At 67.8% G+C, this 55,696-nt stretch carries 53 protein-coding genes (2 of these 53 cut by a window edge); 21 read left to right on the top strand and 32 right to left on the bottom strand.

Translation table 11 applies throughout. The features are described 5' to 3' along the window. On the top strand, positions 1–1,387 hold the 3' portion of the coding sequence (locus ACZ5KV_RS01525) for a RelA/SpoT family protein (RefSeq protein WP_464240581.1). Its footprint begins 815 nt before the window's first position; the window shows 1,387 of its 2,202 coding nt (coding positions 816–2,202); the start codon falls outside the window, past its left edge; it ends in the stop codon at positions 1,385–1,387. A gap of 187 nt (positions 1,388–1,574) precedes the next feature. Here the strand turns inward: ACZ5KV_RS01525 and ACZ5KV_RS01520 are convergent, their stop codons facing one another. From ACZ5KV_RS01520 to ACZ5KV_RS01460, 13 genes are all read right to left on the bottom strand, one after another. Further along, positions 1,575–2,273 carry a GntR family transcriptional regulator gene (locus tag ACZ5KV_RS01520; protein WP_464240580.1) on the bottom strand — a complete coding sequence of 233 codons (699 nt, stop codon included), beginning with the start codon at positions 2,271–2,273 and terminating at the stop codon, positions 1,575–1,577. Between the two features lie 155 nt (positions 2,274–2,428). Beyond that, positions 2,429–3,829, bottom strand: a complete 1,401-nt coding sequence (locus tag ACZ5KV_RS01515; RefSeq protein WP_464240579.1) for a Na+/H+ antiporter NhaC family protein — start codon at positions 3,827–3,829, stop codon at positions 2,429–2,431. A gap of 69 nt (positions 3,830–3,898) precedes the next feature. After that, positions 3,899–4,897, bottom strand: coding sequence for a D-cysteate sulfo-lyase (gene cuyA / locus ACZ5KV_RS01510; RefSeq protein ID WP_464240578.1), 999 nt, complete (start codon positions 4,895–4,897; stop codon positions 3,899–3,901). A gap of 112 nt (positions 4,898–5,009) precedes the next feature. Further along, the gene (locus ACZ5KV_RS01505; protein WP_464240577.1) at positions 5,010–5,399 is read right to left on the bottom strand and encodes a RidA family protein; all 390 of its coding nucleotides are present in this window, start codon (positions 5,397–5,399) and stop codon (positions 5,010–5,012) included. A 263-nt stretch (positions 5,400–5,662) separates the two neighbouring features. Further along, the gene (gene proC, locus ACZ5KV_RS01500; protein ID WP_464240576.1) at positions 5,663–6,454 is read right to left on the bottom strand and encodes a pyrroline-5-carboxylate reductase; all 792 of its coding nucleotides are present in this window, start codon (positions 6,452–6,454) and stop codon (positions 5,663–5,665) included. 7 nt (positions 6,455–6,461) lie between these two features. Beyond that, a complete protein-coding gene (gene ndk, locus ACZ5KV_RS01495) occupies positions 6,462–6,884 on the bottom strand; it encodes a nucleoside-diphosphate kinase (RefSeq protein WP_464240575.1) in 423 nt (140 codons plus the stop codon). Between the two features lie 68 nt (positions 6,885–6,952). Beyond that, on the bottom strand, positions 6,953–7,747 hold the full coding sequence (locus ACZ5KV_RS01490) for an ABC transporter ATP-binding protein (RefSeq protein ID WP_464240574.1): 795 nt from the start codon (positions 7,745–7,747) through the stop codon (positions 6,953–6,955). Next, positions 7,741–8,628, bottom strand: a complete 888-nt coding sequence (locus tag ACZ5KV_RS01485; RefSeq protein WP_464240573.1) for an ABC transporter permease — start codon at positions 8,626–8,628, stop codon at positions 7,741–7,743. The genes ACZ5KV_RS01490 and ACZ5KV_RS01485 overlap by 7 nt, the downstream gene beginning before the upstream one ends. 109 nt (positions 8,629–8,737) lie before the next feature. Next, on the bottom strand, positions 8,738–9,706 hold the full coding sequence (locus ACZ5KV_RS01480) for an ABC transporter substrate-binding protein (protein WP_464240572.1): 969 nt from the start codon (positions 9,704–9,706) through the stop codon (positions 8,738–8,740). A 17-nt stretch (positions 9,707–9,723) separates the two neighbouring features. Further along, complete coding sequence (locus tag ACZ5KV_RS01475) at positions 9,724–11,091, bottom strand: divergent polysaccharide deacetylase family protein (RefSeq protein ID WP_464240571.1); 1,368 nt, start codon at positions 11,089–11,091, stop codon at positions 9,724–9,726. 37 nt (positions 11,092–11,128) lie between these two features. Beyond that, positions 11,129–12,415, bottom strand: coding sequence for a S41 family peptidase (locus ACZ5KV_RS01470; protein WP_464240570.1), 1,287 nt, complete (start codon positions 12,413–12,415; stop codon positions 11,129–11,131). A gap of 68 nt (positions 12,416–12,483) precedes the next feature. Further along, positions 12,484–13,602 (bottom strand): murein hydrolase activator EnvC family protein, encoded by a 1,119-nt coding sequence (locus ACZ5KV_RS01465; RefSeq protein ID WP_464240569.1) that lies wholly within the window; start codon positions 13,600–13,602, stop codon positions 12,484–12,486. After that, a complete protein-coding gene (locus ACZ5KV_RS01460; protein WP_464240568.1) occupies positions 13,599–14,249 on the bottom strand; it encodes an endonuclease III domain-containing protein in 651 nt (216 codons plus the stop codon). The genes ACZ5KV_RS01465 and ACZ5KV_RS01460 overlap by 4 nt, the downstream gene beginning before the upstream one ends. Positions 14,250–14,375: 126 nt before the next feature. Between ACZ5KV_RS01460 and ACZ5KV_RS01455 the strand changes: the two genes are divergently transcribed. Beyond that, positions 14,376–16,574: an STT3 domain-containing protein gene (locus ACZ5KV_RS01455; protein WP_464240567.1), complete on the top strand. Its 2,199-nt coding sequence runs from the start codon at positions 14,376–14,378 to the stop codon at positions 16,572–16,574. A gap of 87 nt (positions 16,575–16,661) precedes the next feature. Here the strand turns inward: ACZ5KV_RS01455 and bioD are convergent, their stop codons facing one another. The 4 genes from bioD to ACZ5KV_RS01435 all read right to left on the bottom strand — a co-directional run bounded on the left by bioD (position 16,662) and on the right by ACZ5KV_RS01435 (position 20,976). Next, positions 16,662–17,306 (bottom strand): dethiobiotin synthase, encoded by a 645-nt coding sequence (gene bioD / locus ACZ5KV_RS01450; protein WP_464240566.1) that lies wholly within the window; start codon positions 17,304–17,306, stop codon positions 16,662–16,664. Further along, on the bottom strand, positions 17,303–18,637 hold the full coding sequence (gene bioA / locus ACZ5KV_RS01445) for an adenosylmethionine--8-amino-7-oxononanoate transaminase (RefSeq protein ID WP_464240565.1): 1,335 nt from the start codon (positions 18,635–18,637) through the stop codon (positions 17,303–17,305). Before bioA ends, bioD begins: the two co-directional genes overlap by 4 nt. Before the next feature lie 233 nt (positions 18,638–18,870). After that, positions 18,871–19,134 carry a hypothetical protein gene (locus ACZ5KV_RS01440; protein ID WP_464240564.1) on the bottom strand — a complete coding sequence of 88 codons (264 nt, stop codon included), beginning with the start codon at positions 19,132–19,134 and terminating at the stop codon, positions 18,871–18,873. Positions 19,135–19,227: 93 nt separating this feature from the next. Further along, positions 19,228–20,976 carry a YeiH family protein gene (locus ACZ5KV_RS01435; protein WP_464240563.1) on the bottom strand — a complete coding sequence of 583 codons (1,749 nt, stop codon included), beginning with the start codon at positions 20,974–20,976 and terminating at the stop codon, positions 19,228–19,230. A gap of 383 nt (positions 20,977–21,359) precedes the next feature. Between ACZ5KV_RS01435 and ACZ5KV_RS01430 the strand changes: the two genes are divergently transcribed. Together ACZ5KV_RS01430 and ACZ5KV_RS01425 are read left to right on the top strand one after the other, a co-directional pair. Next, a complete protein-coding gene (locus ACZ5KV_RS01430; protein ID WP_464240562.1) occupies positions 21,360–21,701 on the top strand; it encodes a carboxymuconolactone decarboxylase family protein in 342 nt (113 codons plus the stop codon). 53 nt (positions 21,702–21,754) lie between these two features. Beyond that, a complete protein-coding gene (locus ACZ5KV_RS01425; RefSeq protein WP_464240561.1) occupies positions 21,755–22,594 on the top strand; it encodes a substrate-binding periplasmic protein in 840 nt (279 codons plus the stop codon). Positions 22,595–22,735: 141 nt separating this feature from the next. Here ACZ5KV_RS01425 and ACZ5KV_RS01420 read toward each other — a convergent pair whose 3' ends face one another. The 4 genes from ACZ5KV_RS01420 to dut form a co-directional block, all read right to left on the bottom strand. Beyond that, positions 22,736–23,596 carry a 50S ribosomal protein L11 methyltransferase gene (locus tag ACZ5KV_RS01420; RefSeq protein ID WP_464240560.1) on the bottom strand — a complete coding sequence of 287 codons (861 nt, stop codon included), beginning with the start codon at positions 23,594–23,596 and terminating at the stop codon, positions 22,736–22,738. A 67-nt stretch (positions 23,597–23,663) separates the two neighbouring features. Beyond that, on the bottom strand, positions 23,664–23,876 hold the full coding sequence (locus tag ACZ5KV_RS01415; RefSeq protein WP_464240559.1) for a hypothetical protein: 213 nt from the start codon (positions 23,874–23,876) through the stop codon (positions 23,664–23,666). A 111-nt stretch (positions 23,877–23,987) separates the two neighbouring features. Next, complete coding sequence (locus tag ACZ5KV_RS01410) at positions 23,988–25,187, bottom strand: acetylornithine/succinylornithine family transaminase (protein ID WP_464240558.1); 1,200 nt, start codon at positions 25,185–25,187, stop codon at positions 23,988–23,990. A gap of 17 nt (positions 25,188–25,204) precedes the next feature. Then, a complete protein-coding gene (gene dut, locus ACZ5KV_RS01405) occupies positions 25,205–25,693 on the bottom strand; it encodes a dUTP diphosphatase (protein WP_464240557.1) in 489 nt (162 codons plus the stop codon). A 313-nt stretch (positions 25,694–26,006) separates the two neighbouring features. On the opposite strand from dut, the gene glgP reads away from it, so the two are divergent. From glgP to ACZ5KV_RS01385, 4 genes are all read left to right on the top strand, one after another. Beyond that, positions 26,007–28,574 (top strand): alpha-glucan family phosphorylase, encoded by a 2,568-nt coding sequence (gene glgP / locus ACZ5KV_RS01400; protein ID WP_464240556.1) that lies wholly within the window; start codon positions 26,007–26,009, stop codon positions 28,572–28,574. A gap of 281 nt (positions 28,575–28,855) precedes the next feature. Next, the gene (locus ACZ5KV_RS01395) at positions 28,856–29,533 is read left to right on the top strand and encodes a vWA domain-containing protein (RefSeq protein ID WP_464240555.1); all 678 of its coding nucleotides are present in this window, start codon (positions 28,856–28,858) and stop codon (positions 29,531–29,533) included. Then, positions 29,511–30,284 carry a PP2C family serine/threonine-protein phosphatase gene (locus tag ACZ5KV_RS01390; protein ID WP_464240554.1) on the top strand — a complete coding sequence of 258 codons (774 nt, stop codon included), beginning with the start codon at positions 29,511–29,513 and terminating at the stop codon, positions 30,282–30,284. Before ACZ5KV_RS01395 ends, ACZ5KV_RS01390 begins: the two co-directional genes overlap by 23 nt. Positions 30,285–30,286: 2 nt before the next feature. After that, complete coding sequence (locus ACZ5KV_RS01385) at positions 30,287–32,443, top strand: topoisomerase DNA-binding C4 zinc finger domain-containing protein (protein WP_464240553.1); 2,157 nt, start codon at positions 30,287–30,289, stop codon at positions 32,441–32,443. Positions 32,444–32,546: 103 nt separating this feature from the next. Here ACZ5KV_RS01385 and ACZ5KV_RS01380 read toward each other — a convergent pair whose 3' ends face one another. From ACZ5KV_RS01380 to ACZ5KV_RS01340, 9 genes are all read right to left on the bottom strand, one after another. Beyond that, positions 32,547–33,335 (bottom strand): sirohydrochlorin cobaltochelatase, encoded by a 789-nt coding sequence (locus ACZ5KV_RS01380; protein ID WP_464240552.1) that lies wholly within the window; start codon positions 33,333–33,335, stop codon positions 32,547–32,549. A gap of 221 nt (positions 33,336–33,556) precedes the next feature. Then, positions 33,557–33,880, bottom strand: coding sequence for a hypothetical protein (locus ACZ5KV_RS01375; protein ID WP_464240551.1), 324 nt, complete (start codon positions 33,878–33,880; stop codon positions 33,557–33,559). 44 nt (positions 33,881–33,924) lie between these two features. Then, positions 33,925–34,725: an energy-coupling factor ABC transporter ATP-binding protein gene (locus ACZ5KV_RS01370; RefSeq protein ID WP_464240550.1), complete on the bottom strand. Its 801-nt coding sequence runs from the start codon at positions 34,723–34,725 to the stop codon at positions 33,925–33,927. Further along, a complete protein-coding gene (cbiQ, locus tag ACZ5KV_RS01365; RefSeq protein WP_464240549.1) occupies positions 34,722–35,483 on the bottom strand; it encodes a cobalt ECF transporter T component CbiQ in 762 nt (253 codons plus the stop codon). The genes ACZ5KV_RS01370 and cbiQ overlap by 4 nt, the downstream gene beginning before the upstream one ends. After that, on the bottom strand, positions 35,480–36,118 hold the full coding sequence (locus ACZ5KV_RS01360; protein WP_464240548.1) for a hypothetical protein: 639 nt from the start codon (positions 36,116–36,118) through the stop codon (positions 35,480–35,482). Before ACZ5KV_RS01360 ends, cbiQ begins: the two co-directional genes overlap by 4 nt. A gap of 215 nt (positions 36,119–36,333) precedes the next feature. Beyond that, a complete protein-coding gene (locus ACZ5KV_RS01355; protein WP_464240547.1) occupies positions 36,334–37,788 on the bottom strand; it encodes a transferase in 1,455 nt (484 codons plus the stop codon). A 94-nt stretch (positions 37,789–37,882) separates the two neighbouring features. Continuing rightward, positions 37,883–39,364 (bottom strand): SLC13 family permease, encoded by a 1,482-nt coding sequence (locus ACZ5KV_RS01350; RefSeq protein WP_464240546.1) that lies wholly within the window; start codon positions 39,362–39,364, stop codon positions 37,883–37,885. Positions 39,365–39,403: 39 nt separating this feature from the next. After that, entirely contained in the window at positions 39,404–39,952 is a 549-nt protein-coding gene (locus ACZ5KV_RS01345) for a CBS domain-containing protein (protein WP_464240545.1), read from the bottom strand. Positions 39,953–40,022: 70 nt separating this feature from the next. Further along, a complete protein-coding gene (locus ACZ5KV_RS01340; protein WP_464240544.1) occupies positions 40,023–40,403 on the bottom strand; it encodes a hypothetical protein in 381 nt (126 codons plus the stop codon). 920 nt (positions 40,404–41,323) lie between these two features. Between ACZ5KV_RS01340 and ACZ5KV_RS01335 the strand changes: the two genes are divergently transcribed. From ACZ5KV_RS01335 to ACZ5KV_RS01325, 3 genes are all read left to right on the top strand, one after another. Beyond that, positions 41,324–42,241, top strand: coding sequence for an IS1595 family transposase (locus ACZ5KV_RS01335; RefSeq protein WP_464240543.1), 918 nt, complete (start codon positions 41,324–41,326; stop codon positions 42,239–42,241). Next, positions 42,234–43,256 (top strand): hypothetical protein, encoded by a 1,023-nt coding sequence (locus ACZ5KV_RS01330; RefSeq protein WP_464240542.1) that lies wholly within the window; start codon positions 42,234–42,236, stop codon positions 43,254–43,256. Before ACZ5KV_RS01335 ends, ACZ5KV_RS01330 begins: the two co-directional genes overlap by 8 nt. Before the next feature lie 831 nt (positions 43,257–44,087). Further along, positions 44,088–44,645, top strand: a complete 558-nt coding sequence (locus ACZ5KV_RS01325) for a hypothetical protein (protein WP_464240541.1) — start codon at positions 44,088–44,090, stop codon at positions 44,643–44,645. A gap of 67 nt (positions 44,646–44,712) precedes the next feature. Here ACZ5KV_RS01325 and ACZ5KV_RS01320 read toward each other — a convergent pair whose 3' ends face one another. Both ACZ5KV_RS01320 and ACZ5KV_RS01315 read right to left on the bottom strand, forming a co-directional pair. Beyond that, complete coding sequence (locus ACZ5KV_RS01320; RefSeq protein WP_464240540.1) at positions 44,713–45,075, bottom strand: NifB/NifX family molybdenum-iron cluster-binding protein; 363 nt, start codon at positions 45,073–45,075, stop codon at positions 44,713–44,715. Beyond that, positions 45,072–46,505 (bottom strand): sigma-54 interaction domain-containing protein, encoded by a 1,434-nt coding sequence (locus ACZ5KV_RS01315; protein WP_464240539.1) that lies wholly within the window; start codon positions 46,503–46,505, stop codon positions 45,072–45,074. Before ACZ5KV_RS01315 ends, ACZ5KV_RS01320 begins: the two co-directional genes overlap by 4 nt. Positions 46,506–46,801: 296 nt before the next feature. Between ACZ5KV_RS01315 and ACZ5KV_RS01310 the strand changes: the two genes are divergently transcribed. From ACZ5KV_RS01310 to galE, 10 genes are all read left to right on the top strand, one after another. Then, positions 46,802–47,230 (top strand): response regulator, encoded by a 429-nt coding sequence (locus ACZ5KV_RS01310; protein WP_464240538.1) that lies wholly within the window; start codon positions 46,802–46,804, stop codon positions 47,228–47,230. Between the two features lie 9 nt (positions 47,231–47,239). Further along, on the top strand, positions 47,240–47,638 hold the full coding sequence (locus ACZ5KV_RS01305) for a response regulator (RefSeq protein ID WP_464240537.1): 399 nt from the start codon (positions 47,240–47,242) through the stop codon (positions 47,636–47,638). 299 nt (positions 47,639–47,937) lie between these two features. Further along, positions 47,938–48,528, top strand: a complete 591-nt coding sequence (locus ACZ5KV_RS01300; RefSeq protein WP_464241790.1) for a TrmH family RNA methyltransferase — start codon at positions 47,938–47,940, stop codon at positions 48,526–48,528. Further along, positions 48,513–49,145, top strand: a complete 633-nt coding sequence (locus ACZ5KV_RS01295; RefSeq protein WP_464240536.1) for an L-threonylcarbamoyladenylate synthase — start codon at positions 48,513–48,515, stop codon at positions 49,143–49,145. Before ACZ5KV_RS01300 ends, ACZ5KV_RS01295 begins: the two co-directional genes overlap by 16 nt. A gap of 1,259 nt (positions 49,146–50,404) precedes the next feature. Next, positions 50,405–50,878 carry an NUDIX domain-containing protein gene (locus ACZ5KV_RS01290; protein ID WP_464240535.1) on the top strand — a complete coding sequence of 158 codons (474 nt, stop codon included), beginning with the start codon at positions 50,405–50,407 and terminating at the stop codon, positions 50,876–50,878. A 40-nt stretch (positions 50,879–50,918) separates the two neighbouring features. After that, complete coding sequence (gene glgA, locus ACZ5KV_RS01285; protein WP_464240534.1) at positions 50,919–52,376, top strand: glycogen synthase GlgA; 1,458 nt, start codon at positions 50,919–50,921, stop codon at positions 52,374–52,376. Between the two features lie 58 nt (positions 52,377–52,434). Beyond that, positions 52,435–52,743, top strand: coding sequence for an isoamylase early set domain-containing protein (locus ACZ5KV_RS01280; protein WP_464240533.1), 309 nt, complete (start codon positions 52,435–52,437; stop codon positions 52,741–52,743). 118 nt (positions 52,744–52,861) lie between these two features. Beyond that, entirely contained in the window at positions 52,862–53,857 is a 996-nt protein-coding gene (gene pdxA, locus ACZ5KV_RS01275) for a 4-hydroxythreonine-4-phosphate dehydrogenase PdxA (protein WP_464240532.1), read from the top strand. Positions 53,858–53,950: 93 nt separating this feature from the next. Further along, positions 53,951–55,264 carry a glycosyltransferase family 4 protein gene (locus ACZ5KV_RS01270; protein ID WP_464240531.1) on the top strand — a complete coding sequence of 438 codons (1,314 nt, stop codon included), beginning with the start codon at positions 53,951–53,953 and terminating at the stop codon, positions 55,262–55,264. Between the two features lie 2 nt (positions 55,265–55,266). After that, positions 55,267–55,696: the beginning of a UDP-glucose 4-epimerase GalE gene (gene galE, locus ACZ5KV_RS01265; RefSeq protein ID WP_464240530.1), read on the top strand. Its footprint extends 572 nt past the window's final position; 430 of the gene's 1,002 nt are visible here — the first part of the coding sequence; the start codon lies at positions 55,267–55,269; the stop codon falls past the right edge of the window.

The raw sequence follows: 55,696 nt of genomic DNA, 5'->3' as shown, positions 1-55,696 counted from the left end.
GGACTGCTACGCCGTGCTCGGGCTGGTCCATGCCGACTGGAAACCCGTGCCCGGGCGCTTCAAGGACTATATTTCCATGCCCAAGGCCAACATGTATCAGTCGCTGCATACGACTGTCGTGGGGCCTGAGGGCGAGCGCATCGAAATCCAGATCCGCACCGAGGAGATGCACAAGCTGGCCGAGCTGGGCGTGGCGGCCCACTGGAGCTACAAGGAAAAGGGCTCGGTGAAGACCGCCACCCGCGACATGGAGCGCTACTCCTGGCTGCGGCAGATCATGGACTGGCAGAAGGACGAGGCCGACCCCAAGGAATTCATGAAGTCGCTGCGCTTCGACCTGTTCAAGGACGAGGTGTACGTGTTCACCCCGCGCGGCGACGTGCGCGAACTGCCCGATGGCGCCACGCCCGTGGACTTCGCCTACCTCATCCACTCCCAGGTCGGCGACCACTGCGCCGGGGCCAAGATCAACGGGCGGCTGGTGCCCCTGTCGCGCAAGCTGCGCAACGGCGATACCATCGAGATCATCACCGACAAGAACCGCCGCCCCAGCCGCGACTGGCTGAAGTTCATCAAGACCGCCAAGGCGCGCACGCGCGTCAAGCACTTCATCCGCACCGAGGAGCGCGAACGGGCCGTCGCCCTGGGCCACGAGATGCTGGAGAAGGAAGGGCGGCGCATGGGCATCAACGTGGCCAAGGCCCAAAAGGAAGGCCTGCTCGGTCCGATAGCGGAGTTCTTTTCCTTCAAGGATGTGGAGGAGCTGTTCGTCTCGGTGGGCTATTCGCGGCTGACCCCGCGCCAGGTGCTCAACCGGCTGGCCCCGCGCCTGGAGGACGACGAGCGCCGCGACGTGCGCCGCCCCGACGAGACCGCCCGCCGCACTCCGGCCCCGGCTTCGGCCTCCGGCCCCGAGCGCCCCGCCGCCGCCCCCGGCGAGAAGATCAGCATCAAGGGCGTGGACGACGTGCTGGTGCGCTTCTCCAAGTGCTGCAATCCCGTGCCCGGCGACGCCATCATCGGCTACATCAGCCGGGGCCGGGGCGTGACCGTGCATACCACCGACTGCCCCAACGTGCAGGCCATGGAGCCCGAGCGGCTTCTGGCCGTGAGCTGGGAGGGCCAGCAGGAGCAGCCCTTCCCGGCCAAGATCCGCGTGGTCTGCCGCAACGTGCGCGGCGTGCTCGCGCATATCGCCGGTGTGCTGGACAAGCTGGAGGTCAACATCGACTCCGGCAGCTTCAGCTCCAACGTGGACGGCAACAGCGACCTGCACATGACCATCGAGGTCCGCGACTCGGACCACCTCTACTCGGCGCTGAACAAGCTCTCGTCCCTGGACAACGTCATCGAGGCCATCCGCGAGGCGACCAAGAACGAGGGGTGAGGGGAGGGGCTTTCCGGGCGGGATGCAAGGGCCTTTGGCCCTTGGCGGGTGCAGGGCGGCGCCCTGCCCGCCGGAGGCCCGGCGCGCAGCGCCTCTTTCCCCTCCCGACCCGCGCGCATGAAAAGACCCGGCCCGCAAATGCGGGCCGGGCCTTTCGTCTTTCCCGGCGGTGCTTCGTCCCCGGTGGTCAGCCCTGCGGGGCGGCCGGGGCGGGGGCTTGCGGGGCGGAGTAGTCGGTGCCCCAGCGGGCCATGCGGCGGCCCGAGTCCTTGTAGTGGTCGCGAATGGTGCGTTCGATGTGCGCGGGGTCGCGGGTCAGCAGGGCTTCCAGGACGGTGCGGTGGCGCTCCAGGACCTCCTGGGGCGTGAAGACCGTGCGCCAGTGGCGGAAGAGCAGGAACTTGGACAGCCCCTGGCAGGACCGCCGTGACAGTTCCACCAGCAGATCGTTGTCCGTGCGCGAGAAGATGATGCCGTGGAAGGCCGTGTCCAGCTCGGCCAGGCGGTCCATGTCGCCGTCCTCGGCCACGGTTTCGGCCATGGCGTCCACCAGGGCGCGCAGGCGGGTGAAGTCCTCGTCGGTGAAGAGGTGGATGGTCGAGGCGGCGGCGGCGCCTTCGAGCACGCCGCCGGTGAAATAGCTGTTGCGGATTTCCTTGGAGGTCAGGGCGGCGATGAACTTGCCGCGCTGGGGGATGGACACCACCAGCCCCTCCTGCACCAGCAGTTGCAGCGCCTCGCGGATGGGTGCGCGGCTGATGGACAGCCGCGCGGCCAGAAGCACCTCGTTGAGCTTGTCGCCCGGGGCGAACTCGCCCGCGAGGATGCGCCCCTTGATGTATTCCGTAATCTGGTCGCAGTAGGTCTGCTTGGTGATGCCTTGCATGGGCCCCTCTGTTGGAAGTCTTCCGTGCTGATATATTCCCGGGGAAGGGCGGTCAAGCTCTGCCGGAGGCCCGGGGTGCGGGATGGGGCCGGGCGGGCGCAAAAGGGCCGGGATGATTCCCGGCCCTTGCGCTGTCTTTGCGGTTGTGCGGTGCGTTATGCGGCTTCGGCCAAGGCCTGGTCGTTGCCGCCGAACCTGCGGTTCCAGCCGGTGACGGCCGAGAAGAGCAGCACGGCGAGCAGGGCCCAGGAGTAGGGGTTGTACAGGGCCGCGCTGATGGGCGGAGCGGCGATGCCGTAAGCCTCGGCGGCGGTGACCAGGGCGGCGTACCACGCGGCGACCACGATATGCCACGGCAGGGTGAAGAACACGGTGCACACCGCGCAGTCCATGAGGTTGGCGCGGCGGGCCGGGGCGAGGTCGAACTTTTCGCCCACGGGGCGCACCAGCGAGGGGCCGACCAGCAGCTCGGCCGGGGCGTTGGCCGAGATGGGGATGGAGGCCAGGATGGTCACGCCGACGATGAACAGCTCGGCCTGGCGCACGCTGCCGATGATGGCCTTCTCGGCGGCGGTCAGGATGCGCTTCATGATGCCGCTTTCGACCAGGATTTGCGTCACGGCCAGGATGAGGATGGCGAAGATGATGGCGCCGACGACGCCGTTGATGCCGTCCTCGATGATGCCGGTGGAGACGCCGCGCTTGGCGGGGATGCTGAAGATGGAGGCCAGGGTGGTGTGCCCGGTGAGCACGCCGACCACGGCGGCGGCCACGTTGCCGTAGATGAGCGACTCGATGATGTGCCGCCCGGAGAGGGCGGCGGCCACGACCACCACCAGGGCCAGGAGCATGAAGGCGCCCGTGGGATCCATGCGGGCCTGGATTTCCGGCAGGGGCCGCAGCTCGCCGCCGCCGCCGAAGATCAGGAAGACCACGGCAGCGATGCCTGCGGCCGTGATGGCCAGGGGGAAGCGGCTGCGCACCACGTCCTTCATGGTGGCGCCCTGGGTGTAGGCCGAGACGATGGTGGTGTCGGACACGGGGGCGAGGTTGTCGCCGAAGGCCGCGCCGGAGAGGATGGCCAGGCCGAGCATGGCCGGGTCCGCCCCGAGGAAGTGCCCGGCGGGGTAGAGCACCGGGGTCAGGGCGATGCAGGTGCCGGTGCTGGTGCCCGTGCCCAGGGCGAAGAGCATGGCGGCCACGAAGACCATGACGGTGAAGACGGATTCCTGTGCGCCGGTGACCATGCCCATCCAGAGCAGGCCGTCGACCAGCCCTCCGGCGACCATGAGCTTGCCGAAGACGCCCGCGAAGAGCCAGGCGGTGACGATGACGATGCCGGTGCGGTCGCCGATGCCGCGCATGGCGGCCTTGCAGTACTCGGACTTGTTCCTGGCGAAGAACAGGCCGACGACGATGGCGATCCAGGCGCAGGCCCAGAAGGGCTTGGTGCCGCCGCGCTCGGCCACGGAGAGCCAGACCAGCCCTCCGACGAGAACGAACAGGGGGACGAGGCCGCCGAGGATCCCGCCGTGCATTTCCAGTCGCTTTTCCATGGTGCAGACTCCTTCCGAAAAGATTCGGGTGGCGGGCGCCGCGTGCGGAGGCGGCGCCCGTTCGCGGGCCTACCTGAAGGTTTCGAGGTAGGCGTACAGCGCCGGGGAACCGCCGGTGTGCAGGAACAGGACGTTCGAGCCCTCCGGGAAGTAGCCCTTGCGCACAAGATCCACAAGCCCGGCCATGGCCTTGCCGGAGTACACGGGGTCGAGAAGGATGCCTTCGGTTTGGGCCAGCAGCTTCACGGCCTCGACCATGGAATCGGTGGGGACGGAATAGCCGGGGCCGACGTAGCCGTCGAAACAGGTCACGGCCTCGGCGGGCAATTCGCCCCGCACGCCCACGCGCTCGGCGGTGGCCCGGGCCAGCTTGAGCACCAGGGCCTCCTGGTCGGCCTTGCTGCGGCTCACGTTGATGCCCGACACCGGGATGTTGGCGTTGCAGCCCTGCATGCCGACGACGATGCCCGCGTGGGTGCCGGCGCTGCCGCTGGGCACGACCATGTGGTCGATGCGCAGGCCCATCTCGAAGAGCTGTTGCAGGGTTTCCTGGGCGCAGGCCACGTAGCCCGTGGCGCCGATGGTGTTGGAGGCGCCGCCGGGGATGATGTAGGGCGTGCGGCCCTGGGCGCGCAGCGAGTCGGCCAGGGTCTGCATCTGCTCCATCATGTTGGAGCCGCCGGGCACCACGGTGATGCTCTTCACGCCCATGAGCTGGAACAGGAAGTTGTTGCCCGAGGCCTCGGGCTTGTAGCTGCCCTTGACGCGCTCTTCGAGCACGAGGTGGCAATCCAGCCCCTCCTTGACGGACCAGGAGAGGGTCAGGCGGCAGTGGTTGGACTGCACGGCGCCGCAGGTGATGATGGTGTCGGCGCCCTGCTCGAGGGCGTCGGCCATGCAGAAATCGAGCTTGCGGGTCTTGTTGCCTCCGGCGCAGCCCGGCAGCAGGTCGTCGCGCTTGATGTAGACGTTGACCCTGTCGCCCAGGGCCCTGGAGAAGGCCGGGCAGGCCTCGATGGGCGTGGGGCCTTGCAGGTAGCCGCGGCGGGGGAAAATGGCCAGGTTCATGACAACTCCTTGGGTTGAGGTTGGCTCGGACTTGCGGGGGGCCGGGGCGCGGAGGGAAGCCCGCCGTGCCGGAGGGGGGACGGCACGGCGGACGGGACCCTCGGCGGATGCCCTAGCGTCCGAGGGCGAATATGGCTTCCACCTCGATGGTGCTGCCCAGGGGCAGGGCGGCGACCTGAATGGCGCTGCGCGCGGGGTGGGGCTGCCCGAAGAATTCGGCGTACACGGCGTTGACGGCCGCGAAATCGGCCAGATCGGTGAGGAAGACGGTGGTCTTCACTGCGTCGGCCAGGGTGCACCCGGCGGCCCGGGCGATGGCCTCCAGGTTGCGGAAACTCTGGCGGGCGCGGGCCTCGATGCCGCCGTCGACCAGGGTGCCCGTGGCGGGGTCGATGGGCAGTTGGCCCGAGGCGAAGAGCAGGGTTCCGGCGACGACGGCCTGGGAGTAAGGGCCTATGGCGGCGGGAGCTTCTGCGGTGCTGATGGCTTGCTTGGTGGACATGGTGCCTCCTGTGTTTTTGCCGACTGTATAAATGTCGACATTTGACCTCTTGAGAATCGGATTACGTGATTTCCTGCACAAGGTCAAGGCGGGGAGGAGAGATTTGTTTTGGCGTGTGTCGGTTGCGGAAATTGCGGCGCCGGGCGCGGGACTGACCGCTGCGGGCCGGGTGCGCCCGGGCCATGGCGGCGCACAAAAAAGGCCCGGCCCGCACACGCGGACCGGGCCTCGGCTTTGTTTTCTGCGCAGCGCCTGTGCCGGGGCTAGTCGCCCAGCTCCTGGCTGCGCTTGGCGGACTTGAGCACGCCCTTGACGATGGCGGCGCGCACGGCGGCCTTGTCGAAGGCGTTGGTGGCGGCGATGGTCGTGCCCGCCGGGGAGCAGACCATTTCGCGCAGCACGCTCACGTGGTGGCCGGACTCGGCGGCCAGCCTGGCCGAGCCGACGAAGAGCCCCTCGACCATCTGGGTGGCCTGCTGCCGCGTGAGCCCCAGGGTCACGCCCGCCTCGATGACGGCCTCCATGAAGTAGAACACGTAGGCCGGGCCCGAGCCCGCCACTGCCGTGAAGGCGTCGAAGAGCTTTTCGGGCAGCACGTGGACCTGCCCCAGGCCCTGGAAGAGCCCCACCAGGAAGTCCTTGCGCTGCTGGTCCAGCCGGTCGTCCTCCAGGCACAGGGCGAAGACCCCGGCGCCGACCATGGCCGGGGTGTTGGGCATGACGCGCACCACCGGGGCCGGGTCGGCCCATTTGACGAGCTTCTTCATGGTGATGCCCGCCGCGATGGACAGCACGGTGCGCCCGGGGTTCAGGGCGGGGCAGATGTCCTCCAGCACGGCTTTGACCTGGTGGGGTTTCACGGCCAGCAGCACGATGTCGCACTGCCCGGCCAGCTCGCGGGGCGAGGCGGCGGCCCGCAGGCCCACGGGGGCCAGGGCCGCGAGGCTCTCGGGGTTCAGGTCGTAGCCCATCAGGGTCACGTCGCCGCGCGCGGCAAGGCCCCGGATGATGGCGCTGCCCATGTTGCCCACGCCGATGAAGCCGATGCTGGTCATGGTCGTCCTACCTCACCAGTTGGAGCGCGTTGAAGAAGTAAGCGATTTCCACGGCGGCGGTGTCGGGCCCGTCGGAGCCGTGCACGGCGTTGGCCTCGATGTCGTCGGCGTAGAGCTTGCGGATGGTGCCCTCGGCGGCGTTGGCCGGGTTGGTGGCGCCCATGATCTCGCGGTAGCGCGCGATGGCGTCTTCGCCTTCGAGCACGGAGACCACCACCGGGCCCGAGCACATGAAGGCGCACAGCGAGTCGAAGAAGGGCCGCTCGCGGTGCACGGCGTAGAAGCCTTCGGCCTGGGCGCGGGTCAGGTGGAGCATGCGCGTGCCCACGATCTTGAGCCCGGCGCCTTCGATCATGGCCAGGATGGCGCCGACCTTGTTTTTGGCCACGGCGTTGGGCTTGATGATGGAAAAGGTGCGTTCCAGAGCCATTGTGTCCTCCATGCCTTGGTTGGTTGCGGAAAACGGCGGCCCGGCGGGATCGGCCGGGCCGCCGGGGATTACGTGAGCAGCATTTTGTCGGAGCTGAATTCCTCGCCCTTGACCTTGTAGAACTGGGCCAGCAGGTCGTTGACCGTCAGCCCGGCCTTGGTTTCTCCGGAAATATCCAGAATGATTTCACCCTGGTGCAGCATGATCAGGCGGTTGCCGAGCTTGATGGCCTGATTCATGTTGTGGGTGACCATGAGGGTGGTCAGGTTCTGGGTGGTCACCAGATGCTCGGTGAGCAGCAGGGTCTGGTTGGCGGTTTTGGGGTCCAGCGCGGCGGTGTGCTCGTCGAGCAGCAGCAGGTCGGGGCGGACCATGGTGGCCATGAGCAGGGTCAGGGCCTGGCGCTGGCCGCCGGAAAGCAGGCCGATGCGGTCGTCCAGGCGCGACTCCAGGCCCAGGCCGATCTTCTTGACCTCGGTGGCGAAGAGCGCGCGGTCGGCGGCGGTCACCCCGCGTGAAAGCCCGCGCCACTTGCCCCGGCGCAGGGCCAGGGCCATGTTCTGGGCGATGGACAGGCTGGCGCAGGTGCCGCGCAGCGGGTCCTGGAACACGCGGCCCATGAAGCGGGCGCGTTTGTGCTCGGGCCAGCGGGTGATGTCCTGCCCGCGCATGGTCACGCTGCCGCTGTGCGGCGTGTAGGAGCCCGCCAGGGCGCTGAGCAGGGTCGATTTGCCCGCGCCGTTGGAGCCGATGACGGTGATGAAGTCGCCCTCGTGGATGGTCAGGTCCACGTTCGACAGGGCGCGGACCTCGTTGATGCTGCCCTTGTGGAAGTAGAGGGTCAGGCCGGAGAGTTCTAGCATTTCCCGAACCTCTTCTTGAGCCTGGGCGCCGTGAGGGCCGCGACCACCAGCAGGGCGGTGATCAGGTTCAGGTCGCTGGGGGTGAAGCTGAAGGAGCCGACCTTCAGGCCCAGGGCCAGGGCGATGGCCACGCGGTAGATGACGGAGCCGACCACGGCGGCCACGATGGCCCGGGGCAGGGAGCGGTTGCCGAAGACCGTTTCGCCCACGATGACCGAGGCCAGCCCGGCCACGATGGTGCCCACGCCCATGTTCACGTCCGCCGCGCCCTGGTTCTGGGCGATGAGCCCGCCCGCCAGGGCCACCAGCGCGTTGGACAGCCCGACCCCGAAAATGATGACCTTGTGCGTGTCCACACCCTGGCTGGTGATCATCTGGCGGTTGTCGCCGGTGGCCAGCATGGCCTGGCCCATTTCGGTGTACAGGAACCAGATCAGCGCCAGGACCACGACGGCGGCCACCGCGGCGAAGAGCAGCGGCGAGGCGTAGTATCCGGGCAGGCCCGCGCGCATGAGCGGGTCGAGCACCGTGTCCACGCCGAGCAGCGAGACGTTGGGCCCGCCCATGATGCGGATGTTTACGGAATACAGGGCGGTCATGGTCAGGATGGAGGCCAGCAGGTGCAGGATGCCCAGCTTGGTGTTGAGCAGGCCGGTGACCATGCCCGCCAGGAAGCCGGCGGCCATGGCCGCCAGCAGGGACAGCACGGGGGGCATGCCCTGGGTGATGCATACGGCGGACACGGCCGCGCCCAGGGGCAGGCTGCCGTCCACGGTCAGGTCCGGAAAGTCGAGAATCCGGAAGGTCAGGTAGACCCCCAGGACCATGATTCCGTAAACGAGGCCCTGCTCCAGGGCTCCCAGAAGGGCGAAAAGGCTCATCAGAGGCGATCCGGTGGCAAAAGGGTGCGAGGGGGCCGGGCCGGAAAACAGGCAGGGCGCGGCCAGGCCGCGCCCTTACCGTGTATTGCGGCCAAGTGCAAGGGGCCCCTTATTCCACGGTCTTGTCCGCCTTGGCGCGCACGGCCTCGGGGATGACCACCCCCTGGGCCTCGGCGGCGGGCAGGTTCAGGTGCAGGCTCATGCCCTGCTGGAATTCCACGGGCGTGTCGGCCACGGCGGCGCCGCCGAAGATGCGCCCGGCCATGGCGCCGGTCTGCTTGCCGTGCAGGTAGTAGTCGAACCCCAGGGCCGCCACGGCGCCGCGGGGCACGGAATCCACGTCGGCGGCGAACAGGGGCATCTTGTTTTGTTCGCAGACCTTGACCATGGACTCCAGGGCCGAAACCACGGTGTTGTCCGTCGGCACATAGACGGCCTGGGCGCGTCCGGCCAGGCTCTTGGTGGCCTGGTACACGTCGGCGGTCTTGGCGGCGGAGGCTTCGTGCAGGGTCACGCCCTTGGCCTGGCAGGCCTCGCGCAGCATGTTGACCAGGGTCTTGGAGTTGGCCTCGCCGGAGTTGTAGACCACGCCCAGGTCCGTCAGGCCCGGCATGATTTCCATCATCATCTCCAGGTGCCGGTCCACGGGGGTCATGTCGGACACGCCGGAAATGTTGGCGCCCGGGTGCTCCAGGTCGGCCACCAGCCCGGCGCCCTTGGGGTCGGTGACGGCCGAGAAGAGCAGCGGCACTTCGGCCATGTGCGGGGCCTTCTTGATGATCTGGGCGCAGGCCTGGGCGCTGGGCGTGGCGATGGCCACCACCAGATCGGGCTTTTCGCCCGCGATGGCCTGGGCGATCTGGTTGGCGGTGGCCATGTTGGCCTGGGCGTTGTGGACGTTGTATTCGACCTCGAAGCCCTGCTCCTTCAGGCTGTCCTGCACACCTTTCAACACGGCGTCCAGGGCCGGGTGCTCCACGAACTGGTTCACGGACACGGTGTAGGTTCCGGCCCAGGCGGCGGAGGCGCACAGGCTGGCCAGGATCGCCAGGGCGGCGAGGATGGGCAGGCGTTTCATGGCAGGTTCTCCCTTGGTCAATTGAGTGGTTTGAGTTCCTTCAGATGGACGATGGTTTCCGTGCGGTCCTTGCGCTGGGCCCATTGGCGCAGGGCGGCCAGGGTTTCGGGGTATGGGTGGCCGATGGCCACGGCCTGCCCGGTGGCCGCCGCCGCGCGGGCGGCCTTTTCCATCTGGCGGGTGATGGCCCGCACGTCACGGACGTTATCCAAAAAAACGCTGCGGCGATAGACCGGCAGGCCCATGTCGCGGGCCAGGCCCACGGCGGTGCTGCCCTGGGCGGTCAGGCTGTCCAGGAAAAAGAGCCCCCGGGCGCGCAGTTCGTCGAGCACCACGGCCATGCCGTCGGCGTCGCCCGTGAAGCGCGAGCCCATGTGGTTGTTCACGCCCACGGCCCCGGGCACCTCGGCCAGATCGGCGGCCAGCACGCGGCGCATCTCGTCGGGCGCCATGAAGGTGAACAGCGCGCCCGGGCCGGGGTTGATGCCCGGCCAGCCCTTGGGCTCCATGGGCAGGTGCAGGAGCACCTCGCGCCCCGAGGCCTCGGCCAGGGCCGCGACCTCGCGGTTGTGCGGCGTGCCGGGCAGGATGGAGAACGTCACCGGAAAGGGCAGGGCCGCCAGGCCGCGGGCGAAGTGCAGGTCCTGGCCCATGTCGTCGATGACCACGGCCAGCAGACCGCCGGGGCGCGCGGGACGGGGCGCGACCGGGCCCGGCGGCGCGGGCGCGGGGGTGGCGAACTCCAGCACATGGGTCGGCACCCCGGCCACGGAAACGACGAAGGCGCCGTTTTCGCCGGAGGCCAGGGCCGCCTCGGGGGCCCATTTGGACAACGAACGGGTCAGGATGTCCAGGAAGCGCTGGGGGCCGCTTTCCAGCACGATGTCGACCACCTGGAAGTGATAGCGCTCCTGGCCCCGGGTTTCCAGGCGCGTTTCGCGGATGGTCATGGCGTGAGGGTCGTAGCCGGTGAAAAGCAGCGTCTCCAGCAGGGCGAAATCGATCTGGCGGATGGTGCGTTCCAGCTCGGCGTCCTGGCCCTGGGGCTCCTCGTAGGGCAGGGCGGGCAGGCCCTCGCCGGGAGAGGGGGGCGTGGCTTCCGGGGGCGTGGCGGCGGGAGCGGGCTGCCCGGTCGCGGCGGGCGGTTCGGCGGGCTGCGGCGCGGGGGCCGGGGCGCGGCCCAAGGCCATGAGCAGCACTGCCCCGAGCGCGACCGCCGCCAGGGCGGCGGCGGCCCAGGCCCACAGGGGCACGCGGCGCCAGGGCGCCCCGGTCGCCGGGGCCTCGCCTGGGGCCTCCCCCGGGGTCGGCGCCCCCTCGGGGGCGTCGACGGCATCGTCGCCGTCGGCGCCCTCGGGGCGGATGTCGCTGTCGTGGTCGTTCATGGGCGTGTGGCGTCCTGGCCCGGCGCGGCCGGGCGCTCTACTTGCCCGCGCCGATGAGGCCCAGGTCGGGCAGCTTTTTCACGAGTTGCAGGGCCATGCGCAACTGGTTGTCGCGCTCCAGGCGCATGCGCACCTCGTCGGACAGCTCGGGCTTGCCGGGCTTGGCCTCCTGCTGCGGGGCGACCTCGATGTGCCCGCGCATGTCCTTCTCGCGCAGCACGGGGCCGTTGTCCTGGCCCTCGGCGGGCTCCTCGAAGGGCACGAGGATGTCGGGCACGATGCCCTCGGCCTGGATGGAGCGGCCGCCGGGCGTGTAGTACAGGGCCTTGGTCAGCTTGATGCCCGAGCCGTCGGCCAGGGGGATGATGGTCTGCACCGTGGCCTTGCCGAAGCTCGGCTCGCCCAGGATCAGGGCGCGCTTGCGGTCCTGCAGGGCACCGGCCACGATTTCCGAGGCCGAGGCCGAGCCCGCGTTGATGAGCACGACCATGGGCACGGTCACGTCGGAGGCCGAGGGCCGGGCGTTGAAGTCCTCGCGCGAGGCTTCGTCGCGGCCCTTGATGTAGACGATGTTGCCGCCGGACAGGAAGGTGTCGGCCACGGCCACGGCCTGGTTCAGCAGGCCGCCGGGGTTGCCGCGCATGTCGAGAACGATGCCCTTGAGCTCGTTCTTCCTGGTGTAGTCGGAGATGGCGTCGCGCATCTCCTTGGTCGTGTTTTCGTTGAAGCTCATCAGGCGCAGGTAGAGGTACCCGGCCTCCAGCTCGTTGCTCTTGGCGCCGCGGATGGGGATGGTCGCGCGCTTGATGGACACGGTGTAGGGCTTGGAGTCGCCCTGGTGGATCAGGGTCAGGCCCACGCTGGAGCCCTTGGGCCCGCGAATCTTGTTCACGGCGTCGAGCAGGGAGATGCCCTGGGTGCTCTGGCCGTCGATTTCCAAAATGGTGTCGCCGGACTTGAGCCCGGCCTCGAAGGCCGGGGTGTCCTCGATGGGCGCGATGACCGTCAGGCGTCCGTCGCGCAGGGTGATCTCGATGCCGATGCCGCCGAATTCGCCGGTGGTGCGGATCTGCATCTCCTGGAATTCCTCGGGGTCCATGTAGGTCGAGTGCGGGTCGAGCTGTTCGAGCATGCCCTTGATGGCGCCGTTGACCAGCTCGTCGCGGCTGACCTCGTGCACGTAGTTCTTTTCCACGAGGTCGAGCACGTCGCTGAAGCGGCCCAGGGCGGCGTAAGGGTCGTCCTGGGTGGCCATCAGGGGCGGGGTGGCGAGGGTCAGCAGGGCAAGGAGCAGGAACGTGCCAAGCCAGACGGCGAAACGCATGAAAAAGCCTCCGGGTTCGATGCCCCGGTCGGGGGGCTCGGGTTCGCGTGGTGGGGGCGGCGCGGGGCCTAGGGCCGCTGCGCGAGCCACTCAACAGGGTTAATTGCTTTTTGGCCGGACCGCAACTCAAAATACACCCCGGAACCCTTGGCCGCCGGGTAATAGCCCGCGTGGCCCAGCGTGGCGCCGGAGGCGACCTCGCGGCCCTGGCTCGCGGCGTCTTCCCGGAGGAAGGCGTAGAGTGTGTACCAGTTGTCGCCGTGGGAGAGGATGACCACGTGGCCGTAGCCGCGCAGCAGGTCGCTGACGACCACCCGCCCCGGGAACACCGCGCGCACTGCGGCGCCGTCGGCCGTGGCGAAGCCCACCCCGCCGCCATGGCCGCGCGCGCCCGCCTCGGCCATGGCCTTGGCCGAAAGCCGTTTGCCGTCCACGGGCCAGGGCAGTTTGCCCTTCTGGTCCTTGAATTTTCCGGCGTCCGCAGCCTGCATGCGGTATTCCAGGTCTTCGATGGCCGCCAGAAGCTGCTCCAGGGCCTGTTCCTGGTTCAGGCGCTCGGCGCGCACCTCGCGGATGCGGCGCACGAAATCCAGGCGCTTGCCGAGCATGGCATCCTTGTCGGTGTTGACGGCGGCCAGGGTCGCCTCGGCCTGGGCGCGCAGGGCTTCCTGCTCGGCCACGGCCTTGGCCATGCGCGCGCCGCGGGCCTCGATGTCTTTGGCGGCGGCGCGGGCCTCGGCGTAGAGCGCCGCGCCCCAGGTGAAGCGCCGGTCGGCCTCGTCCCAGCCCCGGGCTGCGGCGCGGGCGTGCACGTCGGCCACGCGCAGCGGCCACAGGGCGCGCACCAGCCGCCCCAGGTCCGCATAGGCCGCCCGCTGCTCGCGCTCCAGGCGCTCCATTTCGGCCCGCGAGCGCGCGATGCGTCCGTCCAGGGTTTTCAGCTCGGCCTCGTGTTTGCCCACACGGGCGCGCAGGGCGTCCAGTTCGTCCTCCACCGCCGCCAGGTCGCCGTGCAGGGCGCGTTCCTGGGCCGTCAGGCGGGTCAGGCTCTCGCGGCCCTGGCGGGCCAATTGCTCGTTGGCCCGCAGGGACTGCTCCACGCTGCCCGCCGGGGCGGGGCGCGGGGCCAGGGCCGGGGCGGCCAGGGCCAGCACCAGGGCCAGCAGCACGGCACGCGCGGGCATCATTCGAGGAACGGCTCCAGGGGGCACCCGGCGCAGCGGGGCTCGGCCTTGCGGCAGTGGTCCTTGGCAACGCGCACCAGAAGCGCGTGGTACTCGTTGAACAGCGCGGCGTCCTCGGGCAGGGCGTCCATGAAGAACTCGCGCACCTCGTCGTAGTGGGCGTCCTCGGGAAGTAGGGCGTGACGGCCAAGGATGCGTCTGGTATAGGCATCCACGACGAAAGTCGGCTCGCCCAGGGCGTAGAGCAGGATGCTGTCCGCCGTTTCCGGGCCCACGCCGCGCACGGCGAGCAGCAGCGGCCGCAGGGCGTCCAGCCCGCGTCCGGACAGGGCGGTGATGTCGTAGTCGGCCTCGTCGCGCAGCAGGGCCAGCAGGCTCTTGAGCCGCGCGGCCTTGACGTTGAAGGAGCCCGAGGGCCGGACCAGCTCGGCCAGCCGCTGCGGGGGCAGGGCGTCCATGGCCCGGGCCTCCAGCACTCCGGCGGCGCGCAGGTTGTCCATGGCCTTCTCGACGTTCTTCCAGTTGGTGTTTTGGGTCAGCACGGCGCCGACGGCGACCTCGAAGGGCGTGTCGCCGGGCCACCAGCCGCTGGGGCCCAGGGCGGCGAGCATGGCGTCGTGCATGGCCAGAAGCAGTTGCGGGCGTTTCATGTTCCAGGCGGGTCCGGGGCTGGGGCTCTGGGCCGTGGGGCCGCGCCGGGGGGATTCCCGGCGGGGCCCAGTGTAGAACGCGGGGCGATTTCCCGCAACCTCGGGCGTGGGCCACGTATGCAGGCATTGTCGACTCTCCGTTCCCTCCTGGCTCCGGCCCCGGCGCCCGCGACCCTGCGCGCCTGCCTGGGGCCGCGCCTGTGGCTGGCCGCGGCCCTGGCCTGGGCCGCCGGCGCGGGGCTGCGTTTCACGGAACTCGGCGTTTTTCTGACCGACTCCTTCCTCAGCGGCGGCGAGCGCATGCTGGCGACCCACGACGGCTACGCCTTCCTGGCCGGGGCCCAGGGCACCAGCCGCTATCTCCTGGACCCCCTGGCCCGGGCCCTGGCCCTGTTGCACGGCGTCACGGGCATCGCCCTGGGCGACCTGGGCTTCTGGCTGCCGCCGCTGGTGGCGGCGCTGGCGGCGCTGCCCGTGTGTCTGGCCGCCGCCCGGGCGGGCCGCCCCGAGGCCGGGGCCGTGGCCGGGCTGGTGGCCGCCTCGTGCTACGGTTTCTTCATCCGCTCGCGCATCGGCTTCCTGGATACGGACATGGTCAGCCTGTTCTTCCTCGGCTCCGTGGCGGCGGGGCTGTACGTCTGGCTCGTGCCCCAGTGCCGCGCGGGCTGGCTGCCCGGGCGGGACGCGGACTCCGGGCCGGGGCTGGCGCTGCATTCGGCCATCGCCGGAGGCGCGCTGCTGGGGCTGCTGGCCCTGGGATCCGTGCGGTTCTACGTGTCCAGTCGGCCGCTGCTGCTGGCCATGATCTGGGGCATGGGCGCCCTGGGGCTGCTTTTGGCCCGGCCCGGCCGGCGCACCGGGCTGCTGCTGGGGCTGGCGGCCCTGGTGGGAACCATGGAACACGGCTGGATCGGCCTGGGCGTGGCCCTGGCCGTGGCGGGCGCGGCCCGGGTGCGGCCCGGGGCCGTGCGCGCGCATCACCTGGGCGCCGTGGCGGGCTGCGTGGCCCTGACGGTATTCGCGGCCACGGCGCTCCTGCCCCGGGCCCAGAGCGCCTGGACCCTGCTGCTGCTCTACCTCGACCCCTCGGGCGTCGAGGTCGGGCAGGGGCAGATCCGTCCCGGGCTGGCCCTGGCCTCGGTCATTTCCACCGTGCGCGAAACGGCGGGGGTGGACTGGGCGACCCTGCCGCTGCTGGCGGGAGGCGGGGTCTGGATGTTCTGGCTCGGGCTGGCGGGCTACGCCCTGGCCGTGGTGCGCAGGCCGCTGCTGCTGGCCTTCGCCCCGCTCCTGGGGCTGGCCCTGGCCTCGCTGTGGCTGGGCGTGCGTTTCACCATGTACGGCGGGGCGGCCCTGGGCCTGGGCCTGGGCCTGCTGGCGGCGGACCTCGCCGCCCTGGCCACCCGGCGCACGGCCTTGCGCCTGGGCGTCCAGGGGGCGTTGCTTATTGCCTGCCTGACGGCCCTGTATCTGCCCATGCGCGGCCTGCCGCCCCAGCGGGTGCTTTTGCCCGGGTTCGCCCAGACCCTGCGCGACCTGGACGCCGTGGCCGCGCCGGACGCCGTGCTCTGGCAGTGGTGGGATTACGGCTACGCCGCGCAGTACTACGCCCGGCGCGACACCTTCGGCGACGGCGGGCGGCATTCCGGGGGTTGGCTCTACCCCCTGGCCCTGGCCCACGCCAGCACCTCCCCGGCCCAGGCCGCGGGCATCATCGCCTGGACCGGGGCGGACCTCGCCCGGCAGGTCCGCATGCAGAAGATTGCGGGCCGGGAGCCCTATCCCCCCGCGCCGCTGGAATACTTCAGCGTGGACCCCGTGGCCGGGCTGGCGGAGATGGGCGGCGCGGCGGCCGACGCCTTCGTCGAGCGCATGGCCGCGCAACGGCCCGCCCTGCCCGGGCCGTTGCCGGAGCAGTATTTCATCGTGGCCTGGGACAATATGCCCTACCTGGGCATCTTGAGCTCCCTGGGCAACCGCAGCCTGGACACGGGCGCCTCGTGGGGCGGCAAGTCCTCGGCGGTGCCCGGGGCGACGCTGGACCTCGCGCGCGGCGCCCTGCGCGCGCCCACGGGACAGACGGCGGCCCTGGCCGGGCTGACCCTGGTGGAGCAGGACGGCACGGTGCGCACCCTGGACTGGCTGCGCCCCGGGGCGCCCTATGCCGTGGTCAACAGGCGCACGGGCGAAAGCTACGTCATGGAGGCGCGGGTCTACAATTCCATGGCCGTGCGTATGCTGCTGGGCGCCCCCCGGGAGTTCGAGCCGTACTTCACCCTGGTGGTCGACCGCGCGCCCTGGTGCCGGGCCTATCGCGTGAACTGAGCGCCTGCTGCCCCCTTGCGGGCCGAACGCAGACGCCCCGTCCGGATTCTCCGGGCGGGGCGTCTGGCGTTTCGGGCGCGGGGGAGGCTAGCAGCCCGGGAAGCGGTGTGCCCAGGCCGCGCGCAGGGCGGCGGGAGTCAGTTCGGCCAGGGGTTCCAGCTCGCCGACCACGCGCACCTGCCCGTACTCCTCGATGGCCTGGCGGTTGTGGCCGTCGGCCGCGTCGCGCGGGCCGCAGAGCACCACCCCGGCCACGGCCAGCCCCCGGGCGCGCAGGGCCTCCACCGTGAGCAGGGTGTGGTTGATGGTGCCCAGGCCGCTGCGGGCGACCACGAGCACCGGCAGGCCCAGGGCGGCCATGAGGTCGGTCATGAGCAGGCCCGGGGCCAGGGGTACCAGGGCGCCGCCCGCGCCTTCCACCACAAGCGGCTCCCCGGCGGGGAGGGGCGGCAGGGCCAGCCGGGCGAGGTCGATGCGCACGCCGTCGAGCAGGGCGGCCCGGTGCGGCGAGAGCGGCGCGCGCAGGCGGTAGGCCTCGGGCAGCAGGCAGCCCGGTCCGCGACCGGAAAGCTCGGCCACGGTTTGGCTGTCCGAGTCTTCCTCCGCGCCGCTCTGCACGGGCTTCCAGTAGCGCCCGCCGCGTCCGGCCAGGAGCAGGGCGCTGACCACGGTCTTGCCCACGCCGGTGTCCGTGCCGGTGACGAAAAGGCGCGCGGGCAGGGGCGTGCTCATGCGAAATGCTCCTCGCGGGCCACGGCCCCGGTGAGGGCCGAGGTCAGTTGTTCCAGGTCGGCAGGGGCGATGCAGTAGGGCGGCATGAGGTAGACCAGCCTGCCGAAAGGCCGGACCCAAACGCCCCGGGAGACGAAAAAGTCCTGGATCGCCGCCATGTTCACCGGGCGGACTGTTTCCACCACGCCGATGGCCCCCAGCACGCGCACGTCGGCCACCGTGCCCAGCCCGGCGCAGGGCGCCAGGCCCTCGCGCAGCCCGGCCTCGACGGCCGCCACGCGCTCCCGCCAGGGGCCGTCGAGCAGCAGGCGCACGCTGGCCAGAGCCACGGCGCAGGCCAGGGGGTTGGCCATGAAGGTCGGCCCGTGCATCAGCGCGCCCAGGGCGCTGTGGGAGATGGTGTCGGCCACATGGTCCGTGGCCAGGGTGGCGGCCAGGGTCATGGTGCCGCCCGTGAGGGCCTTGCCCAGGCAGAGGATGTCCGGCGCCACGTCCGCCCACTGGCAGGCGAACAGCCGCCCGGTGCGCCCGAAGCCGGTGGCGATCTCGTCGGCGATGAGCAGCACGCCGGTCTCGTCGCACAGCTCGCGCACGCGGCGCAGATAGTCCGGGCTGTAAAAGCGCATGCCCCCCGCGCCCTGGACCACGGGCTCCAGGATCACCGCCGCCAGCTCGTGGCGGTGGGCCCGCAGCAGCCGGGCGAATTCGGCAATGTGCGTTTCGTCCCACGGCTGGCCGAAGGCCGGGCCCGGCGCGGGGGCGAACACCTGGCGGGCCAGCACGCCCTCGAAGGCCTGATGCATGCCCGTCACGGGGTCGCACACGCTCATGGCCCGGAAGGTGTCGCCGTGGTACCCGCCGCGCACGGTCATGAGCCGCGTGCGGCCCGTCTCCCCGCGCGAGAGCCAGTACTGGTGGGCCATTTTGATGGCCACCTCGACGGACACGGAGCCCGAGTCGGCGAAAAACACGCGCGTGAGCGGCGCGGGGGTCAGTTCCACCAGCAGCCGGGCCAGTTCCACCGCCGGGCGGTGGGTCAGCCCGCCGAACATGACGTGGGCCATGGTTTCGGCCTGTTCGCGCAGGGCGCGGACGAGCACGGGGTGGCCGTAGCCGTGGATGGCCGCCCACCAGGAGGACATGCCGTCCACCAGTTCGCGCCCGTCCGCAAGACGCAGGCGCACGCCCGAGGCCGAGGCCACGGCGCGCACGGGCAGCGGGTCGGCCATGCCGGTGTAGGGGTGCCACAGGTGGGCGCGGTCGTAGTCGATGAGTTCGCGGTCGGTCATGGGCAAGGGGGGCGGCGGGGAGCCGCCGGGGGAATGGGTCATGGGCGCTCCGTGCCCCGGTTGTTGCCCATGGGGCGGCGGTTGTCAATGCGCCCTGCGTGGGGGCCGGGGTGAAACGCTTGCCGGGCGGAGAGCCCAACGGGGGACGCCCGGCGCGATGTGCCGCGCCGGGCGTCGGGGTGTGTGGTGCGCCCGGGCCCGAAAGTGGCTTTCAGGGGCGGGGTGCGCGCGAGGGTGGCGGGTGCGCGCCGCCCGTCCGGGCGTCTTCGGGAAATCTAATTCGTCTGTTCCGGCCCGGGGCCGTGGGGCCGGTAGAGCACCGTGTTGCGGGTGTTCAGGTTGGCCACGGCGCAGGCTTCCACGTCGGTGTAGTAGAACTTGCCGGTGTTGATGCCGGAGTCGTCGATGAAGCGAGCCATCCGGGACATGGCCTGGTTGCTTTCCACGAAGGCCGGGGCGGCCACGAAGCAGACCGCCCAGGTCACGGCCAGGGCCAGGATGAAGCTCGTCCAGCGGCGCAGGGTGCTCTTTTCTTCCATTGTCTTGGCTCCGCTTCCCGGCCCGGGGGCCGGGAGTTGCACCCGGCGGGCGGCCGAAGCCGCCCGCCGGGCGGGATGAGGCGTTGTGAGGCCTTAGATGCTCGCGGTGATCTCGGGGAACACCAGGTAGAACATGACGTAGGCCATGCCCAGGGTCAGGATCAGGTTGAAGGTCTGGCCGCAGACGTACAGGATGAGCGGCTTGCCGCCCTTGAAGTAGTGGCGCAGCTCGCGGAAGTTCGTGGCCAGGCCGATGGCGGCGAAGGACAGGCAGAAGAACCAGCCGCGGAAGGAGCCGCTGAAGCCGCGCAGCACGCCCTGGTCGATCATCGTGAACCCGGCGTCCTCACCGATGGCCGCGTACAGCCAGGAGAAGGTGATGGAGGCGGCCAGGAAGCCCAGCACGAACTTGGGGAAGCGGTTCCAGATTTCGCCGACGCCCACGGTGCGGCCCCCTTCGCATTCCACGCGGGTGCACCAGTACACGGCCACGCCGAAGGCGGTGACGCCGATGAGCACGTTCTGGATCATCTTGATGGTCGCGGCGACGTACAGGGCCTTCTCGGAGAGGAAGGCGCCCGCGGCTGCCACGGCGCCGGTGGCGTCGATGGTGCCGCCCATCCAGGCGCCGCCCAGGATGTAGGGCATGCCGGTGGCCTTGATGACCATGGGCATGACGATCATCATGATGGCCGTGAAGACCAGCGACAGGCCGATGGCCATGGTCAGCTCTTCCTTCTTGGCCCGGCAGGCGGCGGCGGTGGCGATGGCCGCCGAGGTGCCGCACACGGACATGTCGGCGGAGATGACGATGTTCAGGGTCTTGGAGGGGATCTTCAGCACCTTCTGGCCGAAGATGAAGGTGCAGATGAGCACGATGGGCGTGACCACCCAGGCCACGAAGATGCCCGGCACGCCGATGGCCACGATCTTGTTGAAGAGCACCTCGGCGCCCAGCAGCACGAGGCCGGTCTTGATGTAGAACTCGACCTCGAGGGCGGGCTTGACCCACTTGGGCGTGCCGATGGTGTTGGCGACGAGCATGCCGATGAAGATGGCCCACACCGCGTCGCCCACGCCGTAGTGCTTCATGGTCGCCTGGCCGGCCAGCAGGTAGGCCAGCGTGGCCAGGGCGAAAACGGCGGCGAAGCCCTTGAGGAAGCCCGTGGTGTCCTTGCCCATGAACTTGATGCCGATGGAGAAGAACAGGGCCAGACCGACCATCAGGCCGATGAGGCCGGGGATGAGGTTGTAGGGCTTGTTCTGGGTCTTGCCCTTGGCCTTGTTCTCGGCGCCCCGGGCCTTGCGCCAGGAGTCGACCTTCTCCTTGGCGGCTTCGTTCAGGCTGGCGTCCTGGAAGGCGGCGCCCATGGCGGCGGTTTCGGCGGCCAGGGCCTCGTCCAGGGCGGCGGCGGTCTTCTGCTTGGCCTCCTCGTACTTGGGCATGGCCTTGGCGTTCATCGCGTCGGCCTGGGCCTGGGAGAGGATCAGCGAATCCATGGGGTTGGTCGTCCAGCCCTTGGGCTTGGCCAGCCACTTGGAGATGGCCTTGGCGTAGGACTCGCCGCTGGCCTTGAACTTCTCCTTGGCGTCCTGGGCCTGATACCAGGCCACGGTCTTGAACGGCGCGCGCTCGGCCTCGGTCTGCATGATGGCGTTGGACTTGTCGAAGACCTCCTGCATGCCCGCGGGCGGGCGGGGCAGGAAGATCATGCAGCCGACGATGAGCAGCAGGGCGCCGAGCCAGATGGCCCAGTAGTCTTCCTTGGTCCACAGGTCGGACAGCTTGGACGCGGCGTTGTCGACGACCACGTTCTGGTTCTGGGACGTGTTTTCGGCCATGTGCGGAATCCTCCTCGGTCTGAAAAGGTGTTGGGGGTTGTGGCCATGTTCCGCAAGCGGCAGCGCCTCCGAGGCGGACCCCCTCGGGCTTCGGGGGCGGCGCCGTTTGCTGAACGGGTAGACTCCGGTGCTTCCTAGGCAATGTTTGTGCCAGAAAGTACGAGATAATATCCATTTGATAATAAAGGAAAAATTAAATTTCACCCGGGGGCGTGGTGCAAACTTGCGGCCCGCAGGTGCTGCCTTGGGTTTGCACTACGGTGCGCGGCCGGGTGGCGGGAGACGCCGGGGCCCGCGCGCAGGTGCGGGCTTTTTGCATTGGACCGGCCCCCGGGTCGGTGCTAGCTCTGGCGAAACCGCCACGACGGCGAGGAGGAACGACCATGGGCAAGCTGGAAGAGATGAACAGGCGGCGCAAGCTGGCCCACACCCGGCTGGTGGGCACGGGGTCCAAGGTCTACGCGGCCTTTCTGGAGATGGAACGCGCGGCCTACGCCGACGGCGCCCTGCCGCGCAAGGTCAAGGAGCTGGTCGCCGTGGGCATTTCGGTGGTCATCGACTGCGAGTCGTGCATGCAGTGGCACATCGGGCAGGCCGCCGAGGCGGGAGCCACGCGCCAGGAGGTTCTGGAGGCCGTGGAGGTGGGCATCGAGATGGGCGGCGGCCCGGCCACGGTGTCGGCGCGCTTCGCCCTGGAGGTCATGGACGCGACCTTCGACGGATGAGGTCGGCGGCCGGGTGTTTGACCTCGCTGTCGGCATGATGCATATTCGGCATCATGAAGGATTCCCCGTACGTTCCGCTGTGCGTGATTTCGCGTTGGGCGCGCCCGCTGGGCGCCCTGGCCTGCGCCGTGCTGGCGCTGGCCGCGTGGTGCCTCCCGGCGTTGGCACAGTCCGCCGGGAGGCTGGTGGTGGCCCGGGCGGATTTCCAGTCTCCGCCGCTGGAATATGAACAAAACGGCCAGGTTCTCGGGCTGCATGCGGACCTGGTGCACGGAGCGGCGGCCCGGCTGGGGCTGGAAGTGGAGTTTCGCAGCGTGCCCTGGGCCCGGGCGTTGCATCTGGCCCGCACCGGCAGGGTGGACGCCGTGACCTTCGTCACCCGGACTCCGGAACGCGAGAAATATCTGCTTTTCCTGGACGGCAACGTGCTGCACTCCGTGCGCAACGTGTTCATCGCCCTGGCCGGGAGCGCCGCGGCGAACCGCTGGACCGGGGAGGTGGCCTCCCTGGCCGGGCTGCGGGTGGGCTTGGTGCGCGAGTTTTCCTTCGGCGAGGCCTTCGACACGGCCCCGGGCGTGCAGCGGGTGGAGGTCGAACACCTGGACCTGCTTTGGGACCTGCTCTTGCGCGACCGGGCGGACGTGCTGCTTTCCGAGGAGCGCAGCTTCTGGGAGCGCCTGCGGGGCAACGATCTGGGCGCCAGTTTCGTGACCCTGGAGCCGCCCCTGGCCATTGAGCCGCAGTATCTGGCCTTTTCCATCCCCGCCGCCCGGGGCGGCGACCTGCCCGTGCGCTTTGCCGCCGCCATGGCGGCGTTCCGGGCCTCGCCCGAGGGGCGGGCACTGGTGGCGGGAGCCATGGCCTCCCGGATCCAGGCCGCATCCGAGCCCTGACTTTTCCCGGGCCGCGCCGTTGCGGGAGGCCGCAGCGGAGCCCGGCCCCGGCCATGCGTCCTTTGTCTGTGCGCAAACATAGCGGGCCGCCCCCGGCACTGGGGGCGGCCCGCTTTTGCATTGCTGCCCGGCAGAAACCTGCTAGGCCACCCGCTCCCAGACCAGGGCGGTCCATTCGCCGCTGTTTTCGCGGCGCGGCGCGGGCAGGCCCAGGGCCATGTACGCTTCGGCCACGGCGTCGGCCTGCTCGGTGAGGATGCCCGAGAGCACCAGACAGCCCCCCGGGGCCACCCGGGCGCGCAGCTCCGGGGCCATGGCCTTGAGGGGCCCGGCCAGGATGTTGGCCAGCACGAGGCGGAAGGTGCGCCCGGGCGCCAGGGCCTCCAGGCTGCCCACGGCCAGTTGCAGGGTCTGGTCCGCGCCGTTGATGGCCCGGTTTTCCACAGCGTTTTCGATGGCCAGGGGGTCGATGTCCAGCCCCGTGCCGTGCATGCCCAGCAGGCAGCAGCCCAGGGCCAGGATGCCCGAGCCGGTGCCCAGGTCCAGGAAATCGTCGCCCGCGTGCAGCAGCCCGGCCTCGCGCAGCCCGGCCAGGGCGCCCAGGCACAGGGCGGTGGTGCCGTGGTGCCCGGTGCCGAAGGCCTGCTTGGGCTCGATGACGATGGGGATGCGCCCGGCGGGCGCCTGGTCCGCCAGCCAGGGCGGCAGCACGGTGAAGGTGCTCCCGGCGTGGACCGGGGTGAAGAATTCGCGCCAGGCCAGGGCCCAGTCCTGTTCCTGCACCTCGTCGCGGGTGATTTCGGCCTCGGGCCAGCGGGCGGCCAGCTCCTGGACCAGGGCCTGGGCGGCGGCGCCCTGCTCCAGGTGCAGGGTGAAGGCCGTGCGTCCGTCGGGCAGTTCCTCCTCCTGCCAGCCGCCGGGAACGGCGAGGGTCAGGTGCAGGGTCAGGGCGTCGGTCAAGGTCGGCGGCACCAGGGCCGTGATGCGCAACAGGGTCTTCATGGGGCTCCGTCGGACGGGGAAAAGGATATTGGGGGCGGCGGGGCCGTGGCTGGCCCGCGCGGGGCGCTCAGACGAGGGTATCCACCACGCTGCCCGTCATCTGCTCGGGGTAGCGCAGGGGCGGGGTCGGGCTGGCGGACGGCGGCGCGGCGTAGGCGGGCTCCTCGGCCACGGAGGCGGCCTGGGCGGCCGCGCCCGCGGGGGCGCTGTCCACCTGCGGGCTGGTCGGCGGGGGGCTGACGGGCTCCACGCCTCGGTCTTCGGTGTGCATGGCAACCATGGCGGTGCTTCCTGCTCCGGGGTTCTGCCCCTGAAATAAGGGCTTTTGCCATGCCGGTCAAGGGCCGCCGGGAAGCCTCCCCCCGGCGGCCCCCGTCCGCGTCGCGTCCGGCTAGGCCCGGGCGCGCAGAATGTCCTCCAGGGCGGCGGCGAAGGAGTCCAGGTCCTCGCGGGTGATGACCAGGGGCGGCACCAGACGCAGGGACGTTTCGTGGGTCAGGTTGCAGATGAAGCCCCGGTCGAGCAGGGCGCGCCACACGTCGGCGGCGGGGCGGCCCAGGTCCACCGCCAGCATGAGGCCCATGCCGCGCACCTCGGCGATGGCCCCGGGGTTGCGCGCGGCGATGCCCGCGAACAGCTCCCGGGCGTGGGTGCCCATGGCTTCGGCGCGGCCCGCAAGGTCCTCGGCCAGCATGATGTCCACGACCTTGGAGGCCACGGCGCAGAGCAGGGCGCCGCCGCCGAAGGTCGTGGCGTGGGTGCCGGGGGTGAAGCCGCGCGCGGCCTCGTCGGTGGCGAACATGGCGCCCATGGGCAGCCCGCCCGCCAGAGGCTTGGCCACGGTGAACACGTCGGGGGTCAGGCCGTGATGCTGGTGGGCCCAGAAGCGGCCCGTGCGGCACATGCCGGTCTGGACCTCGTCGACCATGAACAGCACGCCGCGCTCGCGGCACAGGGCCTGGACGGCGCGCACGTAGTCGGCCTCCAGGGGGCGGATGCCGCCCTCGCCCTGGATGATTTCCACCAGCACGGCGGCGGTCTGCGGGCCCATGGCGGCGCGCATGGCGTCCAGGTCGCCCTTGGGCACGGTGGCGAATCCGCCGGGCAGGGGGTCGAAATACTCGCGGAACTTCTCCTGCCCCGTGGCGGTGACCGTGGCCAGGGTCCGGCCGTGGAAGGAGCCGGACAGAGTCAGGATTTCATAGGCGTCGCGGCCCTGGACGGTGCGCATGTACCGCCGGGCGAGCTTGATGGCGGCCTCGTTGGCATCGGCGCCGGAGTTGCAGAAGAAGACCTTGCCCGCGTGGGTCGTGCCCAGCAGCTTTTCGGCCAGGTCGGACTGCTCGCGCTGGTAGAACAGGTTGGAGACGTGGACCAGCTTGCCGTACTGGCGGGTGATGACCTCCAGCAGCTCGGGGCGGCTGTGGCCCAGGCTGCACACGGCGATGCCCGCCACGAGGTCGAGGTAGCGTTTGCCGTCCAGGTCCCAGACGTGGCAGCCCTGGGCCCGGTCGACGGCAAGGGGGTAGCGGCCATAGGTGTTGCAGATGAACTGCTCGTCCCTGGCCTTCAGGTCGTTGAAAGCGCTCATGTAATATCTCCGGGGCGTTATAATGTTCCGGTGTGTCCGAACCCGCCGTCGCCACGGCTGGTGTCGGAAAGCTCCTCGGCCCGAACGAGGGCCGCCAGGAACACGGGCAGCAGCACCAGTTGCGCGATGCGCTCCCCGCGCCGGATTCGTCGTCGCTCGCCGGAGGTGTTGAGCAGCGAGACGATGATCTCGCCGCGGTAGTCGGGGTCGATGACGCCCACGCCCTGGCTGACGGTCAGCCCCTGGCGCGTGCCCAGGCCGCTGCGCGAGAACACGAAGCCCGCCACCCCGGGGGTGGCGATTTCGATGGCCATGCCCGTGGGGAAGGCGTGGCGCCCTCCGGCGGGGATGTCCACCTCGTCCTGGTCCATGCAGGCCCGCAGGTCGATGCCCGCGCTGCCCGGGGTGCCGGGGCTGGGCGGGTTCTCCTCCAGCAGGGGGTGGAGGTATTTGACCTTGACCTCGACGGCAGCGGGCTGCGCCGGGGCGGCGGGAACGCAAGGCATGGGCGGCTCCTGGCTTGGTGTGCGCATCCGGCCCGGGGCCCCGGAGGGGGCGGCGGGCGGTCGGATTGCAGTAACGCCAATGCCCGGCGAAGTCAAAGTCCGGGCCGGGGCCGGGAGGGTCCGCACCCTTTGCCTTGCCTTTTCGGGCCCGGGTTGGCAGATAAGGAGAACGGCGGCTTGAACCGAAAACCGGACCCGCCGCGGCAGGACGCCGCGCCCGCGCCGCGAGGCCGCGCGCATCCTCCGCGCCCCCGCACCCCGCGCCCGGGCGCCGCGCACCATGACGACGACCCCCCTCGGGGAGGAGCCTTCCATGAAGCCTATCCAGACCTACAGCGTCGTGCCCAAGCTGCCCAAAAACCTCAAGCCGCTTTGGGACCTGGCCTTTAACTTCTGGTTTTCGTGGAACGACAAGGTGGAGGCGCTGTTCTCGCGCATCGACGCCCGGCGCTGGCGCGAGAGCGACGGCAACCCCGTGGCCTTCATCAACGCCATGTCGCAGCAGGAGCTGACGGACCTGTCCAACGACCAGCTCTTTCTGGACCGCCTGGGTGAAACCCACGCCGAACTCGTGGGCTATCTGGGCAAGACGGTCTCGGCGGTCGAGTTCAAAGCCCGCGAGGACGGCCAGCCCGTGGTCGCCTATTTTTCCTTCGAGTTCGGCATCGCGCCCGCGCTGCCCATCTATTCCGGCGGCCTGGGCATCCTGGCGGGCGACCATCTCAAGTCCGCCAGCGACCTGAACCTGCCCCTGGTGGGCGTGGGCCTGTGCTACCAGCAGGGCTATTTCCGCCAGTACCTGACGCCCGACGCCTGGCAGAACGAGCGCTATCCGGTCTATGATTTCGAGCAGATGCCTTTGACCCTGGTGTCCGACGAGCAGGGCCACCCCGTGCGCTTCGGCGTGGAGTTTCAGGGCCAGGACGTGCAGGTCCAGCTCTGGAAGGCCGCCGTGGGCCGCGTGGCGCTCTATCTCATGGACACCAACATCGCCGAGAATCCGTCCGAGTTCCGCCAGTTGACCACCCGCCTGTACGGCGGGGACCTGGAAATGCGCCTCAAGCAGGAAATCCTGCTGGGCATCGGCGGGGTGAAGGCCCTGGCCGCCCTGGGGCTTACGCCCTCGGTCATCCACATGAACGAGGGCCACTCGGCCTTTGCGGGGCTGGAGCGCATCCGCGTGTTCATGAAGCACAAGGGCCTGCCCCTGGAGGCGGCCATGGAGCTTACGGCGTCGAGCTGCGTGTTCACGACGCACACCCCGGTTCCGGCGGGCAACGACCGCTTCCCGCCGGACCTGATGCAGCGCTTCTTCGAGCCCTATGCCCGCGACATGGGCCTGGCCTTCAAGGTCTTCCTGGCCCTGGGCCGCGAGGACCCGCGCGACGACGCCGAGCATTTCTGCATGACCGTGCTGGCCCTGCGCCTGTCGCGTTTCAACAACGGCGTGAGCAGGCTGCACGGCAAGGTCTCGCGCAAGATGTGGGAGCGCGTGTGGCCGCAGTTTCCGCTGGAGGACGTGCCCATCGGCGCGGTGACCAACGGCGTGCACCAGCCGACCTGGGTGGCCGACGAAATGGCCCTGCTGTACGACCGCTTCCTGGGCGGCAACTGGAGGGAGGACCCGGACTGCGGGCGCGTGTGGCGCAATGCCGACACCATCCCCGACGCCGAACTGTGGCGGACCCACGAGCGGCTGCGCGAGCGCCTCGTGGGCTTCGTGCGCCAGCGCCTGCGCGACGAACTGCTGGCCCGGGGCGCGCGCCACAAGGACATCGAAGCCGCCGACGACGTGCTCGACCCCCAGGCCCTGACCATCGGCTTCGCCCGGCGCTTTGCGACCTACAAGCGCGCCAACCTGCTGCTGCGCGACAAGGACCGTCTGATGAAGCTCATCAGCGACCCGGCGCGGCCGGTGCAGTTCGTTTTCGCGGGCAAGGCCCACCCGCGCGACAACGAGGGCAAGCGGCTGATCCAGGAGCTTGTGCAGCTCTGCCGCAGCGTGGATTGCCGCAACAAGATGGTTTTTCTGCCCGACTACGACATGGAGTGCGCGACGTATATGGTCCAGGGTTGCGACGTGTGGCTGAACACGCCGCGCGTGCCCCTGGAGGCCTGCGGCACCAGCGGCATGAAGGCCATGGCCAACGGCGTGTTGCACGTCAGCACCCTGGACGGCTGGTGGGCCGAGGCCTACCGCCGCGACAACAGCCTGGGCTGGGCCATCGGCCAGGGCGAAATCTACGACGACCCCGAGCATCAGGATTTCGTGGAGAGCCAGACGCTGTATACGCTGCTGGAGTCGGACATCGTGCCCGAGTTCTACGAGCGCGGGCACGGCGGCCTGCCGCGAAGCTGGACCCGGCGCATGAAGCGCGCGCTGCTGGAGCTGGGCCCGGTGTTCAACGCCCACCGCATGGTGGAGGATTATGCGCGCCAGGCGTACATCCCGGCGTCGGAGAACTTCCGCACCCTGGCGGCGGACGGTTTCGCCAAGGCCCGCGAACTGGCCGAGTGGCGCATGGAGATGATGACCCGCTGGGGCGGCACGGCGGTGCGCTCCGTGCAGGCCCGCGAGGCCGCCGGGCGGCTGTTCGTCGGCGAGGCGGTGGATGTGGTCTGCGAGGTGAACCTGAACGGCATCGCCCCGGAGCACGTGAGCGTGGAAATCTACGCCGGGCCCCTGGACCATGAGGGCACCTTCACCGCCCGCAAGGCCAAGGCCATGGAACCGGCGGGCAACACCTCCGACGGCTGGCTGCGCTACGCGGGCATGCTCAAGCCCGGCGAACCGGGCCGCTTCGGCTTCACCATCCGCATCCTCCCCCGCCACCCCAACCTCCTCGACCCGAGGTCGCTGGGGCTGATTCGCTGGGCGTGAGGGGGAATGAAGGGGTGAAGGAGAGGGGGCGAAAGGCAAAGGAGAAGGGCGGAGTTTTGCCCCGGATTGTTTGGAACAAATGGAAGGAAAAAGAATAGACCCTGGCAAATAGGAGAAAACAGAGAATGTGGGGCAAGGCTACTTTTCCGGACGGTTACGGCGGTTACGATTGGTGAGGATAGTGACAAAGGGTAGGTTAAAAGTGATCGCCTAAAACTGCTGCGGAATTGACACTGCAACATAAAACTAAAAATTAACGGGATGAAGGGGGCGTAATTCCCATGAGTGAATTTGATCAACAACCATTCAGCGATGTGGAGTTTGCGGAAAACCCAGAGCAGAGATGTCCTGTAATACTCCTATTAGATACATCCTATTCCATGAGCGGCAAGCCAATTTCGGAATTAAATGAAGGGTTAGCTGCTTTGCGCCAAGAACTCATGAACGACGCCGTGGCCGCAAAGCGCGTGGAATTAGCTATGGTCACTTTTGGGCCAGTCGAGGTCAAATCCGACTTCGCTACAGTGGATCACTTCTATCCCGAAACACTGGTGGCGGACAATGCGACGCCGATGGGCGAAGCGATTGTGACTGGGCTCACCATGCTCCGGCAGCGTAAGGATCGCTACCGTGAGAATGGTGTTAAATATTACCGCCCGTGGGTGTTCCTTATTACCGATGGCGCCCCGACCGATAGTTGGGAAGAGGCTAAGCGACGGGTGCACCAAGGCGAAGAGAGCAAGGAATTCATGTTCTATGCTGTAGGTGTGGAACAGGCGGATATGAACGTTCTTGGACAGATTGCTACGCGCCAGCCGCTCAAGCTGAAAGGGTTGGCCTTCAGGGAGCTATTCCAGTGGCTGTCCAGCTCCCTAAGCGCTGTCTCTCAGTCCAACCCTGGTGATGCCGTCCCACTCGAAAACCCAGCCGCCCCGGATGGCTGGGCTGTTGCAGGGTGAAATTGTGGCTTGGCGGTGGGCGTCCGCGTCCGTAATCGGAACGTCGCACATTCAGAATGAGGGTAGGCTGCAAGATGCCTACGCTGTTGCCGCATTCGAAAACGGCGGCATTTTCGCTGTTATTTCGGATGGCGCAGGCAGTGCCAAATTTGGTGCATACGGCGCATGGCTTACTTGCCGCTTCCTTTCGGTTCGATTCCGGGAATGGGTTCGTATCAATCCAGACATGCCGCCCAATGAAATATTGGCGGACTGGATTGATGAACTGCGGGATCGAATATCAGTAATAGCTACCCGGCGAGAATCTACACCCCGGCAATTCGCCGCGACGCTGGCGGCAATCGTTGTTACGCCGAATGAGGCCGTAACGCTCCACGTCGGCGATAGCGCTGTTGTCGGCCGGAAAAACACCGAGTGGGAGGTGCTGTGCTGGCCAGAAAACGGCGAATATGCGTCCACCACCTACTTTGTGACCGATGATCCCGAACCGCGCCTGAACATCACCCGCCACCCACGCAAACACGATGCATTCGCACTGTTTTCCGATGGTGTCGGTGATCTGGCGTTGTCGCATCTGGAACAGAGTGCGCACGCCCGGTTCTTCGATCCCATGTTTCGACCGGTGGATGCCGCATCGGGTGAGGGCCGCCTTGTCGAACTATCGGCGAAGCTCGTCACATATCTCGCCGGTTCATCGGTCTGCGAACGCACCGATGATGACAAGACACTCATCCTCATATCCGGGGGCTGACCGTGCCGAGCGTAGTCATAGGAAAGGAACGGTGCACTGTTGGGGAGAAGCTGGGAGGTGGAAACGAAGGTGACGTTTTTCGCCTGAGAGGGAAGTCCGATCTGGCGGTCAAGCTCTACAAGCCGAACAACCGAGGCAGCCGCGAGGCTAAAATACGGGCCATGGTCGCCGAGGGGCTTGGTCAAGCGACGACTCTGGTAACGTATCCTGTGGAGGTAGCAACATCGGCGACTGGGGAATTCCTTGGGTTCGCTATGCGGCTGGTGCCAACACACCGTGAACTACATGAGCTCTACAGCCCAAAATCACGCCAGCACCATTTCCCGAAGTCGGATTATCGGTTTCTCGTCCACGCTGCATTGAACGTCGCGCGCGCCGTTGGGACGGTGCACCAGACGGGATGTGTCATCGGCGATCTGAACCATTCCGGCGTGCTTGTGGCGCAGGACGCCACAGTTGCCCTCATTGATGCCGACAGCTTTCAGTTTCGGCGAAATGGCAAAACCTATCCTTGTGTTGTTGGCGTTCCTGAATTTACTCCACCAGAACTGCACGGAATTCGCTTCGAAAACGTGGAGCGCACTATAGAGCACGACAATTTCGGGCTGGCGGTTGCGATCTTCCACCTTCTTTTCATGGGCCGTCACCCCTACGCCGGGTGCTACAAGGGGCCGGATATTTCCATGGGCGAAGCCATTGCCCAGAACCGGTTTGCTTTTTCGCTCATCCGGCAAGCGGCAACACAGACAACGCCGCCACCCGGTGCGCTGAGACTCGACATGTTTCCGGATGCCGTCTCCCGTGCATTCGAAAACGCATTCGGACTGATACCGGACGTACGTCCGAGCGCGCAGGACTGGATTTATATCCTCAAAACTTTGAAAGTCTCACTGAATCACTGTAGCAAGGTCAAGACACACTACTATCCCAGCGCCGCCGGTGGGTGTATCTGGTGCAAGCTGACCACCAACAGCGGCTTTGAAATGTTCCCGGACCTGACCTCCGTGGAATCGAATATCCCGACCGATGCGCGGGGCACAGAACAGGCAATCCGCGAGATTCTGGCATTTCGTTTCCCAACGGTCGCGGACTTGCTTCCCGCTACGGCTACGCCACGAGGTGCCAGCAATGCACTAAGTGAAGCTAGGAACGGGAAGCGCGGGCGTGCTTTCATGGGCCTGTTGATGATGGGCGGCGCAGTTGCCGGTTTTATCTATTTCACCCCGGCGTGGTTTGTGTGGATCGGGCTGGTAATTTTGGGGTGGGTCATCTTCTTCAGCCGTGAAGTTGACCTCGGCCCGTTTCAACAAGCCTTTAAGAAGGCCGATGAACGAGTGCAGCGCGAGTTGAATGCCTTTGTTAAACGTAATGGCATGACTGAGATTGTGAAGGTGCGCGGCGATTTGGACGCCGCAATCGGCGTCTACAAGGGCCATGACGATGCGCTTGCCCGCGAACTCATGGTGATGAAGTCCAACCGGGAGTCGCGCCAGCGACAGGCCTATCTTGACCGTTTCTCCGTCCGGCGCGCGGGTATCTCCGGTATCGGCCCGGCGAAAACGGCCACGCTGATATCCTTCGGAATTGAGACCGCCGCCGATGTGAACCATTCCGCCGTGCTGCGAGTGCCGGGGTTCGGTGACGTGATGACCGGCAAGCTGGTGGCGTGGCGACGGGGACACGAGTCCCGGTTTAAGTATGACCGGACGCCGAACGCTCAGGACGTTGCCGACGAAAGGGCGTTGCGTGGACGGTTCGCGGCAGAAAAGGCGAAGCTGGAATCCACGATCCGCAACGGGCTGGGAGCCCTGAGAAACGCCAAGGCCCGGCTAGACGCATTGCCCACCAAGGCCAGAAGTGATAGGGCGCTGACCGACGCGCTTGCTGCTCGCGCCCAAGCCGAACAAGACCTGCGCGAGTTGGGTGCATCGATTCCGACATCAACCGTCTCGCTGATAATGACACCACCGACCAGTTTCACGCCGCCACCTTCCCAAATATTCCGCGTCGCAGCACCTGCACCACCACGAACAATTGCCACATCTAGCACCCCCACCTGCCCGCGTTGTGGTTCCACGATGCGGCAGTGTTCCGGGCGTTACGGGAAATTTTGGGGTTGTTCGCAATATCCTCGCTGTAAGGGCAAACGAAATATCTAATGTAAGATGTAATCTGGTTAGATCCCATCCCGGTTGCTATGAATGGCATTCAAGAAACCGTCAGTTTAATTCTGGTCAGATCCACCATGATAGTCCAAGGGTATCACCCCAACTCCCGCACCGCCTCCTCCAGGTGGTCGAGCCAGAGGGCGGCGAATTCGGGGTATTCGGCGGTGCCGGTGGTGGCGCAGATGGGGGTGATGCCGACGGTGCGCAGGATGGTGGCCCAGGAGCCTTGTTGGGGGCCGCACATGTCGTGGTGGACGTGGCGGCCGGGCATGGCCAGCAGGGGCTGGAGCCAGGCGCGGGTGGCGTCGCGCGCCAGCAGGGCGTCGCGGACCTCGGCGATGGTCAGCCGCCCGTCCATGGTCGCCAGGAACACATCCTCGCTGCGGGCGCGCAGGGCGTCGTAGAGCAGGTCGTAGAGGCTGTCGCCCGTGTGCCAGGTGCCGTGGCCCATGAGCACCACGGGGTCGCCGGGCTCGCGCTGCGGGGGCAGGTTGGCCAGGATGGCCTCCACGGCGGGGGGCACGTCCGCCGGGCCGCGCAGCAGCGGGCCGCCCAGGGCCAGCCCGGCAAAGGCCCGCCCCGGCGCGTTGAAGCCCGCCACGTCCGCCGCCAGCCCGTCGTACTCCCGCCCGGTGATGACGTGCAGCGATTGCACGGCCACGTGGGTGTACTTCTCGAACCACATCTTTTCCAGGGCCTTGGCCACGGAGTCGGTCTTCATGCCCGACTCGGCCAGCTTGCCGCGCACGACCCCCGAGGTGAAGGCCCAGCGCGCGGGCAGGCCCGGGAAGCGCTCGCGCACCCGGGCATCGAAGCGGTCCAGGGTCAGGTGCGCCTCCTGGCGGCTTGAACCGAAGGCGACCAGCAGGATTCCTTTCTTCATCCGCCTTCCCTAGCAGACAAAGGCCCCGGGGAGAAGCCCCGCGAGGCGCTTCCCGCCCGGCTTTCGGCGCGGCGCCGGGAGGCTCCGCGCCCCTTGGGCCGGGGAGTGGGCGAAATCCGGGCCGCCCGCCTGCCTCGCGCGTTTGGCGCCTCGCCGTCCGGATGCCGCCCGTATTGTCGCACCGGCGCCCTCCCGGTGCCGCCCAGGCGCCGCGCTCGGCGCTATTCGCCCTCGGGCCGCGCGGCCTCGAAGGCCGGGTCGAAGGGGCCCATGTGGCCGTGCTCGGCGAACAGGGTGAAGAATTCCACGCGCCCGTAACGCACGGTGCGGGCCGGAGCGATGCCCAGGCGGGCGTAATAGGCCGCCGGGTCCTGGGGGTCGTGGGTCTCGGTGAGATCCAGCACGCCCGCCCCGGTTTCCACCCAGGCGTGGACGTGCCAGAATCCGCCCTGGTTCACCCAGCCGTGAACCACCACGGCGTCCTCATGTTCGCTGGCCGCCTCCAGGGTGGCGTCGAATCCGTGCTCGCGCAGATGAAAGGCCATTCTCGGCTGCTCCTTGTCCGTTGCTGGCGGCCCGGGCGTGCGCCTCAGGCGGGGGTGTGGCCGGGGTCCGGCCCGGGCCCGGCGGCGTGTTCGTGGTCGTCTTCATGCACGTGGGGCACCGCGCCGTGGGCGTGGGCATGCACATGGGCATGCACGTGGGCGTGAATGTGCTCGTGGGTCGCGGTGTGGCCGTCGAAATGGACGCGCCCGTCGGCCAGGGCGTAGATCGTCCGCGTGGTCTGGGCCAGGAAGTCGAAATCGTGGGAAATGATGATGCGCGGGATGTCCAGTTCGTCCAGGATGGCGATGAGCCGGGCGCGGGTGTCGGTGTCCAGGGCGTTGGTGGGTTCGTCCAGGAACAGCGCCCGGGGCCGCATGGCCAGCACGGCCGCCAGGGACACGAGTTTCTTCTCCCCGCCGGAAAGTTTGTAGGTGATGCGCTGCTCGAAGCCCGCAAGGCCCAGGCGGCCCAGGGTTTCACGCGCGCGGGCCAGGGCCTCGGCGGGCGCGAGCCCCAGGTTCAGCGGCCCGAAGGCCACGTCTTCCAGCACCGAGGGGTAGAAGAGCTGGTCGTCGGCGCTCTGGAAGAGCAGGCCCACCTCGCGGCGGATGGCCGTGAAGTCGCGGTCGCACGTCAGGGGCTGGCCGTGGTGCAGCACCTGCCCCGCGTCCGGCCGGGCAAGGCCCATGACGATGCGCGCCAGGGTCGTCTTGCCCGAGCCGTTGGGGCCGATCAGCCCGATCTGCTCGGTTCCGGCAAAGGAGAAATCCAGGTCGCGCAGCACGGGAGGATGGCCCGGGTAGCCGTAGGTGACCTTGCGCAGTTCGAACAGCGGGGCGCTCATGGCGCGGTCCCCCAAAGCCCGGCCCAGGCCAGCAGCGCCGAGGCGCAAAGCATGGCGGCCAGGAAAAGATGATCCACAGGCCGGGCGGCCAGCGGGTTGATGGAACGCAACTCGCCGGTGAAGCCCCGGCAGAGCATGGCTTCGCGCACGCGCTCGGCGCGGTCCATGCCGCGCACGAGGATCATGCCCGCGAGGCAGGCGTAGGCCCTCCAGGTGTGCAGGTCCGAGCGGGGCACGAAGCCGCGCACGGTCATGGCCTGGCGCATGCGGCGGAATTCTCCGGCCATGGCCTGCACGGCGCGGTGGGTGAACACCAGCAGCAGCGCCAGCTTGAGGGGCACGCCGACCTTGCGCAGGGCATGGCCCAGGTCCTGGACCGGGATGGTCGCCACCAGGGCCATGAAGGCCAGGACGATGGCGTTCGATTTCAGGGTGATGAGCGCGGCCAGTTCCAGGCCCTGGCGCGTGGCCGCGAGCCCGAGCACGGAGAATGCGGGCTCTCCGGGCGTGCTGAAGGGCATGAGCACCCAGAGCAGGGCGATGAAGACGTTCACCGCGCCCAGGCGGCGGGCCACCTCGCCCAGGGGCGGACGCGCGGCGGCCAGCAGCAGGGCCGAGGCCGCCAGGGCCGCCCAGGCCGCGGGCCGGGCCTGGATCACCGCCGCCGCGACGGACCACGCCGTGGCCGCCACGAGGCGGGCGCGCGGGTCCAGGCGGTGCAGCGGGCCGTGGCCGTGCTGCAGGCGCTCCTCGATCACCGGCCCGCCTTGCGGCTGTGCATCCAGGCGGCGATGCCGAACAGGCCCAGGATGTAGCCGATGCCCGCCAGCACGTCGTGGACCGTGGGGCCCGGCTCGGCCATGGCCGCCAGGGAGCGGCGCAGGGGCGCCAGCTCGTGGCTCACGGCATCGGCCACGATGCGCCGCAGGACGGCTTCGTCCACCGGGGCCGCGCCGGAAGCGGCCTGGGGGGCGGCGGAAGGGGCGCCGGGCGTGGGCGCGGCCTCGCCGCCGGGCGCGGCGCCTTCCAGGTCGGCTAGGTATTCCCCGGCCTTGATGGTCCACTCGCCCCGGTGGCCCTCGCCCGCCAGCAGCACCAGATTCAGGTCCGCCCGGGCGTCGCGCGCGGCCTGGGGCACGGCAAAGGCGCCGCGGCCCTCGGCGTCGGTCTGCGTGGTCAGCAGCAGGGCGCCCGAAGCGGCGTCGTAGACCTCCACCGGGGAGTTCATGACCGGCTTGCCGCCGCTGAAGGAAGCCTCCAGGCGGATCGTGTCACCCTCGGTGTAGGCGAAGATGTTGGCGCGGTGTGCCTGGGCCGCCTCCGGCAGGGCGGCCAGGACGGCCAGGGCCAGGGCCGCCAGAAGGGCGGCGTGAAGGCTGCGTGCGGAATGCATGGCGTTTCTCCGTTGCCTGGGCCGCGCGGCGGCCGGTTGCCCCGGGTGCGTGCCCGGTGGATGGCGCGTATCACAAAGTGGCGCGAAGTGCCATAGCGCGGATATGTTCCCGGTGGCGCAAGCGCGTGGTTCGGATGCGCCGGGCACCGGGCCCGACGGCAGGCGCCCCGGCCCGCGCTGCGGGCCGGGGCGCCAGGACGGGAACCCGGGGCGTACTAGTCGTCGTCGCCGAAAATGTCCTCACGCGCGGGGCTGATTTCCAGGGTCGGGTAGAGACCCTGCTTGTCCCCGGCGGGGTAGGGCTGGACGATGTTGTAGGCCATGTCGTTGTTCTTCTGGGCGTGGCCCGCGCCCTGGCCGGTGGCGGGGTCGTAGTAGGCGCCGTTGGCCTCCAGGATGTGCCGGATGCGGTTGGAGAACGCATCCACGAAGGCCCGGCCGCTGCCGGAAAAGCGCATGGTGCCGAAGTCGGCCTCGCCGCTGAAATCGCGCAGCCGCGAGAGGGAAACGGAGTGGCGCTTGAGGTCTTCGGCGTTCTGGATGTAGCCCCAGACCAGGGTGCCCGGGGGGATGGCCAGGGGCTCGACCGCGTCGATGATGGTGTGCGGCATGACGATGCAGCCCTTGCCGATTTGCAGCGGGTGCTCCGGGGTGCCGTGGACGAAGGCGTTGAAGCCCACGAAGCAGTTGGACTCGCAGTGGGCGTGGATGATCTTCCCGCCGTGGGCCGTGACGTTGTAGCCCTCCAGGCGCGAGTGGACGATGTAGCAGTTCTCCTGGGCGTTGGCGCCGTGGCCCAGGGATGCCTCGGCCAGGTAGGCCCGCTGGCAGACGAGCACGTTCTCGTCGATGTTCGTTTCGCCCTTGACCACGGCGTAGGGCGACAGGGACGCGCCCCGGGGCACGGGGATGGAAACGGACTGGTTCACGGTCGAGTAGACCGGGATGAAGTCCTCTTTGCGGTCCTCCACGTAGTCCATCATGATGCCCGAGGGGCAGCTTCCGGGCTCGTAGTGCACGAAGCGGTCGAGCACTTCCTGGGGGAACTGGTAGTCGAACTCGAAGGAGCCTTCGGAGCGGATCCAGACCCGGCCGGGCTTGACGTAGGTGTGCGACAGCTCGCCGACCTGCACGTAGCTGTGGGCGCCGAACACGCAGTTGTGGGCGCTGGTGAAGTCCACCGTGGCGAAGGGCTCGAGCAGGCAGCCCTCCACGGGCGAGCCGTGGATATTGGACCAGTGCAGGGCCACGGTGTTGCGGATGGCGAATTTTTCGAGGTTTTCGGGGTCGTGGGAATAGTTGTGGACCAGGGTCTTGAGCAGGTAGCTGTCGCGGATGGCGATGAATTCGTCGCTGTAGACTTTGATCTTCATGCCCTCGATGTCGAACACGTCGCCCTTGCGCTTGAGTTCGTCGCCGCGGATGTCGCTCTTGTAGATAATGGAGCGCTGGACATCGCACTTGCCGAGGAAATAGGTGCCGGACAGGCAGGATTCGCGGAATTTGAAATGCAGGGGGTGGTGCAGGGTCAGGGCGTAGAAGGCGTAGAAACAGGAGAAATGTTCGAATGGGACCAGCTCGCGGATGTGGGGGCCCACATCCGCAAACTCTCGCAAGTTGACGTTGGCCCTCGTGATGATGCTCTCCAGCAACTTGTTCAACTGACTCATGAAGATACCGCCTTGCTTTCGTTTGGCGAAGAGAGGGGCGACGCCGGCCCGACCCGGCGCCGCCCCTTTGTCTACGCTTTTGGTTCCCTACGGTCTAGCCCCCGGTGGGCAGGGTGGTGGGCATGCCCATCAGCGGCCAGATGACGAACACGGCCAGCCCGACGACGATCAGCAGGATGATGCTGGCCGGGATGCCGAGCATGAAGAACTCGCCGCTGGTGAACTGGCGCGAGTTGTAGGCGATGGCGTTGGGCGCCGCGCCCACAAGCAGCAGGAAGGGCATGCCCGCCGTGACCAGCGAGGCGAACAGGATGACCTCGCCGGACACGCCCAGGTAGGGCGCGATGACCAGGGCCACGGGCAGGGAGATGGCGATGGCCGCCACGTTCATGATGAAGTTGGTCATGACCATGACGAAGAAGGCGATGGACATGACGAAGACGAACCAGTGGGCCTCCTTGAAGATGGCCAGCCAGTTCACGGCCAGCCACTTGGCCGCGCCCGTCTCCCACAGGCAGAAGCCGATGGACATGGCTCCGGCGAAGAGCAGCACGATGTTCCAGGGCACTTCTTCCAGGTCCTTCAGGTCCAGGATGCGCAGGACGTAGAAGAGCACGGTGGAGGACAGGATGATGGCCGTCTTGTCGATGGCGTCCAGGGCCGGGATGAAGGAGCGCAGGCTCATGATGACGATGGCGGCGCCGACGATGACGGCGGCCAGGATCTCATCGCGCGAGAGCGGCCCCAGGGAGGCGTTCAGCTCACGGGCCTTCTGGCGCAGGCCGGGAATGGTCTTCTTTTCGGGCTTGCAGGCGATCATGATGAAGCCCCACAGCAGGAAGATCATCAGCCAGCCTATGGGCGCCATGTAGTAGGACAGCTCGAAGAAGCTGATTTCCTTGCCCATGATGTCCTTGTAGAACCCCAGGGCCACCGCGCCGCGCGCGGCGCCGAGCAGGGTCACGATGGACCCCGCGCCCGCCACGAAGGCCATGCCGACGAACAGGCCCTTGCCGAACCTGGTCGGGGTGTGCGGATCGTCGGAGTACAGGCCGTAGATGGCGATGAGCAGCGGGTAGAGGGTCGCGGCCACGGCGGTGTGGGCCATGATATGCGTGAGCAGGCCGCAAACCACGAAGGACCCCAGGTAGATCATGGACGTACGCTCGCCCACGATGTCGAGCATCTTGTATGCCAGGCGCTTGGTCAGGCCGGTCTTGGTGAACACGGCGCCGATGACCAGCGAGGCGAAGATGAACATGACCGAGGGGTCCATGAAGTCCTTGAAGGCGACCTTGGCCGGGCGGATGAGGAAGGCGGCCTGGAGGATGCCGATCATCAGCGAGGTGATGCCGATGGGCACGACCTCGAAGACCCACCAGGTGCCTGCCAGCAGGAACACCGCCAGGGCGCCTTTGCCCTCGCGGCTCAGCGTGAAGTGCGCGCCCATGGGGTCCACGGCGTCGGGCCAGGCCGGGGAGAAATAAACGACGGTGAACAGGACCAGCCCCGTGAGCAGGAACACGAGGCGCTTCCAGTCGAAAGGTTGAGCGGGTGCCGTTGCTGCTGCGTTCATGGTTGCATTATCCTTTGTGGTCGGGTTGGAAATCGGGGCTTACAGGGCGCAGGCCAGGGTCATGTCCTTCACGCGCTTGAACACGTCGCCGAAGCGCAGCACGCCGCTGACGCGCCCGCCCGGGCCGCGCACCAGCAGCGGCTGATGCACGCCCATGACGTAGCGGTGCAGGCCCACGTCCACGGGGTCGGTCTCCTCGACGAATTCGGCGGCCTCGGGGCGGTGCATGATGTCGCCCACGGTCAGGCGCGCGGCGCGCTGGCACAGGGTGGGCAAGGGCTTGGCCCACAGGTCGAAGTCCTTGTATATTCCGGCCAGATAGCCCGGGGTGAGCACCGAGGTGCTCGACAGGGATTCCAGGATGCTTTTGTAGCCCGGCTCCAAAGCCAGAAATACGTCGTAGATGGTCACCTTGCCGGCCACCTGGCCGTCCGGGCCCATGACCAGGGCGTCGCGGTGGCAGTGGGCCGCGGCCTTGGCGGCGCGGGCGGCTTCCAGGGCCTGGAAGTACTCGTACAGCGTGTGCTCCTCGCGCACGGTGACGTATTCCTCGATGGGAATCATGAGTTCCTTGATGGTCGTTTCCATGAACCTGCCTCCTGGCGATGTTGTGGCCGACCCGGGGCCGACCTTGTGTGCATGGGCGCGGGGCGCCCGGTCAGCGTTGCGGGCCCCGGGCGGCGCGCCCGGCCTGTTCGATCCGGGCCAGCAGATCCGCCATCTCGAAGGGCACGAGCATGTCGTCGAACACGCCGTGGCGGCGGGCCTGCATGGCGAAATCGACGTCGCCGCCGGGCTCGAGCAGGATGATTCCGGCCCGGGGGGCGGCGGCCAGAAGCCGCGTGAGCAGGGCGAGGTCCTTGTCGTGTTCCTCTCCGGCGGCGAACAGCACCACCTCGGCGCCCCGGTCGGCCAGCACGCGCACGGCCTCGTCGGGGTCCGCCTCGGCCAGCACGTCCAGGCCGCAGTCCGTGAGCCGGTCCGCGACCTTGTGCCTGAAGCCGTCTTCCGGCGCGATGAGAAGCACCCTGTAGTCCATGATCCCCCGCTTTTCGGCCCGGCCCGGGCCTCCCCGGCCAGTGGCCAATGCAACATACTGAATTTACTTGTGAAAGAAAGAGATAAAATTCACAAGTCGAGATTGGTAGAGCATGAAATATGCCAGAGAGGAATACGTAGTATTTTTGGTATGTTGTAAAAAGAAAGGTTCGAGTTGTCCGGGAAGTGAAACAAAATAAGACAAAATGAAAGATTCAAGATGAAACATTCTGATACGAAAAGGTTGAATATGAGCGGAACAGTCTGTTTTTTCAGGATGCGTTCCGTTCGTGGCGCAACTGTTCCGGGCGCGACTTTTCCTCCCGAAGCGGTCGGATTTTGCGGCGGTGGAGCGGGCCAGGCGATGGGGTGGTCGATACGGAGCGTGGCGCGTGGAGCGGGCCGGACGGCAGGCGGATGGCGGGAAGAGCGAGGCGCGCGGGGGGCCCCCTGCGGCGGTCCCGAAGGCGGGAGGTCTCCCTGCCCGCGAAGATGCGCGGGGCCGGAAAGAGGAGTCGCGGTGGCCGGGGGGCGCGGCGGAATTGTTGTGCGATGATGCAAAAAGCCTGTGCCGCCGCCGCCGGTGGCGTTTCCGCTGGCCGCGCCCGCCTGCACCCGGGCGGGCTTCGCCGCCGGGGCCCCGAAGGGGGGCTCCCTGTCCGTGAAGGTGCAAGGATTTACCCGGCCGGGCCACGATCCCTGCCTGGTGGACCTGTCCCACCCAAGGCCGACCTTTGCTCCGGGCGAATTCTGTCGTCCGGCCCGCATCCCGCGCCGCGCTTCGCTTATTTCCCGCATGGGATTTTTTTGGGGACTATATACATAGCTAGCCAAAACTTGCTTAAAACTTTATAAGCGCACTTGACTAGCCACTTTTGATTCGCTATCTTGTATCCAACAAGACACGAATGGAGAGCGCCAATGTCTAGCAACGATTCATTAAGCCTCTACGAATTCTTACAAAATTTCCCGGATGAAGAATCTTCCCGCGTGTACTTTGAAAATAGGCGCTGGGGAGATGAGCGGCGATGCCCCCATTGCGGCAGCGACAACACGGTTGAGTGCGTTGACCACAAGCCCATGCCCTACCGCTGCCGATCCTGCCGAAAGCATTTCAGTGTCCGCACTGGAACCGTCCTGTCTGAATCAAAGGTTCCTCTCCATAAGTGGCTCATGGCTATTTACATGATGACCACGGCCCGCAAGGGAATTCCGTCCACTCAAATGGCTAGAGAGCTTGGCGTTACCCAAAAGACTGCTTGGTTTCTTGCTCACCGCATCCGCGAAGCGTGGTTTGGTGACGGGAACGACAGGCTTGATGGGCAAGTCCAAGTTGACGAGTGCTATATCGGCGGCAAGGAGACCAACAAGCACTCAAATAAGAAGCTGAGAATGGGCCGTGGCAGCGTGGGCAAGTCACCAGTCGGCGTGGTGTCCGAGTCTGGTCAAGTAATTGCCAGCCGCGTTGACCGTGTTGACAAAAAGACACTTCACGAGTTTATTGCTCACAATGTGGCCCAAGGTTCGGTTGTTGTGACTGACGATTTGGCCTCTTATCGTGGGATAGCCGGATATAAGCATATCACAGTGAAGCATTCAGTTGGCGAGTACATTAAGGACAAGGCGCATACGAACGGGATTGAAAGTTTCTGGGCGCTCCTCAATCGTGGATACTATGGCGTCTATCACTATATGAGTGCAAAGAATCTGCACAGATACATCAATGAGTTTTCTTTCAGGCACAACACTTTTGATTTGTCAACCATGGAATTCATTGAACGCACTTTGTGCGAAACCGTAGGCCAGAGGCTTACGTATGTGGAGTTGGCTCATGGCTAGAAAACAGAAGCTTATCGAACCAATTGATGCTGATTTTGATGATGTGTCAGCTGCAGTTTTAGGCCCACCCCAAATATCACAAAAAATCAATGTGTTAGACGCAAAACTTCCTGTTTTAGGCCCACCCCCGACTCAGGGGGTATTATTCCATGTTGAAAAGCAAGTTGAATACCGTGGGATCGAAATGGGCGTTCTTGAAAATGGGACGCCGTATTTGACCGAAAGCGGCCTAGCTAGAATGTGCGGTGCCGACAGGAAGGTTATCAATCGCCTCGCATCCAACTGGCAAGATGAAAAAAGTAAACCGCGAGGTAAGAAAATTGTAAAACTTCTTAAGTCATTTAACTATGACGAAAATTTTCTATTCGTCCCGTCAGAATACAATGGGTCAAGGATTAATGCGTACACCGAGCCAGTATGTATGGCAATCCTTGAATACTACGCCTTTGTTGCAGATGATAAAAAAGAACAGGCTATTGTTGCCTACAGGCTACTTGCAAGACAAACTTTCAGGGATTTAATATATACTGCAACTGGCTATACTCCAAATAGAGAAGCCCTGGATAGTTGGAAGCATTTTCACGACAGGATTGATATCACACTTGATGCGGTACCACTTGGTTATTTCAGTGTGTTCAGAGAAATAGCATCAATAATTGTACCGATGATTAGATCTGGCATCATCATAAGCGACAAGGTTGTTCCAGATATTTCGGTTGGAAAAGCATGGAGTAAGTTTTGGACAGACAACAACCTCGCTGAGCACTTTGGGGAGAGAACACGCTTTAACCATGAATACCCAGATTATTATCCTCAAGCCAAAAGCAACCCGCAACCGTCGTATGCCTACCCTGATGCGGCGCTTGGATACTTTCGGCAATGGTTAAGGATTAACTACTTAACAGTAAAATTCCCTAAGTATCTTCTCTCAAGCGCCAAACAGGGGAAAATACCGACAGAGACCGCCCTAAAGGCTATCGGAGCCTTCCAGGGTATAGACCAAATTGAAAAATAGGATTAACGGATAAAGAACTTCAGAATGGGAGCCTCAGGGCGCATTCAGAGCATCTCCGCAGGCAGGCCACAATCTGGGTGACGGCTGACCAGAGGACTGGCCCTGGTCACAACCTGCAACAAGGAGAATGTGTATGGATGATGCGATCGCGTTGGCCATTGCTATCCTTCAGCTTGTTAATGTCACGATGACCGTCGTGGCTAAGCTGAAGAAGCTGTGGTCCTAACCTAAGCAGTCGCCCTGTGGCTCCCTCCATTTCTAATCATTTCTCACAGAAAATCAAGTTTTCATATTGGTCAACAAAATCAATCTTGTTGGATCGCGGCTAGCCAAGTATATAGCTCCCATTTTTTTACAAACCCTGGGTGCCTCCGGAGGAGCAAGCCATTCCGGGCAGGGAGGGGCGGAGCGGAGGCCGGGGGAACCGAAGTTTTAGTTAAATATTCAGCGTGTTATGAATTTGCCGCCGATTTTCTCTGACCGGAATTTCCTTTGTTCTGCGGAAGAATCCCCTCTTGCCTTTCCTCTTGGGAATCGTTACATCTTTCACATGGCTGTTTGTTCATTCAAACAGTATGTATGCACGCGGCGCGGCCAGGATATTTCCGCCCGGGGCGGGTGGTTCCGGCAGGCTGTTCCGGCGGTCGGCCCGGCCGGGGAGTTGCCCCGGGTTTCGCGGAGCCGCCAGGGCGCGCACGTTCCGTTGCCGCCGGTCGGCGCGGAAAGCCGCTGGGCGGCCCGCCACGGCGGGGGGCCGGTGCCGGGCCCGGCGCCGCATGAGGGCGAAGGCAACAAGGGTGGAAACGCCGTAACAGCAAGGAGATTGAAGACGTGCAACTCGTATTCGCCGCCGAAGGCAATTGTTGCGACCTGGCCGTGCACCCCGTCTCGGAGGCCACGGCGCGCAAGGTGCGGCGCCTGGGTAGCGGTATTTACAAGCAGAAGTATTTGAACTGGTGGCGCAAGGGCAACACCTGCGCCTACGGCATGCGCCTGGACGCCGAGCTGCGCGTGCGCGTGGCCCTGGACGGCGCGCCCGTGGCGGGCGGCGGGCAGGACCTGCCGCGCGGGCGCATGGACGTGACCCCGCCGCGGCACCTGGGCGCCAAGGTCAACTACCTGTGCGTCATGGGGTACGACAACGAGCGCTGCGGGTGCTCCTGGGTCTGGAACGGCGTGGCCGACTATGATCCCGCCGGGTTCTCCTACGAAACGCGGCGCCTGGATCAGGCCATGGGCACGGCGGATTACCTGGTGCTCGAGGCGGTGCTCTACCAGGGGCGCCCGGCGGACGACGTGCGCTGGCACGGCTCCAAGGGCTTCGAGCTCATCGTGCCCCGGGTGATCGCCCTGGATCGCCCCGTTCAAGGCCGGGCCGTGGGCCTGTAGGCCGCATTTTCCTCATCGCGGCGGCGCGCGGCGGCGGGTGGGCCCGCCCCGCGCGCCTTTTTTGGGCTCATTCCCCTCCGGGTAGGGGCGCGAGCACGGCTCCCGGCTCCAGGGCGCCCCGGGCCAGGGCCCGGATCACGGCGTCCAGGTTCCCGACCACGGAGTCGAGCACGCGCACGTCCTTCCATTGCAGGTACTCGTAGTACTTGTCCTCCACCGCGCCGCAGACCACCACGTCGATCTTCTCCGTGAGCGCCAGCTTGCACAGTTCGTCGGCCGAGGCCGAGGAAAGCACAAGGGTTTTGGCCTCGCGCACGCTTCCGTCGGGCTCGATGCGTCCGATCCATACGTCGGCCGTCAGGTCGAAGCGCGGGGCCACGGTGTCCAGGTCCAGGGTGATGAGGGCCTTCACGGCCCGGGGGGCGGTCATCGGCGCTCCTCCTCGTCGGGCATCTCCAGCCCGTGGCTGCGCATCTTGCGCCATAGGGTGCTGCGGGCCCAGCCCAGGATCTCGGCGGCCCGGCCGCGTCTGCCCCGGGCCTGGGTCAGGGCTTCGAGGATCAGCTCGCGCTCGGCCTCGCGCCAGCTCGACGCCCCGGGCCGGGGCGCGGCGGCGCGCAGGGGCGCCTCGGCCCGGGCCACGGGAGCCTCCATGCGCCGGGCCTCGGGGCGGGTCATGTACGTGGGCAGATGGCGCGGCGAGATGATTTCGCCGTCGCAGACGTTGACGGCGTACTCCACGATGTTGCGCAGCTCGCGCACGTTGCCGGGGTAGGGATAGCGCAGCAGCAGCTTGCGCGCTGCGGGCTCGAAGCCGCCGATGCGCTTCTGGAAGGCGGCGTTGAACTGGGCCAGGAAATGGTCCAGGAGCATGTCCACGTCGCCGCCGCGCTCGCGCAGGGGGGGCAGGTGCATGCGCACCACGTTGAGCCGGAAGAGCAGGTCCTCGCGGAAACGGCCCTCGCGGACCATGGCCTCCAGGTCGCGGTGGGTGGCGGCGATGATGCGCACGTCCACCTTGAGGCCCTTGGTGCCGCCCAGAGGATAGACGGTCTTGTCGTCCAGGAAGGAAAGCAGCTTGACCTGGAGCGACAGGGGCAGGTCGCCGATTTCGGTCAGAAACAGGGTGCCGTTGTGGGCCAGCTTGAAGCGCCCGCTCTTGTTCTCCACCGCGCCGGTGAAGGCGCCCTTGACGTGGCCGAACAGTTCGGACTCCAGCAGGGTTTCGGGCAGGGCGCCGCAGTTGACCTTGACGAAGGGGCCCTTGGCCCGGTCCGAGGCCTGGTGCAGGGCTTCGGCCAGCAGGTCCTTGCCCGTGCCCGTCTCCCCGGTGACGAGCACGGAGGAATCGGTCTGGGCGATGCTGGGCAGGAGCTTGAAGACCCCGCCCATCCGCGGGCTCTGGCCGATGAAGCCCGCGTAGCCCAGGGCGTTCATGTTTTTCGGTTCCATGTTCTGGAACAGCCGCAGGTCCTCGATGGTCTCCATGTAGCCCGCCAGGTGGCCCCGGGCGTCGTGCAGGGCCGAGGCGGTGATGCGCACGGGCAGGCGCAGGCGGTCGGCGTTGATGATGTCGCCCTCGCGGCACAGCGGGCCCGACCCGGCGGCCAGCTCGGCCACCGGGCAGCCGCGCACGCAGACGTTGGCGCGCAGCACGTGGCGGCAGGGCAGGCCCACGGCGCGCCGGGCCGGGAAGCCCGTCAGCACCTCGGCGGCCTGGTTCATGGCCACCACGGTGCGCTCGCGGTCGAGCAGCACCACGGCCAGGGGAATCTCGTCCAGCAGGGGCAGGAAGGGGATGGGCGCGTCGAACACGCCGTCGATGCGCGGGGCGGCCCGGGCCGTGGGGGGCTCGGTCATCTGGGCGCTCCTGGGTTGCGGGTTGCGCCCCGGGGTCAGGCCCCGGCGCACTTTTTCTATGAAACATTTTGAAACGGTTTGGCAAGGGCCAATATGCGGCAATTCGCTCCAGGTCGCGTTGTTTCTATTGACATATCGCTTGTTTCCTGTGCAATGGACCTATGTGAAGAAGTGAACGAGACGCCCGTTCCAACGGGCGAGTGGTGGACAGGAAAAAAGCAGGGCCCCGCCGGGGCCGGGACAACGCGACAGGCGCCGGGCCGCAATCGGCCGTGCCGCGCCGCGAGGAGAGAGCGATGCACGAGAAGGTCTTGTTGGTGGACGACGAGCAGGGCTTCGTGGAGGCCATGGAAAAGCGACTGGCCAAGCGGGGCATGGTGGTGCGCACGGCGCTTTCGGGCGAGGCCGCCCTGGACGCCCTGCAAACCGCGGGCACCGAGGTGGTCGTCCTGGACGTGAAGATGCCGGGCATGGACGGGGTGGAAACCCTGCGGCGCATCAAGGCCGAATACCCGCTGGTGGAGGTCATCATGCTGACCGGCCACGGCACGGTGGAGACGGCCATCGAGGGCATGCGCCTGGGCGCCTTCGATTACCTGATGAAGCCCTGCGAAATCGAGGACCTGGTGGCCAAGGTCGGCAAGGCCGCCCTGCGTCACCAGGGCCACGAGGCGCGCATCCTCCAGGCCGAGGCCGAGGCCATCGCCCTGCGCCGGGGCGACTAGGACCGCGCCGTGACCTCGGTGGATGCGACCGGTCGGCCCCTGCGCCTGCTGCTGGTGGACGACGAGGCGGGCTTCGCGGACGTGCTTGCCAGGCGGCTGGCACGTCGGGGGCTGCGCGTCCAGGTGGCCGGGTCCGGGCGCGAGGCCGTCCGCATCCTGCGCCGGGCCGATTTCGACGTGGCCGTGGTCGACCTCAAGATGGAGGGCATGGACGGCATCGAACTGCTGCGGATCGTCAAGGCCATGGTCCCGGAGCTGCCGGTGATCCTGTTCACCGGGCACGGCTCGGAACGGGCCACGCGTCAGGGCCTGGCCCTGGGAGCCTTCGACTCTCTGCTCAAACCTTGTGAACTGGACGAACTGCTGGGCAAGATTCGTCAGGCGGCCGCCCAGGGCGCGCCTGCCTGAATCCGCCCGGCGGACCGGGCACAGCGCTTCTTCGCCCCCCGGGCCGCCCGCGCGGCCCGGGGGGCTTTGCGTGGGCGCGGGCGCGGCGGGGGGCCGGGAAACGGGCCCAGGGCCCAGGCGGTTTCCAATCCGGGCGAAACCGTGTATGTCCTGTCCGCCCGGCCCGTCCGGCCCGGCTCCGTCCGGTGCCGCGCCGGACGGCAGGAGGAACCATGCACGACGACGATACGACCCCGGCCCCCGAGGTCCGCAAGAAGGAGCGGACCCGCGTGCGCCGCACGAGGAGCGCTGTGAAGAGAATCCCCGAATGCCGGACCGATGACCGCAAGGCCCGGGTGCGCCAGGTGCTGGAGCGCAGGCAGAAGGATCTGCGCCTGGTGCTGACCAACATCCACGACCCGCACAACGTCTCGGCCATCCTGCGCAGTTGCGACGCCTTCGGGGTCAACGAGATCGACCTGTTCTACACCGACACGGCCTTCCCCAACCTGGGGGCCAAGTCCTCGGCGTCGGCCCGCAAATGGGTGGCCCGCCGCCGTCACACCGACGCCCAGGCCATGGTCGCCGACCTGCGCGCGCGCGGCTTCCAGCTTCTGTCCACCGGCTTTTCCGGAACCGCCCGGCCGCTGACCCACTGGGACCTGACCCGGCCCACGGCCATCCTGCTGGGCAACGAGCACCGTGGCGTCTCCCCCGAACTGGAAGCCTTGGTGCCGGACCAGATTTTCATCCCGATGATGGGCATGGTCCAGAGCCTGAACGTGTCCGTGGCCGCCGCCGTGATCCTCTACGAGGCCTTCCGCCAGCGCAATGCGGCGGGCATGTACGACCATCCGAGCTTTTCCGCCGCCGAGATCGAGGCCCTGGAGCGCGAGTGGTGCGCCCGCTAGGCCCGGAGCTGGAACGAGCCCTGGCGGCCGTGGCCGCTGGGCAGTGTCTGGTCTACCCCACCGAGACCCTCTACGCCCTGGGCGGCGACGGCACCAGCGCCGCCGTGGCCGGGGCGGTGTGCGCCCTCAAGGGCCGCGATCCGGCCAAACCGTTGCCCCTGGTCATCTGCGGGCCGGAGCAGTTGCCCCTGGTCACCCCGCGGCCCGCGCCCGAAGTGCTGCGCCTGGGCGCGGCGTTCTGGCCGGGGCCGCTGTCGGTGCTGGTGCGGGCCGCGCCGGGGCTGCCCGGGGCCATGCACGACGCGCGCGGCCTGACCTCCGTGCGCGTGACTTCCCATCCCGTGGCCGCCGCGCTGTGCCGCCTGTCCGGGCGGCCTTTGGTTGCCACCAGCGCCAACCTGAGCGGCAGGCCCGCCACGGCCCGGCTGGAGGAGCTGGACCCGGCCCTGACCGCGCGGGTGGCCTGCGTGGTCGGGCTCGGCCCGGCCCCCGCGGGCGGCGCGCCGTCCACGGTGGTCGAGCCTCTGGGCGGGGCGGCCCTGGTGGTCCACCGCCTGGGGGCCGTGGGGCTGGAAGCTTTGCGCCGCGCGGGGTTCGATCCGCGTCCGGCGGCCTGAAGGCTCGCATCCGGGGAACTCCCGCCTTCCTTTCGACTCGTCCCGCCGTCCGTGGTTCAAAATCCTTGCCTTGCGGCCTGTGCGGTGCAGCCGTGTTGTACCGCCATGGCCTGTCGCCGCGCAGGCCGCGCCGTCCGGGGCTTGGCGGGCCATTGTGCCGCGCCTGGCCCCGGGGCCGGGGTCGGCCCGGGCGGGGTGCGGAGCCGGGTGGTTAAAGATTCTATACCCCGGCCCGCCCCGGCTGCGCGATGGCACGAAGGAGCGATTTGTATATAATAAATTGAAATAAAAGGATTTTTAAATAATTTTTCTGTGCCGTGTCGTTTGGCACGGGATGTGCTTAGTGAGAAGCATCCTTTCGTTCCTTCGTTGGAAGCCGGCTTTCGGGTTGTGGTGGCCCGGAAGCCGGTTTCCCCGTTTCTGGCCCGCCGCACGGCGCCAGGGGAAAACCGGGGGCCGTGCACCGACTGCCTCCGGGTGCTCCCCGGCGCCTGGCGGCGGTATAAATTCCTTGTCCTTTGGGTGCGCGAGCTTCGGGGAAGGAGCGGCCGGGCCGTTGCGCCGGTCCGCCCCCGGGCCGGGCGGCTTCGCGCGGACCCGCAGCGGAGGCAACCCCGCCGGTGGTGCCCGGAGAGCGGCGGCCCCGCACAGGGGCGGCACCGGGTGGTTAAATATTCTGAACCTCCGGCTGGCCGTGTTCGGCGGTGGCGGAAATTATGCCTCGTACAACATGCCGTAATTGCAAGATTAAAAAGGTGCCTCCTTCGTTTCGGCCCTTTGGCACGGGATGTGCTTGGTGAGAAGCATCCTTTCGTTCCTTCGTTGGAAGCCGGCTTTCGGGTTGTGGTGGCCCGGAAGCCGGTTTCCCCGTTTCTGGCCCGCCGCGCGCGTCCGGAGAGGCGGGCCGGAAGGCGTGGAGCCGGGAGGGCGACCCGGAGGCGGAGTACAAATTTCTTGCCGCCGGGGCCCCGCGCCGCCCGGAGTTGCACAACGCGCCCCCCCGCCGCCGGATGTGCCGCCCGCATGGTTTCTTCGCCCGCCCGGTTTCCCCGCAGGCGCCTGCGGTTCTCGAACCCGTGGCGGGGGGCGGGGCGCCGGTCCCCCACAGCGGAGCGAGGCGGCGGAATCGTCCTTGTCTTTCCGTTGCGATTGTCATATGTCCAAGCATGATAGCGTCTTCAAAGTCGGCGGCCCCGGCCTGAACGGGCACGGGACGGTCGGTGTGGGCGGGGTGCCTCCGGCGCCGCCCGGGGGGAGTCATGGCCTTGGAACCACACACGATCTGCCCGCACTGCGGCCGCGACGCGCCCCGGCAGCGCAACCCCTTTCCCACGGTGGATGTGGTTGTCTATGACCCCGCGCGGGGGGTGGTCCTGGTGGAGCGGGCCAACCCGCCCCACGGCTGGGCCCTGCCCGGCGGGTTCGTGGACCTGGGCGAGAGCGTGCCCGCCGCCGCCGTGCGCGAGGCCCGCGAGGAGACCGGGCTGGACGTGGTGCTCACGGGCCTTGTGGGCGTGTATTCCGACCCCGGGCGCGACCCGCGCTTCCAGACCATGAGCGTGGTCTACGCCGCCCAGGCCCGCGATCCCCTGGCCCTGCGCGCCGGGGACGACGCGGCCCGGGCCCGTTTCTGGCCCCTGGACGGGCTGCCCGCGCCCCTGGCCTTCGACCACGCGCGCATCCTGGACGATTTTGCCGCCGCCCTGGCCCGGTTTGCCGTGAAATCGTCATGAACCGCCGCTAGCGTGGCCCATGCCGCGCAGGACGACAGACATGCCAAGCTCGCCGCCCGTATTGCTCGTCACCTCCGAGATGTACCCCTTCTCCAAGACCGGGGGGCTCGGGGATGTGCTGGGTGCGCTGCCCCTGGCCCTGGCGCGCCAGGGGCTGAACGTGGCCGTGGTCACCCCGCTGTACGGGCGCATGGCCACCGGCGGACACCCCATCCATCTGGTGCGCCCCGGCGTGCCCGTGGGCTACCCCTGGGCGCCGATCACCTGCGATGTCTACATGGCCGTCTTTCACGGCGTGCCGGTCTATTTCATCGACCGCGCCGAATATTTCGACCGCCGTTACTACTATTGCACGCACCACGGCGACTATTTCGACAACTGCGAGCGATTCGTGTTCCTGGCGCGGGCGGCCCTGGCCTGGGCCCGGCGCCTGGAAACGCCCCCGGCGGTCATCCACCTGCACGACTGGCAGACCGCCGTGGCCGCCGCCTACCTGCATTTCGCCCGCTCCGGGGACCCCATCCTGGCCGACACGCGCTGCGTGCTGACCATCCACAACCTGGCCTTCCAGGGCCGCTTCGCCTCGCGGCTGTTCGAGAACAGCGGCCTGCCCTGGGAGGCCTGGGGCATGAACGGCGTGGAATTCTACGGCGACTTCAACCTGCTCAAGGCGGGCATCGCCTACGCCGACTGCATCACCACCGTGAGCCCCGGCTACGCCCGCGAAATCGTGACCCCCGAGTTCGGCTGCGGGCTGGAAGGCATCCTGGCCCACCGCCGGGGCTGCCTGCACGGCATCCTGAACGGCGCGGACTACGACGTGTGGGACCCCGGGGCCGACCGTTTCCTGCCCCGGCCCTACGACCCGGACGACCTGCGCGGCAAGCAGATCTGCAAGGAGCACCTCATCACCGCCTACGGGCTGGACCCGGCCCTGGCCAACCGGCCTATCCTCGGCTTCATCGGCCGCCTGCGCCGCCAGAAGGGCATCGACCTCGTGCTGGCGGCCATGGAGCGGCTGATGGCCCTGGACGTGGGGCTGGTGGTCCTGGGCGAGGGCAACCTGGAGTTCGAGGCGCGACTGGCCGACATGGCCGAGCGCTACCCGGGCCGCGTCTGGGCGCACATCGGCTACACCGAGGAGATGGCCCACTACATCCAGGCGGGCACGGACATTTTCCTTATGCCCTCGCGCTACGAGCCCTGCGGGCTGACCCAGATGTACGCCCTGCGCTTCGGCACGCCGCCGGTGGCGACCGCCGTGGGCGGCCTGCGCGACACCATCGTGCCCCATCCCGAGCCCGGGGCCACGGGCTTCACCTTCGCCGGGCCGGACCCGGCGCTGCTGGTGGAGGCCGTGGCCCGGGCCGTGGCCGTGTGGGAGGACGCCCCGGCCTGGCGGGCCATCCAGGAGCGCGCCATGCGCACCGCGTTTTCCTGGGACGACTCGGCCCGGGCCTACCTGGAGGTCTACCGCTCGGTGGGGGCCGCACTTTGAGGGCGCGGGGCGGGGCACATCTCGTGCCCGGCCCGCCGGCGTCCGGGAGGAAACGACCATGAGCCTGAAGAAGCAGTACCTGAAGTCCAAGGACCGGGCCAAGGTGACCTTTCGCCTGCCCCGGGAGGCCGCTCTCGAGGCCCGGAACGTGGCCCTGGTGGGCGAGTTCAACGACTGGAACGTCTACGCCACGCAGATGAAGAAGCTCAAAAACGGCGAGTTCACCGTGACCCTGGAGCTGGATGCCGGACGGGCCTACGAGTACCGCTATCTCATCGACGAGACGCGCTGGGAGAACGACTGGGACGCCGACCGCTACGCCCGCAGCGTGTTCGGCAACTGCGACAACTCCGTGGTGGACGTGTAAGGCCGCCCGGCCTTTGCCCTCCCGCGTCGCCTCGCGCCGCCTCGCGCCCGAAAAGCCTTGCGCCGCCCGGGTCCACATGCTGGACCGGGGCGGCGCTTTGCCGTAGAACGGGCCGGTCATGACCGCACCATCCGCAAAACCGCTGCTGCTTACCCTGGGCGACCCCAACGGCCTGGGGCCGGAACTGGTCTGCCGCGTGCTGGGGGCCGGGGGCGCCCCGGCGCGGCCCGTGGTGCTCCTGGGCCCGCGCGAGGCCTTGGAGCTGCACCGCTCGCGCCTTGGGCTGCCGCGCTTCTGGGCCGAGGCGGACCCCGCCGGGCCGCTGCCCGTCGGGCCGGGGGTCTGGCTGCGCGTGCCGCCGGGGCTGGAAACCTTCACCCCCCGCCCGGGCCGGGCCCACCCCGAGGGCGGGCGCGCCGCCGGGCTGACCCTGGACGCCGCCTGCGAGCTGCTGCGCGCCGGGGCGGCCCCGGGGGTGGTCACCTGCCCGCTGCACAAGGCCATGCTCCAGGAGGCGGGCTTCGACTTCCCGGGGCACACGGAATTTCTGGCCGAGCGCCTGGGCGTGGGCCGCGACGGGGTCTGCATGCACCTGTGCGGACCCCGGCTGCGGGTCAGCCTGGTGACCACGCATCCGCCCCTGGCCGACGTGCCGCGTCTCGTGACCGTGGAGCGCATTCTGCGCTGCCTGGAGCTGACCTGGGAGCTGATGGTCCGCCAGGGGCTTTCCGGCGCGCCGGTGGCCGTGTGCGGCCTGAACCCCCACGCCGGGGAATCCGGACGCATCGGCACCGAGGACCGTGACATCATCGCCCCGGCGGTGGAGGCGGCCCGGGCGCGCGGCATCGACGCCGTGGGCCCCCTGCCCGGGGACACGGTCTTCCATTTCGCCGCCGCCGGGCGCTATTCGGCTGTGCTGGCCATGTATCACGACCAGGGGCTGGCGCCGCTCAAGCTGCTGCATTTCAGCGAGGCGGTGAACGTGACCCTGGGCCTGCCCGTGGTGCGCACCAGCGTGGACCACGGCACCGGCTACGACCTCACGGGGCGCGACACGGCCGACACGGGCAGCCTGCGCGCGGCCCTGGCCCTTGCGGAGCGCCTGCTGGCCTGACAGGACGCGGTATGCTTATTGCAAATTCGTCGCGGGGAGGGCCGTCGCGGCCCTTCATGCCGTAACGCTTCCTTTCGGGCCGGAGGCCGGAGAATGAATACCGAGCAACAGCCGATCAAGGTCGCCCACCTGTGCATGCAGCACTACGGCGGGGCGGGAACGAGCACCTGCCGCCTGCACCGGGGGCTTCTGGCCGAAGGCGTGGACAGCACCCTGTGCGTGCTCAAGACGCGGGGCGACGAGCCCGGCGTGCGGTTCATCGCCGGGGCGAGCGCGGCGGACAACGGCGGCGAGCGGGTTTCGGACCTGTGGGGCCGGTCCGTGGCCCGCTGGAACGCCGCCTTGCGGAATTGCCGCAACATATCAAAAGAACTGGAAATTTTTACGGACCCCTTTTCGGCCTTCGAGCTGTCCGCCATCGAGGCCGTGCGCAATGCCGACATCCTGAATTTCCACTGGATTCCCGGGATGGTGGATTTCGTCCGCGATGTGGAGTTCCTGGCCGGGAAGCCCGTCGTCTGGACCATGAAGGACATGAGCCCCATGACCGGCGGCTGTCATTACTCCGTCGGCTGCGACAAGTGGACGCGGGAGTGCGCCGACTGTCACCTGCTGGGCGAGGGCTGCGGCGACGACCCGGCCCGGAGCAATTTCCGCATCAAGCGCGAGGCCTACGGGCGGTTGGATGTCTGCGTGGTTTCCCCCAGCCGCTGGCTGGCCGACTGCGCCGGGCAGAGCACCCTGCTGGGGCGTTTTCCCCGGCGGGTCATCCCCAACGCCGTTCCTGTGGACGTGTTCCGACCCTATGACCGGCAGGCCGTGCGCCGGGAGCTGGGCGTGCCCGAGGGCTCGCGGGTGGTGCTTTTCGGCGCGGCGGGCATTCACAACCGGCGCAAGGGCCTGCGTTATCTCGTCCGCGCGCTGGAATTGCTGGCGGCGGACCCGCGCACCCCGCCCATCGTCCTGGCCCTGTTCGGCGAGTTCGGCGGGCAGGCGCCGCGCCTGCCCTTTCCCGTGCTTCCGGCGGGCTATGTGACCCAGGACGCGCAACTGGCCCTTTTGTATGCCATGGCCGACGCCTATGTGCTGCCCTCGCTGGAAGAGAACCTGCCCAACGTGATCCTGGAATCCCTGGCTTGCGGCACGCCGGTGGTGGCCTTCGACACCGGGGGCATCCCGGACATGATCGAGCACCGCAAGACGGGCTGGCTGGTGCCGCCGGGCGACGCCGCCGGGCTGGCCGACGGCCTGCGCTGGGCCCTGGCCGCGCAGGGGCCCGAAGCGGCGCTGCGCACCCGGCTGTGCCGCAGCGTGGCCCTGGAACGCTATCCCCTGGCCGTGCAGGCCCGGGCCTACGCGAACCTGTACCGTAAAATCCTCGCGCGCCGCGCGGGGCAGGGGATATGACCATGCCCGCAACCAAGGGCCACGTTCTGGTTACCGGCGGTGCCGGATATATCGGCAGCCACACATGCAAGGCCCTGGCCGGGGCCGGATACGTGCCGGTCACCCTGGACAGCATGGTCTACGGCCATCCCTGGGCCGTGCAGTGGGGCCCGCTGGTGGAGGGCGACCTGCGCGACGCGGACCTGCTGGACTCGGTGTTCGCCCTGTTCCGGCCCATGGCCGTGTTGCATTTCGCGGCGTTCACCTCCGTGGGCGAGAGCGTGGCCGACCCGGGCCGGTACTACGACAACAACGTGGGCGGGACCATTGCCCTGTTGGAAGCCATGCGCCGCGCCGGATGCGCCACGGTGGTCTTCTCCAGCACGGCCGCCGTCTACGGCGAGCCCGTGGTGCCCGGCGCGCCCATGGACGAAACCCACCCCCTGGCGCCCG

Source organism: Desulfocurvus thunnarius (assembly GCF_055390965.1).
The sequence above is the reverse complement of the archived record's forward strand: the minus strand, read 5'-3'. Positions and strand labels throughout refer to the sequence as shown.

What these genes read in the sequence shown, in the direction of transcription:
- ACZ5KV_RS01475 (WP_464240571.1), bottom strand. Translation starts at nt 11,091, where the DNA reads ATGAACGACCACGACAGCGACATCCGCCCCGAGGGCGCCGACGGCGAC.
- ACZ5KV_RS01415 (WP_464240559.1), bottom strand. Translation starts at nt 23,876, where the DNA reads ATGGTTGCCATGCACACCGAAGACCGAGGCGTGGAGCCCGTCAGCCCC.
- ACZ5KV_RS01485 (WP_464240573.1), bottom strand. Translation starts at nt 8,628, where the DNA reads ATGAGCCTTTTCGCCCTTCTGGGAGCCCTGGAGCAGGGCCTCGTTTAC.
- ACZ5KV_RS01470 (WP_464240570.1), bottom strand. Translation starts at nt 12,415, where the DNA reads ATGCGTTTCGCCGTCTGGCTTGGCACGTTCCTGCTCCTTGCCCTGCTG.
- ACZ5KV_RS01345 (WP_464240545.1), bottom strand. Translation starts at nt 39,952, where the DNA reads ATGGAAACGACCATCAAGGAACTCATGATTCCCATCGAGGAATACGTC.
- ACZ5KV_RS01360 (WP_464240548.1), bottom strand. Translation starts at nt 36,118, where the DNA reads ATGCATTCCGCACGCAGCCTTCACGCCGCCCTTCTGGCGGCCCTGGCC.
- glgA (WP_464240534.1), top strand. Translation starts at nt 50,919, where the DNA reads ATGCCAAGCTCGCCGCCCGTATTGCTCGTCACCTCCGAGATGTACCCC.
- ACZ5KV_RS01310 (WP_464240538.1), top strand. Translation starts at nt 46,802, where the DNA reads ATGCACGAGAAGGTCTTGTTGGTGGACGACGAGCAGGGCTTCGTGGAG.
- ACZ5KV_RS01490 (WP_464240574.1), bottom strand. Translation starts at nt 7,747, where the DNA reads ATGCTAGAACTCTCCGGCCTGACCCTCTACTTCCACAAGGGCAGCATC.
- ACZ5KV_RS01420 (WP_464240560.1), bottom strand. Translation starts at nt 23,596, where the DNA reads ATGAAGACCCTGTTGCGCATCACGGCCCTGGTGCCGCCGACCTTGACC.
- pdxA (WP_464240532.1), top strand. Translation starts at nt 52,862, where the DNA reads ATGACCGCACCATCCGCAAAACCGCTGCTGCTTACCCTGGGCGACCCC.
- ACZ5KV_RS01395 (WP_464240555.1), top strand. Translation starts at nt 28,856, where the DNA reads ATGAGTGAATTTGATCAACAACCATTCAGCGATGTGGAGTTTGCGGAA.
- bioA (WP_464240565.1), bottom strand. Translation starts at nt 18,637, where the DNA reads ATGACCCATTCCCCCGGCGGCTCCCCGCCGCCCCCCTTGCCCATGACC.
- ACZ5KV_RS01335 (WP_464240543.1), top strand. Translation starts at nt 41,324, where the DNA reads ATGTCTAGCAACGATTCATTAAGCCTCTACGAATTCTTACAAAATTTC.
- ACZ5KV_RS01520 (WP_464240580.1), bottom strand. Translation starts at nt 2,273, where the DNA reads ATGCAAGGCATCACCAAGCAGACCTACTGCGACCAGATTACGGAATAC.
- proC (WP_464240576.1), bottom strand. Translation starts at nt 6,454, where the DNA reads ATGACCAGCATCGGCTTCATCGGCGTGGGCAACATGGGCAGCGCCATC.
- glgP (WP_464240556.1), top strand. Translation starts at nt 26,007, where the DNA reads ATGAAGCCTATCCAGACCTACAGCGTCGTGCCCAAGCTGCCCAAAAAC.
- ACZ5KV_RS01390 (WP_464240554.1), top strand. Translation starts at nt 29,511, where the DNA reads ATGGCTGGGCTGTTGCAGGGTGAAATTGTGGCTTGGCGGTGGGCGTCC.
- ACZ5KV_RS01460 (WP_464240568.1), bottom strand. Translation starts at nt 14,249, where the DNA reads ATGAAACGCCCGCAACTGCTTCTGGCCATGCACGACGCCATGCTCGCC.
- ACZ5KV_RS01280 (WP_464240533.1), top strand. Translation starts at nt 52,435, where the DNA reads ATGAGCCTGAAGAAGCAGTACCTGAAGTCCAAGGACCGGGCCAAGGTG.
- ACZ5KV_RS01425 (WP_464240561.1), top strand. Translation starts at nt 21,755, where the DNA reads ATGAAGGATTCCCCGTACGTTCCGCTGTGCGTGATTTCGCGTTGGGCG.
- ACZ5KV_RS01430 (WP_464240562.1), top strand. Translation starts at nt 21,360, where the DNA reads ATGGGCAAGCTGGAAGAGATGAACAGGCGGCGCAAGCTGGCCCACACC.
- ACZ5KV_RS01465 (WP_464240569.1), bottom strand. Translation starts at nt 13,602, where the DNA reads ATGATGCCCGCGCGTGCCGTGCTGCTGGCCCTGGTGCTGGCCCTGGCC.
- cuyA (WP_464240578.1), bottom strand. Translation starts at nt 4,897, where the DNA reads ATGAACCTGGCCATTTTCCCCCGCCGCGGCTACCTGCAAGGCCCCACG.
- ndk (WP_464240575.1), bottom strand. Translation starts at nt 6,884, where the DNA reads ATGGCTCTGGAACGCACCTTTTCCATCATCAAGCCCAACGCCGTGGCC.
- ACZ5KV_RS01315 (WP_464240539.1), bottom strand. Translation starts at nt 46,505, where the DNA reads ATGACCGAGCCCCCCACGGCCCGGGCCGCCCCGCGCATCGACGGCGTG.
- ACZ5KV_RS01320 (WP_464240540.1), bottom strand. Translation starts at nt 45,075, where the DNA reads ATGACCGCCCCCCGGGCCGTGAAGGCCCTCATCACCCTGGACCTGGAC.
- ACZ5KV_RS01440 (WP_464240564.1), bottom strand. Translation starts at nt 19,134, where the DNA reads ATGGAAGAAAAGAGCACCCTGCGCCGCTGGACGAGCTTCATCCTGGCC.
- ACZ5KV_RS01375 (WP_464240551.1), bottom strand. Translation starts at nt 33,880, where the DNA reads ATGGCCTTTCATCTGCGCGAGCACGGATTCGACGCCACCCTGGAGGCG.
- ACZ5KV_RS01505 (WP_464240577.1), bottom strand. Translation starts at nt 5,399, where the DNA reads ATGTCCACCAAGCAAGCCATCAGCACCGCAGAAGCTCCCGCCGCCATA.
- ACZ5KV_RS01370 (WP_464240550.1), bottom strand. Translation starts at nt 34,725, where the DNA reads ATGAGCGCCCCGCTGTTCGAACTGCGCAAGGTCACCTACGGCTACCCG.
- ACZ5KV_RS01515 (WP_464240579.1), bottom strand. Translation starts at nt 3,829, where the DNA reads ATGGAAAAGCGACTGGAAATGCACGGCGGGATCCTCGGCGGCCTCGTC.
- ACZ5KV_RS01270 (WP_464240531.1), top strand. Translation starts at nt 53,951, where the DNA reads ATGAATACCGAGCAACAGCCGATCAAGGTCGCCCACCTGTGCATGCAG.
- bioD (WP_464240566.1), bottom strand. Translation starts at nt 17,306, where the DNA reads ATGAGCACGCCCCTGCCCGCGCGCCTTTTCGTCACCGGCACGGACACC.
- ACZ5KV_RS01410 (WP_464240558.1), bottom strand. Translation starts at nt 25,187, where the DNA reads ATGAGCGCTTTCAACGACCTGAAGGCCAGGGACGAGCAGTTCATCTGC.
- ACZ5KV_RS01330 (WP_464240542.1), top strand. Translation starts at nt 42,234, where the DNA reads ATGGCTAGAAAACAGAAGCTTATCGAACCAATTGATGCTGATTTTGAT.
- ACZ5KV_RS01435 (WP_464240563.1), bottom strand. Translation starts at nt 20,976, where the DNA reads ATGGCCGAAAACACGTCCCAGAACCAGAACGTGGTCGTCGACAACGCC.
- ACZ5KV_RS01355 (WP_464240547.1), bottom strand. Translation starts at nt 37,788, where the DNA reads ATGAGTCAGTTGAACAAGTTGCTGGAGAGCATCATCACGAGGGCCAAC.
- ACZ5KV_RS01290 (WP_464240535.1), top strand. Translation starts at nt 50,405, where the DNA reads ATGGCCTTGGAACCACACACGATCTGCCCGCACTGCGGCCGCGACGCG.
- ACZ5KV_RS01350 (WP_464240546.1), bottom strand. Translation starts at nt 39,364, where the DNA reads ATGAACGCAGCAGCAACGGCACCCGCTCAACCTTTCGACTGGAAGCGC.
- dut (WP_464240557.1), bottom strand. Translation starts at nt 25,693, where the DNA reads ATGCCTTGCGTTCCCGCCGCCCCGGCGCAGCCCGCTGCCGTCGAGGTC.
- ACZ5KV_RS01480 (WP_464240572.1), bottom strand. Translation starts at nt 9,706, where the DNA reads ATGAAACGCCTGCCCATCCTCGCCGCCCTGGCGATCCTGGCCAGCCTG.
- ACZ5KV_RS01340 (WP_464240544.1), bottom strand. Translation starts at nt 40,403, where the DNA reads ATGGACTACAGGGTGCTTCTCATCGCGCCGGAAGACGGCTTCAGGCAC.
- ACZ5KV_RS01380 (WP_464240552.1), bottom strand. Translation starts at nt 33,335, where the DNA reads ATGAAGAAAGGAATCCTGCTGGTCGCCTTCGGTTCAAGCCGCCAGGAG.